This window comes from Hominenteromicrobium sp. (assembly GCF_046974225.1).
GTDB lineage: Bacteria > Bacillota > Clostridia > Oscillospirales > Acutalibacteraceae > Hominenteromicrobium > Hominenteromicrobium mulieris.
Map to the genome: position 1 here is coordinate 115,343 of NZ_JBKWAE010000001.1, position 40,479 is coordinate 155,821.

General features: G+C 46.0%; 42 protein-coding genes and 7 tRNA genes (1 of these 49 running past the window's edge). 12 read left to right on the forward strand and 37 right to left on the reverse strand.

The window, feature by feature from the left end; genetic code table 11:
• The 7 genes from ACLTX1_RS00540 to ACLTX1_RS00570 form a co-directional block, all read left to right on the forward strand.
• Positions 1 to 434, forward strand: the 3' portion of a protein-coding gene (locus ACLTX1_RS00540; RefSeq protein WP_412330329.1) for a methyltransferase domain-containing protein. The gene continues 349 nt to the left of window position 1, outside the view; 434 of the gene's 783 nt are visible here — the last part of the coding sequence; its start codon lies beyond the left edge, outside the window; the stop codon is at positions 432 to 434.
• A gap of 24 nt (positions 435 to 458) precedes the next feature.
• The gene (gene hslO / locus ACLTX1_RS00545; RefSeq protein WP_395591602.1) at positions 459 to 1,364 is read left to right on the forward strand and encodes an Hsp33 family molecular chaperone HslO; all 906 of its coding nucleotides are present in this window, start codon (positions 459 to 461) and stop codon (positions 1,362 to 1,364) included.
• A 136-nt stretch (positions 1,365 to 1,500) separates the two neighbouring features.
• Positions 1,501 to 1,577: transfer RNA gene (locus ACLTX1_RS00550), tRNA-Val, on the forward strand.
• Positions 1,578 to 1,582: 5 nt separating this feature from the next.
• Positions 1,583 to 1,659 (forward strand) — tRNA-Asp (locus tag ACLTX1_RS00555).
• Between the two features lie 5 nt (positions 1,660 to 1,664).
• Positions 1,665 to 1,740 (forward strand) — tRNA-Phe (locus ACLTX1_RS00560).
• A 3-nt stretch (positions 1,741 to 1,743) separates the two neighbouring features.
• Positions 1,744 to 1,819: transfer RNA gene (locus tag ACLTX1_RS00565), tRNA-Gly, on the forward strand.
• Positions 1,820 to 1,859: 40 nt separating this feature from the next.
• Positions 1,860 to 1,934 (forward strand) — tRNA-Cys (locus ACLTX1_RS00570).
• A 591-nt stretch (positions 1,935 to 2,525) separates the two neighbouring features.
• On the opposite strand, the gene ACLTX1_RS00575 is transcribed toward ACLTX1_RS00570, so the two are convergent.
• Entirely contained in the window at positions 2,526 to 3,509 is a 984-nt protein-coding gene (locus ACLTX1_RS00575) for a tyrosine-type recombinase/integrase (protein WP_412330330.1), read from the reverse strand.
• 256 nt (positions 3,510 to 3,765) lie between these two features.
• On the opposite strand from ACLTX1_RS00575, the gene ACLTX1_RS00580 reads away from it, so the two are divergent.
• Positions 3,766 to 4,257, forward strand: coding sequence for a type III toxin-antitoxin system ToxN/AbiQ family toxin (locus ACLTX1_RS00580; protein ID WP_412330331.1), 492 nt, complete (start codon positions 3,766 to 3,768; stop codon positions 4,255 to 4,257).
• A 150-nt stretch (positions 4,258 to 4,407) separates the two neighbouring features.
• Here ACLTX1_RS00580 and ACLTX1_RS00585 read toward each other — a convergent pair whose 3' ends face one another.
• The 14 genes from ACLTX1_RS00585 to ACLTX1_RS00650 form a co-directional block, all read right to left on the reverse strand.
• Entirely contained in the window at positions 4,408 to 5,253 is an 846-nt protein-coding gene (locus ACLTX1_RS00585) for a hypothetical protein (RefSeq protein WP_395591806.1), read from the reverse strand.
• Positions 5,254 to 5,386: 133 nt separating this feature from the next.
• Complete coding sequence (locus tag ACLTX1_RS00590) at positions 5,387 to 5,623, reverse strand: type II toxin-antitoxin system RelB/DinJ family antitoxin (protein ID WP_308449930.1); 237 nt, start codon at positions 5,621 to 5,623, stop codon at positions 5,387 to 5,389.
• A 120-nt stretch (positions 5,624 to 5,743) separates the two neighbouring features.
• Entirely contained in the window at positions 5,744 to 6,340 is a 597-nt protein-coding gene (locus ACLTX1_RS00595) for a hypothetical protein (protein ID WP_308449929.1), read from the reverse strand.
• A gap of 1 nt (position 6,341) precedes the next feature.
• Complete coding sequence (locus ACLTX1_RS00600) at positions 6,342 to 6,917, reverse strand: hypothetical protein (protein ID WP_177714050.1); 576 nt, start codon at positions 6,915 to 6,917, stop codon at positions 6,342 to 6,344.
• Positions 6,918 to 7,001: 84 nt separating this feature from the next.
• Positions 7,002 to 8,807 carry a type IV secretory system conjugative DNA transfer family protein gene (locus tag ACLTX1_RS00605; protein WP_412330332.1) on the reverse strand — a complete coding sequence of 602 codons (1,806 nt, stop codon included), beginning with the start codon at positions 8,805 to 8,807 and terminating at the stop codon, positions 7,002 to 7,004.
• Positions 8,804 to 9,748, reverse strand: a complete 945-nt coding sequence (locus ACLTX1_RS00610; protein ID WP_412330333.1) for a DUF3991 domain-containing protein — start codon at positions 9,746 to 9,748, stop codon at positions 8,804 to 8,806. Before ACLTX1_RS00610 ends, ACLTX1_RS00605 begins: the two co-directional genes overlap by 4 nt.
• Complete coding sequence (locus tag ACLTX1_RS00615) at positions 9,732 to 10,310, reverse strand: hypothetical protein (protein WP_177714053.1); 579 nt, start codon at positions 10,308 to 10,310, stop codon at positions 9,732 to 9,734. Before ACLTX1_RS00615 ends, ACLTX1_RS00610 begins: the two co-directional genes overlap by 17 nt.
• A gap of 18 nt (positions 10,311 to 10,328) precedes the next feature.
• A complete protein-coding gene (gene mobP3 / locus ACLTX1_RS00620; RefSeq protein ID WP_412330334.1) occupies positions 10,329 to 13,331 on the reverse strand; it encodes a MobP3 family relaxase in 3,003 nt (1,000 codons plus the stop codon).
• Positions 13,332 to 13,428: 97 nt separating this feature from the next.
• Positions 13,429 to 15,321, reverse strand: coding sequence for a VirB4 family type IV secretion system protein (locus ACLTX1_RS00625; RefSeq protein WP_395507084.1), 1,893 nt, complete (start codon positions 15,319 to 15,321; stop codon positions 13,429 to 13,431).
• Positions 15,308 to 15,928, reverse strand: a complete 621-nt coding sequence (locus tag ACLTX1_RS00630; RefSeq protein WP_308449923.1) for a hypothetical protein — start codon at positions 15,926 to 15,928, stop codon at positions 15,308 to 15,310. Before ACLTX1_RS00630 ends, ACLTX1_RS00625 begins: the two co-directional genes overlap by 14 nt.
• A 13-nt stretch (positions 15,929 to 15,941) precedes the next feature.
• Positions 15,942 to 16,226 carry a hypothetical protein gene (locus ACLTX1_RS00635; protein WP_308449922.1) on the reverse strand — a complete coding sequence of 95 codons (285 nt, stop codon included), beginning with the start codon at positions 16,224 to 16,226 and terminating at the stop codon, positions 15,942 to 15,944.
• A gap of 12 nt (positions 16,227 to 16,238) precedes the next feature.
• Positions 16,239 to 17,195, reverse strand: a complete 957-nt coding sequence (locus tag ACLTX1_RS00640; protein WP_412330335.1) for a conjugal transfer protein TrbL family protein — start codon at positions 17,193 to 17,195, stop codon at positions 16,239 to 16,241.
• Positions 17,196 to 17,201: 6 nt separating this feature from the next.
• Entirely contained in the window at positions 17,202 to 17,516 is a 315-nt protein-coding gene (locus tag ACLTX1_RS00645) for a DUF3852 family protein (protein ID WP_177714061.1), read from the reverse strand.
• 16 nt (positions 17,517 to 17,532) lie between these two features.
• Complete coding sequence (locus ACLTX1_RS00650) at positions 17,533 to 18,255, reverse strand: Ig-like domain-containing protein (protein WP_308449920.1); 723 nt, start codon at positions 18,253 to 18,255, stop codon at positions 17,533 to 17,535.
• Between the two features lie 219 nt (positions 18,256 to 18,474).
• Here ACLTX1_RS00650 and ACLTX1_RS00655 point away from each other — a divergent pair, with 219 nt between their 5' ends.
• Positions 18,475 to 19,083 (forward strand): hypothetical protein, encoded by a 609-nt coding sequence (locus ACLTX1_RS00655; protein ID WP_177714064.1) that lies wholly within the window; start codon positions 18,475 to 18,477, stop codon positions 19,081 to 19,083.
• Here ACLTX1_RS00655 and ACLTX1_RS00660 read toward each other — a convergent pair.
• The 3 genes from ACLTX1_RS00660 to ACLTX1_RS00670 all read right to left on the reverse strand — a co-directional run bounded on the left by ACLTX1_RS00660 (position 19,065) and on the right by ACLTX1_RS00670 (position 25,885).
• A complete protein-coding gene (locus ACLTX1_RS00660; protein ID WP_308449919.1) occupies positions 19,065 to 19,493 on the reverse strand; it encodes a hypothetical protein in 429 nt (142 codons plus the stop codon). The genes ACLTX1_RS00655 and ACLTX1_RS00660 overlap by 19 nt on opposite strands.
• A 556-nt stretch (positions 19,494 to 20,049) precedes the next feature.
• Positions 20,050 to 25,182 carry a VaFE repeat-containing surface-anchored protein gene (locus tag ACLTX1_RS00665; RefSeq protein ID WP_412330336.1) on the reverse strand — a complete coding sequence of 1,711 codons (5,133 nt, stop codon included), beginning with the start codon at positions 25,180 to 25,182 and terminating at the stop codon, positions 20,050 to 20,052.
• 529 nt (positions 25,183 to 25,711) lie between these two features.
• A complete protein-coding gene (locus ACLTX1_RS00670; protein WP_308449917.1) occupies positions 25,712 to 25,885 on the reverse strand; it encodes a hypothetical protein in 174 nt (57 codons plus the stop codon).
• A 112-nt stretch (positions 25,886 to 25,997) separates the two neighbouring features.
• On the opposite strand from ACLTX1_RS00670, the gene ACLTX1_RS00675 reads away from it, so the two are divergent.
• Positions 25,998 to 26,555 (forward strand): hypothetical protein, encoded by a 558-nt coding sequence (locus ACLTX1_RS00675; RefSeq protein WP_412330337.1) that lies wholly within the window; start codon positions 25,998 to 26,000, stop codon positions 26,553 to 26,555.
• 55 nt (positions 26,556 to 26,610) lie between these two features.
• Here the strand turns inward: ACLTX1_RS00675 and ACLTX1_RS00680 are convergent, their stop codons facing one another.
• The 19 genes from ACLTX1_RS00680 to ACLTX1_RS00770 form a co-directional block, all read right to left on the reverse strand.
• The gene (locus tag ACLTX1_RS00680; RefSeq protein ID WP_308449915.1) at positions 26,611 to 27,819 is read right to left on the reverse strand and encodes a HipA domain-containing protein; all 1,209 of its coding nucleotides are present in this window, start codon (positions 27,817 to 27,819) and stop codon (positions 26,611 to 26,613) included.
• A 30-nt stretch (positions 27,820 to 27,849) separates the two neighbouring features.
• Positions 27,850 to 28,485 (reverse strand): hypothetical protein, encoded by a 636-nt coding sequence (locus tag ACLTX1_RS00685; protein WP_308449914.1) that lies wholly within the window; start codon positions 28,483 to 28,485, stop codon positions 27,850 to 27,852.
• Positions 28,486 to 28,537: 52 nt separating this feature from the next.
• Positions 28,538 to 28,948 carry a hypothetical protein gene (locus ACLTX1_RS00690; RefSeq protein WP_308449913.1) on the reverse strand — a complete coding sequence of 137 codons (411 nt, stop codon included), beginning with the start codon at positions 28,946 to 28,948 and terminating at the stop codon, positions 28,538 to 28,540.
• A gap of 294 nt (positions 28,949 to 29,242) precedes the next feature.
• A complete protein-coding gene (locus ACLTX1_RS00695) occupies positions 29,243 to 29,539 on the reverse strand; it encodes a hypothetical protein (RefSeq protein ID WP_308449912.1) in 297 nt (98 codons plus the stop codon).
• A 93-nt stretch (positions 29,540 to 29,632) separates the two neighbouring features.
• Positions 29,633 to 31,126: a peptidoglycan DD-metalloendopeptidase family protein gene (locus tag ACLTX1_RS00700; protein ID WP_308449911.1), complete on the reverse strand. Its 1,494-nt coding sequence runs from the start codon at positions 31,124 to 31,126 to the stop codon at positions 29,633 to 29,635.
• Positions 31,127 to 31,159: 33 nt separating this feature from the next.
• A complete protein-coding gene (locus ACLTX1_RS00705) occupies positions 31,160 to 32,896 on the reverse strand; it encodes an LPD25 domain-containing protein (protein WP_308449910.1) in 1,737 nt (578 codons plus the stop codon).
• On the reverse strand, positions 32,889 to 33,155 hold the full coding sequence (locus ACLTX1_RS00710) for a hypothetical protein (protein WP_308449909.1): 267 nt from the start codon (positions 33,153 to 33,155) through the stop codon (positions 32,889 to 32,891). The genes ACLTX1_RS00705 and ACLTX1_RS00710 overlap by 8 nt, the downstream gene beginning before the upstream one ends.
• A 93-nt stretch (positions 33,156 to 33,248) precedes the next feature.
• The gene (locus ACLTX1_RS00715; protein WP_308449908.1) at positions 33,249 to 33,722 is read right to left on the reverse strand and encodes an NADAR family protein; all 474 of its coding nucleotides are present in this window, start codon (positions 33,720 to 33,722) and stop codon (positions 33,249 to 33,251) included.
• Positions 33,719 to 34,141: a hypothetical protein gene (locus ACLTX1_RS00720; protein WP_343284992.1), complete on the reverse strand. Its 423-nt coding sequence runs from the start codon at positions 34,139 to 34,141 to the stop codon at positions 33,719 to 33,721. The genes ACLTX1_RS00715 and ACLTX1_RS00720 overlap by 4 nt, the downstream gene beginning before the upstream one ends.
• Before the next feature lie 7 nt (positions 34,142 to 34,148).
• The gene (locus ACLTX1_RS00725) at positions 34,149 to 34,796 is read right to left on the reverse strand and encodes a DUF3990 domain-containing protein (RefSeq protein WP_177715799.1); all 648 of its coding nucleotides are present in this window, start codon (positions 34,794 to 34,796) and stop codon (positions 34,149 to 34,151) included.
• 80 nt (positions 34,797 to 34,876) lie between these two features.
• A complete protein-coding gene (locus ACLTX1_RS00730) occupies positions 34,877 to 35,194 on the reverse strand; it encodes a type II toxin-antitoxin system RelE/ParE family toxin (RefSeq protein ID WP_308449907.1) in 318 nt (105 codons plus the stop codon).
• On the reverse strand, positions 35,178 to 35,465 hold the full coding sequence (locus tag ACLTX1_RS00735) for a type II toxin-antitoxin system Phd/YefM family antitoxin (RefSeq protein ID WP_308449906.1): 288 nt from the start codon (positions 35,463 to 35,465) through the stop codon (positions 35,178 to 35,180). The genes ACLTX1_RS00730 and ACLTX1_RS00735 overlap by 17 nt, the downstream gene beginning before the upstream one ends.
• A gap of 142 nt (positions 35,466 to 35,607) precedes the next feature.
• Entirely contained in the window at positions 35,608 to 36,318 is a 711-nt protein-coding gene (locus ACLTX1_RS00740) for an exonuclease domain-containing protein (RefSeq protein ID WP_395591827.1), read from the reverse strand.
• A complete protein-coding gene (locus tag ACLTX1_RS00745; protein WP_177715795.1) occupies positions 36,308 to 37,366 on the reverse strand; it encodes a replication initiator protein A in 1,059 nt (352 codons plus the stop codon). The genes ACLTX1_RS00740 and ACLTX1_RS00745 overlap by 11 nt, the downstream gene beginning before the upstream one ends.
• Before the next feature lie 86 nt (positions 37,367 to 37,452).
• Positions 37,453 to 37,740, reverse strand: coding sequence for a septation protein SpoVG family protein (locus tag ACLTX1_RS00750; RefSeq protein ID WP_316519274.1), 288 nt, complete (start codon positions 37,738 to 37,740; stop codon positions 37,453 to 37,455).
• Positions 37,737 to 38,777, reverse strand: coding sequence for a ParB/RepB/Spo0J family partition protein (locus ACLTX1_RS00755; RefSeq protein ID WP_412330338.1), 1,041 nt, complete (start codon positions 38,775 to 38,777; stop codon positions 37,737 to 37,739). The genes ACLTX1_RS00750 and ACLTX1_RS00755 overlap by 4 nt, the downstream gene beginning before the upstream one ends.
• A complete protein-coding gene (locus ACLTX1_RS00760) occupies positions 38,774 to 39,544 on the reverse strand; it encodes a ParA family protein (protein ID WP_412330339.1) in 771 nt (256 codons plus the stop codon). Before ACLTX1_RS00760 ends, ACLTX1_RS00755 begins: the two co-directional genes overlap by 4 nt.
• A gap of 117 nt (positions 39,545 to 39,661) precedes the next feature.
• Positions 39,662 to 39,859 (reverse strand): type II toxin-antitoxin system YafQ family toxin, encoded by a 198-nt coding sequence (locus ACLTX1_RS00765; RefSeq protein WP_308449902.1) that lies wholly within the window; start codon positions 39,857 to 39,859, stop codon positions 39,662 to 39,664.
• Complete coding sequence (locus ACLTX1_RS00770; RefSeq protein WP_395507062.1) at positions 39,860 to 40,132, reverse strand: type II toxin-antitoxin system RelB/DinJ family antitoxin; 273 nt, start codon at positions 40,130 to 40,132, stop codon at positions 39,860 to 39,862.
• 189 nt (positions 40,133 to 40,321) lie between these two features.
• Here ACLTX1_RS00770 and ACLTX1_RS00775 point away from each other — a divergent pair.
• Together ACLTX1_RS00775 and ACLTX1_RS00780 are read left to right on the forward strand one after the other, a co-directional pair.
• A tRNA-Asp gene (locus ACLTX1_RS00775) sits at positions 40,322 to 40,398 on the forward strand.
• A gap of 5 nt (positions 40,399 to 40,403) precedes the next feature.
• Positions 40,404 to 40,479: transfer RNA gene (locus tag ACLTX1_RS00780), tRNA-Phe, on the forward strand.

Below are 40,479 nucleotides of genomic sequence, written 5' to 3' on the forward strand. Positions count from 1 at the left end.
GCGAAGCGCAGGTGCAGGCGGCATTTGACCGCGTGGCGTTTTTCATGGATAACGACAGCTGGTTTATTTTCGACGTAAACACGCTCTATAAGCACGAAAAGGTGCTGGGCAACAACACCTATATTTACGACCTTGCGGATATTTACTGCGCATGGCAGAACCGTTATAATCCGCAGGATCACAGTGTGGCGATCTCTCTCGATTTCTTTGAGAAAGAGGGCAAGGTCTATACGCGCAGCAGCGAGCATTTCTTTGAGCACGCATACAGCGTGGAGAAGCTGACGGAAATGCTGAAAAAGTCCGGCTTTGATAGGGTGGAGGTCTTCGGTGACCTCTCTTTCGACGCGCCGAAGCCGGATGAGCAGCGCATTATTTTCGCCGCACACATCACAAACTCACAAAACGGCGTTTTTAAGGACGATATTGCTCCGTAAAACGCTCCGAAAGGAAGAATTTCATTGGATAGGATTATTCGCTGCATCACATCGGACGGTGCCCTTATGGCCTCCGCAATCGATTCAAGCGATACGGTATATACCGCACAGAGGCTGCACGGCCTCAGCGCCACGGCTTCCGCTGCGCTTGGCAGACTGCTTACCGCGGCGTCCGTCATGGGCGCTATGCAAAAGCAAGAGCATGCCACGCTCACGTTGCGCATAAACGGCGGCGGTCCCATCGGCACCGTCACGGCAATTTCCGACAGCCACGGCAATGTGCGCGGCTGTGTGGACGATCCGAACGTAGATGTGCCCCTGAAGCCGAACGGCAAGCTGGATGTCAGCGCCGCAGTCGGTACAGACGGCCGCCTTGGTGTCATCCGCAGCTACGGTACGGGCGAGCCGTATATGGGCCAAGTGGAGCTCGTCAGCGGCGAGATCGCCGAGGACATCACGAATTATTACGCCGTGAGTGAGCAGATCCCCACGGTGTGCGCACTCGGCGTGCTTGTAGACCCGAACACGAACGGCGTGCTGCTTGCAGGCGGGTTGCTTATTCAGGTGCTGCCCGGCGCACTGCCGCAGGACATTGAAAAGCTGGAAGCGAATATCGCAACGCTGGAGCCTGTCACCACCATGCTTGCAAAGGGCATGACCGTGGAGCAGATGGTCGACACGGCGCTCACGGGCTTTGAAGTCGAAAAGCTGGAGGAAATCCCCGTGCACTACGCCTGCACATGCAGCCGTGAGAAGTATTATAATGCCCTTGCGACCTTGGAGCCGGATGAAATCGATACGCTGCCGGCTGTGGACGGCAAGGTGGAAGCGGTGTGTCCGTACTGTTGCCGCAAGTATTACTTCACAAAAGAGGAGCTGCACGAGCTTGCCGAAAGCGTGCGCGAAAAGCGTAAAAATGTCTCGAAATAACTTTTTTGAAAAAGTTTCGGAAAAGGTATTGACTTTTTAATAATCATGTGGTAATATATACAACGTCGCTGGAAGACATAAGACTTCAAAAGAACCGCAAGTTCTGTTGAAAGATTTCTGAAAAGCGATGCTGTTTGGGGGTATAGCTCAGCTGGTTAGAGCACCTGCCTTACAAGCAGGGGGTCATAGGTTCGAGTCCTATTGTCCCCACCAAATGTGGCCCGGTAGTTCAGCTGGTTAGAACGCTAGCCTGTCACGCTAGAGGTCGACGGTTCGAGCCCGTTCCGGGTCGCCACATTTGCCTCTGTAGCTCAGTCGGTAGAGCAGGGGACTGAAAATCCCCGTGTCATTGGTTCGATTCCGATCGGAGGCACCATATGCGGACGTAGCTCATCTGGTAGAGCGCCACCTTGCCAAGGTGGAGGTAGCGAGTTCGAGCCTCGTCGTCCGCTCCAAAAGAAAAAGACGCTGAAGTTAAGGCGTCTTTTTCAAAATGGTGACATAGCCAAGTGGTAAGGCGTGGGTCTGCAAAACCCTGATTCCCCGGTTCAAATCCGGGTGTCACCTCCAGAGTAAGGAGATTTTCTCCTAATGTATGAGCTCAGTTCGTTTGGACTGAGCTCATCGATTAAGAGAAAATTGCATGAAAACAACTTTCTCGTGTTTACATTTGTGCTATGTCACACTTGATCTGCAAAGCAGATTGTGCAGAGATCCTTTCCTTTGACCCGTAAAGTAATAGATTGTGTTTTACACCGTTATAGCGTCGGGACAAGTGTGCTGGATAAAAGCTGCGCAGAATGCACGGTCAGTTTCCGTATCTTGACAGCCGCAGTTGGCCGTCCTCTGAGTGTGAGTATGAAATTTTCAAGGTGCGGGCAAAATAAAAGAGAGCCTTCCGCAGATGTAACAGCAAAAGGCTCTTGAACACAGACTTATAATGTGTTATAATACATACGTATTAGACACAATATGAGTATAAGCTTCACGAGTTCCTTTAGATGTTGGCGCATCTGAACGGAATAAATCAAAAATTTTTCCTGAAAAATTTTTGATTTAGTGGGGCTTTATTCATTTTGCAATATATATTTTACTACTATGAGCCGTAAATTTCAAGCTTTTTTTAAAATTTGGGAAAAATTTCTCGAATTTTTTTATTTTTCAGGATTTTTTGATTTGAGAAAGACGCATAATTTCGGTTTCAAGGTGCTCCATATCCGGCGAAACGTACTTTTGCAGCGTGAAAACAACGTTTTTGTGCCCCAGAAGCATAGAGACGCTTTTCGGGTCGGCGCCTTTTTCTATCAGCCGTGTAGCAAAGGTGTGCCGCAGCATGTGAGGGGTCACATGGCAAATACCGGCGGCCTTTGAAACGCGCGTACAGATATAGCGCAAATGATATGTGCTGAACGGTTTATTCTCGTTATCAGCCACGCTGAATATATAGTCATGCGGCTTGTTATACTCGGTATTGCACCGGATCATGTAGAGTATAGCGGCGGCTTCGGGCAAAACAGGGAGAAGACGGACACCGGACTCGATTTTGCTTTCGGGAATTTTGAGCGTGCGGTTTTGCGGATCGTATTGCCGCCATTGCATCAGGCGTAGCTCATCCCGGCGCAGACCGGTCAATAAATACATGCGCAGAATGTATTCATCTATCGGTTTTTTCAGTATGTGAAAACATCCTTCAAATGCGGCCTGTTCTCGTTGTGTAAGCGCTTTAACTTCTTTTTCTCGCGCGGCGGGAAGTACTGCGTCTTTAACGGGATTATCGTCACAGTTATGTCCCTTTATTGCGGATTTGTATGCTTGATTCAGCATAACGCGGATATGGCGCAGCGTTGACTTTGCATACTTCTGCCGCATGGAGTCCAACCAGCCTTCAACCTGTAAAGCATTGAGCTCAACGAGAAGAATACCGGCGGCCTCCGGGTGATGGGTCAGCAGCCGCCGTCTGGCGTCCCGGTAAATGCTTATAGTGTTGGGCTTTCGCTTTGTGGGCGCGATTTCTTCGAGCCAAATATCAAGCCATTCGCCGAGTGTGTAATCCCTTTTGTTTGTTTCGTACATGTTGCTACTTCCTTTATTAAAATTCCCCACATAGGGTGCTTGAATTCTAACAAAGGCGAAGATGAAAAGCAAAAAAACCGGAAGTACTTCCGGTTTTTTAACAGCAAATCTGTTGACAAAGAAAGTTGTTTTGCATATAATAATAGTGGAGATATTGCATCTCCGCTTAGAGGGTGTATCTCAGCCCATAAGTGAGACATTTAATACGTGAGCTTCTCTTGGCTCTATATCAAGACATTTACAAGTGAGTGTTTCGCTACTCGGAATGCGAACGTAACCTAGCAGGGCGGGCTTTGTGTCCGCCCTATTTCTTTATCTTGGAGGGGAAATGGATAATATCAGATTTTACGAAATCAATGCAAAATATGTTGACTATCTTGCTCCGTATGCACCGCATTTATTTCATAATAGTAAAAAGGGACAAGCCAATCAGAGAAAGTATATCGGAATCGTTTTTCAGATAAACGACATGGAGTATTTTGCACCTTTGTCTTCTTTTAAACCAAAACACGAGAAAATGAAAGAGGGATTGGATTTTATCAAAATTCTCAGATATGCAGTGATAAATTTGAATAACATGTTCCCTGTACCGTACAGTGAACGTGTATATGTGAATTTTGAAACGATCAAAGATCCCAATTACAAATCATTACTTCTTGCTGAATATCGCTACATAAAGTCCGTGCAGAAAAAGATTCAGAAGAATGCTGCTGCGTTATATAAACACAAGCAGATCAATGGCGATTCAACCTCGTTAGCTCGGAGATGTAATGATTATGCGTTGCTAGAAGATAAATGTAGAAGCTATAAAAGAAAATAGAAATCGAAAAAGCGGAAGTACTTCCGCTTTTTGCTTGACAAACGGAGAGAAATAACCTATACTGGAAGCAGAAAAGGGGCACTTGTAGTGTCACCTTGCCTGAGAAAATGAGCTGATTCCTTCACCCGGTCACAGCTCATTTTCTTTTTTCTATCCGGAAAACTCCACCATGGGACTTCGTGCACGATCCATTACTTTTCGGCGCAAAAGCCCCATTAGAGAATTACTCTTAGCTAATGGTAAACTTTTATTTTTTCTTTCCTTACTAATAAAACAACGGGGTATAGGAAAGAGCAGGTGCATAGATGATAAGGGTGCTGCAAAAAGGGAATACGCATAACGGCGCTTCAGGGCAGCTGTACGCTGTCTCTTGCGTTCGAGCACGAGTTTGTGCATCTGATAGAAAAAGAGCATGGTGCGGCTCTGCTGGCGCTTTAAGCGTGCTACGCGCTCATGCAGGGAGAGGGCACGGAAACGATTGATGCCCTGACGGTCATAGTCCGGTACAGCATCAATCAAGTTGCGTTCCTTGAGCTGCCGGATTGCGCGGCTGATTGTGAGGGCCGAGCAGTGGAATTTCTTGGCGAGCACACGACGGCTCAGAGACCAGGACTCCTTACCGCAGCGGTTTAAGAGCTCGACGTAGACCAAAAAGGCGGTATCACGGAGCTCGGAAATCAAGTAACGCGGGAAGCGCAGCTTGAATCCCTCCATGCGCGGCTGAATATGAGAGGTAATCTGCTGCCCGCCGCGAGTACGGTGCTTGACAGAAACGAGCTCTTTTTCGATAAGGGTGCGCAGAGCGCGGGTATATGTGGTGAGGTTGATGTCAAGCTTTGCGCAGGTCGTTTTGCGCTTCAGATCGAAAACACCGGTACGGTAATCGACATGAAGCTGCATGAATGCAAACAGGCGGGCTTCGGTGGTTGTGAGATCAGAATCGACAACAAGTGTCGTAATGTACGTGCCGAAGCCGGTTTTCTTTTGCTTTGCCATACTGGCGTCTCCTTTCTGAGTTTTGATTTTGATAAAAGAAAAACCGGAAGTACTTCCGGTTTTTGAGCTAAATCTGCGGCAAATTAAGGCTTACGAGGAAAGCTTGCCTCATCCGATGCGTAGGGCTTTTGTTTTAAGTACTTTCTTTCGTTGGTTCAGCGTCAATTTCTTCTAGACTTGTATCATCTGTGACTGTGGGGCTTACTGAAGATAGCTGTAAGCTTAGAGGAAGACCGTTTTCACGAACAATCTGGCTGTAAAACATTCGAATGGCGCTTGTTGGAGAAATGCCGAGCTGTGTGAGAATGCTTTCGGCTTTTTCTTTCACTTCAGTATCGATACGAACATAAAGTGCAGAGGTGTTTGCCATTTAAATCACACTCCTTATTAAAGTATTATATTATTCTATTTGAGGAAAAAGCAAGCTTTATAGGGCAAATGATATATTTAAAGATAAAAAACCGGAAGTACTTCCGGTTTTTCAGCATTGCTATAGCTTATTCAATTCATCGTGCAGTTGTTTTATTTGTTCAGAGGGATTTTTGTACGCTTTGAGTGTCAGAAGATAGAGTTCTTTAAGTATTTTATTGTAATTCCTTTTCGCATTTCGACACTCAAGCTCTTGTTCAATCCGTGTATGACTTATCTCTTTGCTATAATTATAAAGCTCATCTTTTACTTTACCTGATGTTTGAATGTCTTCAAGAAGAATGCTGTTTCGTAAATTAAAAATTCCTTCTTTGGCTTTGGAAGCTTTATCGCGTTCGTTTTTTACACGGTTAGTAATTCTGTCTATGTCGCTTATTTTATCATTAGCGTTCCATTTTTTAATTATCAATCTTGCAAAAATATAGATAGTCAATAAAGCGAAGCAAAGCCACATAATAGTAGGAGTGTGTGGCCGAAGAGCAATGCTTACTTTTTTTAATATGTCCTGTCCAATATCGGTTTTCACAACATAAGTAGCTCCATTTACCACACCTAATAACAGCATAGTAAGGCACAAAGAAAAAATCGATAGTATTTTCAATACACGGATATACTTGGGAGGCTCTTTGCTTTGTTGAGATTTTTCTTTTTTTGTCATATTATATGCTTAATCCTCCAAAATGATGCCCTTGTATTTCTTTGAGTTCTTGTTTTTGAGCCACTTCTAAATCATGTTGCTCTATATCTCTCATAGCCTTTTCGAGCTCTTGCCGATGATGAGCGATTTGTTCATTTTCCATTTTAATGTGATTAATGGCTGATGTAATTTCTTCTATCAGTTTGGATTCTTGTTCTGGTTCTAATGAAGTAGTAGCATATTTTAATAAAGTCTGAATTCGCTCGGACAATAAACCGTTGATAATCATTAGGTCATGTGTGTTTTTAAGAACAGCGTTTGCCTCATTGTATAGTGATTGTGAACATCTGGACAAGGACTGTATAGTTTTTTGATGTTCAAGTTCAATTTCGCGAATTGTACTTTTACAATCTTCTACAAGCGTTTGGTTTTGAGAAGAGAACTCTTTGATTTCTTCTTCGAGTTCCTCTAATTTCCGATTGTATTCTTCTTTTTTTTCAAAAGATTGAATCAATTCGTTAAGCACAGCTATTATCCCTCCGATAAAAATTATAGGTGTCAGAACTCCAATTAAGAATTGAATAATTATCTCAAACATTTGTACCACTCCATTATTACATGAATATCAATATATTTCAACTTTTTTGAAAAAAGATTTAAAAACCGGAAGTACTTCCGGTTTTTAATAGTCTGCGGTGCTGCCCACGGACTCTGACGAATTAGCAGACTCTCGCTTTTCCTGTACGGTCTGTCGCCATTTTCCTTCTTTTATAGTTCGTATAACATCATCCAACTTGGCGTAGACGGTGGGAACATACTCTCGTGTTTCTGAGATATAAGGAGCTTCTAGGCGAATGCCCCATTTATCGTAGCGCGGCATATTGGCGATAAACGGGTGACTGCCTCGCCGGTTGACGACCCATTTGCCAAAGGGCAGGAGCTGCAATTCGTCCGGTGTCATCAATGGCCGTGCAATCATGTTGACGCTGCGGCTGCTGTTTGATCCACTACCAAAAAGGCTGCGGCCTTCCCGGTTGTTGGTTGAAACGGAACCGGCAGCGACCGTCTGATTTCCAAGCAGTTTGCTGAAGGTAACGGCGGTATCGGACATGGGAGAAAAGCCACCGAAAATAACGGTCTGGCAGCAGTCTCGAATAATAGTTTCGCCGTCTGCACCGTAGGTCTGTCTGAGCTGTGCCGGTGACTGGATGCAGGGCACGATAATAATGTTACGGGATCGCGAAGCGCCGAACATGCCGAGAATGTTGCCCATATAAGGAAAAATGCCGAATTCATCGGCGAAGATATAAAGGCGGCGTGTAAGCTTATTTTCTTTTGTGCGTTCATCTGCATAGACGATGGCTTCATTGATGATCTGGCTAAGAAAAAGGGAGACCAATACGTGTTTTGTGGCATCTTCTTCCGGGAATGTGATGAATACGGCAACTTTTTTCTGGTAGATGTCTGCGACTGTGATTTTGGAATTCTTGCAGAGAATGTTTTCTGACTCTGAGTCGATGAAGGCAAGCAGGCGGGACATGGAGGTTGTGATAACAGATAAATACTGCATACCCTCGCTGCCCGGTACGGAGCCTGCAAACCAACGGATTTTATCATCTTCAGGTAGAAGACTGAGAATTTCATTCAGCTTTGTTTGCTTGACTTTCCTTTGGCTATCGGTCTCATCATTTGCGGATTTAACGGTTTGGACGAATTCGAGAAGTATTTTAAATACGGAAACGATATGACGTTCTTCCGGCTTGCAGTATTGCGCAACAAGCAGGATTATGGAGGTGATCAAGCCTTCAGAGGAATCGTAGAAATACGAGTTCTGACCGCCGCCGTCAAAGCCCTTTGTGTGGACAATAGAGTTTGCAAGAGCTTTTGCGTAGCGCTCGGCGCGGCTGTGGTAGTCTACACGTTTAGGGTCATCGCGCCACATATCTATGTAGAGATTGATGAGCTGCATGTAATTGTAGCTGTCGCTTTTCATCGGTGTGCGGAAGTTGATATTCAAACAGGTATAGCCGTATTGTTCGCAGAGCTTACCGTATAAACGGAGCAGGTCACCTTTGCTATCCGTTGAGATAAAGGAAGTACCGCAAGCGAGCGCGTATTCGATATTCGGAATCATAAAGGTGGTGGTTTTGCCGCCGCCGGTTCCGGCAACCATGAGAGTGTGGCTGTCTGAAGGATCGATGGTTGCGAGAATTTGTTTTTTGTTCTGTTTCAAATTAACGACGATGCCTGCGGTAGTCGGGCGGCTTTCTTTGTTGTATCTCCACGCTTCCGGCTCGTAAGGAACTTGGATAGTCGAACTCTGTATCTCCTCTTGTGTTGCCCAACGGGCAGTGCCATATTGGCCGTCGCCGACGGTTTTACGCTTAATAGAGTCCAAATTGTAGCGCTTTTGTGACTCGGATAAAAAGATCAAAGCGACCAAAGCAATACCGACGATGGATAAAAATATAATTTGCTGTGGGGTCATAGAAACTCTCCTTTCTGAATTTTGTCTCTCAAGACATCGTTCCAGTCCTTCTTGCACGGGCACAGAATAGAGGTTATGTATTTGCCGGAAAACTGCCGCATGAAGCGTTTGGCGGCTTCTTGCCCTCGATTTTCGGGCTTATTTATATCGTTATCAAAGCAGAAAGCGATACGTTGAATAGATTTGTGCTCCTTGAGAAATCGACGTAAAGGATTTTCTGAAAGCCCGCCAAGCGATAAGTAGCTTGCTCTGTGCCACGGTTCATGCCGATGCAGTGTTAGAAAGCTCATCAAGTCGATAGGTGCTTCAAATACATACAGCACCGTGGCGTTATCATTGGCGTATGAAAAGCCGCAGTTGAATTCGCCGCCGGTCACAAAGCTACGGTAACGCTGCGCGGAATTCGTGCCGCGCTTATGAGCTGATTTTACGCGGCCGAAGCAATCATAGCATACAAATACGATGTTGCCTTGTTTATCTTGATAAATTAAATGCTCATCAATGAAAGTATTGACAATCTCGTGTGCGATGCTGCGTGTATGCGTGAGATACGCATACAGACGACGGTTATCCGGTGCAGCTGGCGGCAGGCAGAAAGCAACGGGGATCATGTCTGTGGGTTTTGATTCTCGTTTGGTGGGAGGAGGGGCAGCGAGATCAAAAGTGATCTGTCGGTTGCCGATGAGCTCAAGCACAGCGTGCGGGAAGCTTTTGTGAAAGAAGTTTTGCACAAAAGCTACGGCAGCGCCGTGCTTGCCGGTGCTGTTTTGATACCATTTATAGCCGTGGATCACGCAGCTATCATGCTTTTCCCAGATGTAATGATTTCCTTCTTTTTGCACCTTTTCACCGCGTTCGCGCAGATATTCTACAATGTCTGTGTGCTGTGCAAGCGCGATCTGATCTTGTGTCAGAGGAATATATTCACTGTGGCTGCGCATCTGAATTCCTCTTTTTACTTTCTACGACGGTAATTTCTATGCCCTTACGACGGAATTTTTGGAGAAAGGACTTTGTTTGCTGTTTTGTCAAGGATAAATCTGTGCGCATTTGTCTGGATGAAATAGAGTAGTTATGGTCGACAATATACTGATATACGGCTTCTTCAGTATTTTTGTTCAGCGGCAATTTTATGATGTCGCTCGCTTGGATAATGGAAATCTGCATACCGTTTTTACGGAATTTATGAATCATATTGTTGAGCTGTTCTCTGGATACATTAAGATCCCGACAAGCCTTTGCGATAGAAATTTCACAGTTATGTTCTTCTATGTACTGTCGTGCTTCTCGGTAAATCTGCCTCTCGACCGATTTTCGGATGACACGGACATTCATGCCTTTTTTTCGCAGTAGGCCGATTAAGCTATAAACCTGACTCGGTGTTACGGCAAGCTCGTCACAAGCTTGTTTGACAGTGATTTTGTAATTGTTTTCGAGAACATAATTGTATATAGCTCGTGAACTATTAGATTTAAAGTTGATTTTGTTGCTTTTTTTCTTCATAGGGATCCCTTAAAGATATTACTGGAAAATTTGTTCGTAGTCTTCTTTTTGACCGAGCGCTCGTTTAAGCCTACGCTGCATACGTCTCTGCTTTCGGTCGGTAGTGGCAGTGGCAGACTGTTGATCTCGCAGCGTTTGGCGGCACAAAGCGTTGCCTATCGTATTGAGTAGGCGAGCAGCAAAGCTGAGGTTCTGTTGCTGCTGTTGCTTTTCGGCGTATTCTGCTGCACGCTGCTCTTGACGGATACGCTGCATCTCCATGACTTCTAAGCGTTGCTGTGCATAAATGCTGCCGCGTTCAGCCGCGACCGTATACCAGTGCACGGCGGTTTCATGGTCTGCATCGCATCCGAGTCCGTAGCGATACATAGTTGCGAGGCGCACGGCTTGTTGTGCTGTTGCCGATGTAGGACGATGTTCTTCAGCATATAGCATACCGACGCGTGCTGCCGCATAGTGTGCGTAAATCTCCGTTGCATCTCCGTCGATACGCTGCATGAGTTGACCGAGCTTGTATTCGGTTTCCGGTGTTTTCAGTGCGGCCTTGTAGTGGTCTATTGCAAGTGAAAGATCTTCGGGCACGCCAAGACCGTATTCATACATGCGTGCAAGGCGCAAGTGAATATGGTTTTCGGGATGATCGTCTTTTAGCCAGATTTCAGCGGCAGTTTTGTAGAGCTTTTGCATATCGGTTAAAGGCAGCTGCTCGTTATTCTGCATCTGCGCTATGGCGTAAGAGGATTCGGCAGTTAAATAATCATTTGCGTTTAAGCACTTACGGTAAAGTATTTCGGCGGTTTCGACATTCGGCGTAAAGCCTTGCCCGTGTTCAATCATTTTTGCGAGTGCAAATTGGCAATAGGGGTTTTCAGTATTGGCCATATACCAACCGGCGGCACGTTCATAATCCGGTTTGTCGGCAGGGGAGAGCTTACCGTGGAAATACAAATTGCCGAGATAATAGGCGGCGTGCTTATACCCACTTCTATAAGCAAACTCAAAATAAGCTGCTGCTTTATGCGGATCAGTCGCGACTTGCAGTGCAGGAAGATCTTCCGACTCTATGCCGTCTATGTTTGCGATTTCAATGCCGGTTGTGTAAATGCGACCGAGGAAATAAGCGGCTCTGCTAATGGCGCGCTGCTGCTTCTTTTCTTCAGCTTCCAGTGGCCCAAAATCGGCAATGGCATCTGCATAGGTGTTGCCAGCCGAGATTGCTTGAAGCTGCATGGCGTTGACGCTATCTAACAGGGTATCTTCAAACCCGAGTTTGGCTTTTAGCAAATAATAGTTACCGAGTTCAACGTCTTGATCTTCGCCCTTTTTTAAATAATATTGCGCTAACTGATAGGCGGCTTCGGTGTGACCGAGCTGCTCCGCAAGGTTGTACCACAGGATAGCGTCTTGCGGACATTTTTCATCGTAACGCAGGTACTGGGCATACCGGTATTTTTCTTCGGCTGTTCCGTCATACGGCGGCGAAGAACTTTGAACTTTCATGTTATCCCTCCAACTGCGTATGTCATTGGTTTTCCATGTCGCTTTGAACGGTTCATTCATTTGTGCATTTTCAGGCTCATCCAACGCATCAGAATAAGAAAAACCGGAAGTACTTCCGGTTTTTGCAGATGAATTTTCAGTTTTGGGAGTCAATGGGGGTGAAGGTTCGAACTGCAAGGCATACTGTACGACGAGATTTTTCAAAGGATACAAGTTGCTGCGCGTGGTCGCGGCAGATAAGGGCTTAGGCTCGTCCGGAGTCTTATAATAAGCTTCGAGCTGCTGTTGATACTTGTTGTACTCTGTAAGCAGCTCTTTAATTTCCGGAACTTCACTGATCTCATCGAGCAGTTTATCTACCATAGCTTTAGTGTCTTTTGGCAGATATTTATACACATGCCGACCGGATGCACTTTCAATGGACTTGCGTAACGCTGCAAGCTTTTCCGGCAAGAGTAGATCGGTAACGGCAGCATTGCTGTTATGCTCGAGCTGTGTGAACAAGGTCTCCAATCGGTCTTCAAGCTGTTGACGTGCTTCTTCACGTGGGGCAAAAATCTGATGGCGTTCTTCAGCGAAAATCTCCGAAACAAATTCAGATTTCAGCTGCTCGATGGCATCTTCGGAAAGGTATATGCGGGATTTTTGTTCAGTGCTGTACGCAATAAAGTGTGCGTGCGGGTGATGCTTTGTGTTGTGCACGGCAGCAACCCAGTGCAGCTTAGAGGTCGGCACACGCAGCGCTTGGGCGATTTTGTCCGCCTTAATGGCGAACAACTGAGACCAGGCATCCTGTCGGTCATACCCGAGGCGGTCTGCATCTTCGCGCCGTAAAGAGAAGACCATGCTGTAAATATTGCCGGTATGTGCGGCAATAGCCTCCTTTTCGGCAGCGAGGTCAGCTGCACCGTTTACGGTAAAGAGTCCGTGCACTTTGCCTTCGTTATGGACGACGCCCGGACGCTCTGCAATGTAGTTGAGCATGATTTCAAGCGTTTCGGGGTCGGCAGCATTAGCGAGACCGACTTCGAGTGCATGAGAGAGTACTTCGCTTGCGTTTTCACGCGTAGGGGAAGCCTTGTAGTCGTTGTATTCCGGTGTTTGACGGATGGCCGGTACTTTGTTTACAAACTCCTGTATGCGTTCTCGCTGAGCACGTGTGGCCGGGGCCGAGGGCTTAACGTCACCTTCTGCTGTCATGCCGTAGACATATTGTGCGGCACGTGAGATCAGAGCGCTGGCGTTTGCGGCGCTGCGGTCTTCGTCGTAGGCTTTGAATTCGCGCGAAAGCTCAAGGTCAGGGGATACCTCAAGAAATTGATTTATAGCTTCGCGCTGTGCTTCTGTGGCACTCACTTCCTTATAATGCTCATCGTAGTTATAAATGACGGATTCACGCGTCGCAATGTAGTTCACCAGTCCGGCTGCGGCTTCGGCGACAAAGGCGTACTTTGTGGCTTTTTCACCGGTCTGGGCGATATGAAAGTATCTTGCGTTTAGAATAAGACGTGCTCCGTCCATAGGCATTCATCTCCTTGTATAGAAATAAAAAGAGCAGTCAGATGACTGCTCGATTTTACCGAGATTTCAATATAAAAAGCGGAAGTACTTCCGCTTTTTAGCGTCCACCGGCGTTACCGAACAGTGCAGATTTGTGCTCTGGGGCGCGGACGGAGAGATGATAGCGCTCCGCACCGCATTTATAGAGGCAATGTCCTCGGTTCGGTGTCTGGATGATCTCATATTCCCACGGCTGCACGTTTATTGTGCGCTGAAACTCCGAAATATCGCAGTTTGCACCGGGGTGAAACAGAAAGCTGTGGGTCGGAATAGACATGAGCGGTTTTGTGTATGTGATAACGCTCGGGTTCAGAAGATCTTCCACGTTTTGCGAACCGATGCAAACGCCGGATTCCTTCTTTCTGCCACGCTTCATGAAGCTGTTGATGTAGGTGATTGCCAGACGGTTTTTCACGAACTCGTGAAGCTCATCGACAAAGAGGTCGCAGCTGCCTTCGGTCAGGAATTTGTGGCTCATATAGGAGAAGATATTCAAGAACATAGCGTTCTTCAGATTGTCGTTTGTGGTGAGTGCATCTTTGACGCAGAAATCGATAAAGTTTGAATTCGGTATGTTGGTGTGCCCGTTAAAGTATCGAGACATAGCGCCGATGCAAATACCGCGCAGGCCGAGACCGACGGATTTGAGCATTTCGAGGCTGTACATAACGGGATGACCGGCTTTAGCGGCAAGTGCGGCTTCTTCATCATAGCTTTCGAGCTTTTCTTCGATGACGCGGTAGAGGTCGCTCAAAATCGGGTAATCCTCAGAGGTCAGCTTTGTGAAGTCCGTGCGGGGTGTGATGCCGCGACGTTTATAGGTTTCCTCTAACATGATCTCGATGATGTCGAGCTGCGCACTGGAAAAGTCCTGATAAACGGAAAAGAAGTCCCGCAGATAGGCGATGTGCTGTGAAAGGCGATTTTGCTTTTTAAAGGCTTCCGGAGAGTCATCAAATTCATTGATTTCCTGCGTCGGGTCAATCCATGTTTTCGGCTCGAGCACGTTGATGTAGTATTTGCTGTCCATCATATCCAGATACGTACCGCCGAGGTTTTTAACCAACTCTCCATATTCGTTGTCCGGGTCGAGGATATATACCTTTTTGCCCGCCATGATGACGTTTGTGATGATGAGCTTCATCAAGTAGGATTTGCCCTCGCCGGAGTTGCCGAGGATTAGGATATGCCCGTTGGTTTTGTCTTCGGCGCGTCGGTCAAAATCTACAATGATGTTGCTGCCGTTCTGGTCACGGCCGATGTAAAATCCGTTTTTGTCATTCTTGCCGGAATAGGAGAAAGGAAACAGGTTTGCAACGCTGCTTGCTGGGAAAACACGCTCAAATTCTGTGCCGAAAGCGTTTTTGCCGTTGGGCTTAACGCTTTCAAAGCCTTGAAGCTGCCGTAGGTATAGCTTATCCACTAAAATTTTATGGTGCGTTAGAATGCTTTGCGTTTCGATCTGCTTCGATTGTAAACGCTCGAGGCTGTCTGCAATCAGTTCAATGAAAACGGCGCAGTACACAAAAGTTTCTTTCGTACGCTGTGTTTCGCGGATCATGCGGGAAAGCGTGGTAAGCTGCTCATCGGCTTCAATCTGTTCATGCAGCTTGTAGGATGAGCGTTTTTGCATATTTGTGCGGTTTTGGGCACGGTGAAAGATTTCATCGCGCTCTACGGTCGGCATATGACGTGTGTAGATATGCAGCGTTATACCGTCAGATTCACCGAGCTCGCGCAGCAAAGCAATTTCCGGTGAATCTTTTTCAACGGTTTCTGCGTATGAACGGATCGCCCAAACGCAGCGATACGTATTGCCGAGAATGTAATACCCCGGCGAACGTCTGAAGGAGACTACAGAGGGCGCGATTAAATCTTTGTAGGATTTGACTTTGCCTGCTTCAATTTCCTCCGGTGTAGGCATTTCAGCCTTTTTCTTAAACAGTGGCATTGTTGACCTCCATATATTGCATTCCGTCAAAATCGGGAACATGCTCCGTGTAAATGTCTCCAACGTAGTAAATAGCAAGCAGACGCTTGAAGCTGTCTTTTGTTGCGATGCGAGCGTGAAACTGGTGTTCGCGGATGAGATTAAGGGTTTGCATAATGCTGCGCCGAGCGTCATCCAGACGATCTGCACGGTGACGCAGGATCATTGCAAACTCGCGGCTTGTGCTCATCGCGATGTTGATTTCATCCAGATAAGCGATTTCTTGCAAGCAGAGCTGCTTTACCATGGGGGATTCGGTGGTTTCTGCGAGATGTCGGTAGTAACGCTTGTTATCCTCGTAATTTTGCGCCGAGGACATGCACAGCATTTGCAGCTCGGCAACATCTGAAAGAATATTTTGAAGGTTGCGGATTTTTGCAAGTACCTCACTGCGACCAAGAACAGAGATGTTGTCCGGCCGCAGCATAATGTAGGTGTACAGCATACCGTCTTCACCTTCAATGGCTACCGCACCGTTATCTCCGATTTGGAGGGGTACAAATTGCTTCAGATTCAGCAGTTGTTGCGTTGCCGATTCCTTTTTGTCGTTTTTCTTGTTTGATTTCATTTTTTGCTCCAATTTAATATTTAGGCTCGCCCCAGAAGTACTCGAGCTGGTCTAAAAACAGATAGTTGATATATCTCTGTATGACTTTAAGCAGTGATTGATTGTCGGTTGTAAAAGTCAACACCATATACAGCAGGGTTATCAACAGCGGAACCCAGACAAAAGAGAAGAAAAAGATAAGGGTAGAGAGCACAAGCCCCACTGCGATGATAACAAGGTTTATACCCGTCCAACCGAAAAACAATGCCTTTTCACTGAGATTTTCCGGGTAGAAAAAATAGTTTTGATCGTCGTTCATGATGTTTTCTCCTTATACGAATTGCTTGACCAACGACACCACGGAGGAGACGTTGTGTGCAGCGTTGCCGAGTGAGACCCTTGCGGAAGTATCGAGACCGAACATTTGCGCAATGCGCGGTACTTCGGCAGCTACAAGCAGCAGGCCGAGCGAAAAATACAGGCTTGAGGAGGCTGCATCCTGCATCATGATAATGGCGAGCAGATAGAGCAGGTTTTGCACAAAAGCAGTAAAGCACAAAGCTGCAACCTGGTTGCACCAACTTCCGAAGCCGTCGGTATATCCGCGTGCAAGCGCAAGCATGTGCATTGATCCTACACAAATTTGCACGAGAAGGATACCGCCGCGTTTGAGGTTGGAAAAGAAAATCTTGAAGATTGCCCACACCAGAATGATAAGCTGAATAAGCGCCCACCAGTCGGCATTTGAGGAAAGTGCGGCATCGGCGGGATCGGTGGCTTGGAAGCCGTCTGTAAGCTTTTTGAGGAATTCCCAAATTCCGTTTGCGATTTTAACCGGTGGCAGTGTGCCATAAACAGATTTAAACATACTTTGCACAGCGCCTTTGACCAAATCGGTTATGCTGACGGTTGCGCCGTCCATTGATCCGACGACCACGCTGCGCACCGTGCCGTAAATATCCATGCTTGTTTGAAACAGCAATATAGGAATACTCGAAAAGGTGAGCAGGGCGACTAAAAGTCGCAGCATGTTCATGCCGGTTCCGGTAAAGCTGCCGCCTCCACCGGTCTGATAGGAAACGGCAAAGTCCATTATAGCAATGGCTGCGCCGGTCAATCCCAGCCCCCAAGCAAACAGGGTAAAGAAATTCACAATAGCTTGTATGAATTCGTTGCTGAAGAAGTTGATGGATAGTCCGTTTACATCATCGAGCATAGTGAGGGCAACAGAGGTGAGCTGATAGTACACATAGTGATAAATTTCCTCGAGCGATGAGCTTGCAAACATAGGTCATCACCACCCAATGACGCTCCACATCCACGAGGGCGCGGAAACAACAACCACAAGGCAAATAAATAGAACGAGCAGTACGTTCCATTGAATTTCTCCGCCGTTATGACGATAGTCTCTCCACACGAAAACGCCTTTCACGACGAACGCGATGATGAGCACGCCGGAGATAATATACATGATAATATTTCCAATAGCTTTCATTTCCGGCTTAACATTGTTGTTAAAAGCACTTTCGAGTGCACCGGAGATCGTGGCGACGGTGGATGCCGGTAAATGTGAAATAGCGAGAAAATAGAGCTGATTTAAGATGTTCATAAAGTTACCTCTTTTCTTAATTTACGTTGACGGTGCAGCTTGCGGATTGACCGGTGCTGCGGCTGTACACGGTGACGGTGGCCGAGCCTGTGCTTACGGCCGTGATGGTGACGCCGGAAGTATCGGAACCTGAGAGAGAGACAACAGCGGAGTTGCTGCACACCCACTGCGCACCCATGCTGTAAAAATCACTAGGTGCTGCGGCAATGTTGATGCGCCAGCTGTCTCCGGGCAAAATATCGATGCTGTATGTATCAAGCGAGATGTTTTGCACCTCCGGGACGGGAGTGGGTTCCGGCGTTGCCTCAATGACCTGCGGCCGAGGCGTAGGCGTGACCTTTGGCGTTGGTTTTGGCGTTGTTTTGGGTTCTTCAGCAGTGTTTTGATTGCCTGCTTGCGAACCCGATGGCCGACTTTCAGTCGAAAAACCGGAAGTACTTCCGGTTTTTGACGATTCTGCCGGTGCAGAAGTAGGTGTCGACGTCGGTGTTGGAGCCGAAGTAGGTGTTGGCGATGGGGTAGGGGATGGTGTTGGCGTCGGCACTTCCTCACGCAAGACGATTGTAACGGGATCAGCTGACGGTTCATTGGAAGAAGCTTCTTGTCCTTCATTTTTAAATAGAGCTGATACCGGCGAACGCCCGGTGCGATTGACATCGACGACCTGCCATACAATACCACCGGCGACCAACACGATAAGCAGTGTGCCGATCACGGCGAGTTTTTTTCTTTTTTGCATTTGCTCATCCTTTCTTTTGAATTTACAGGTTGCCCCGCCGGGGTTGCGACCGGTCTTCCTGCATTAAAAAAACCTGCTATCCGGGAGATTGAAGTGAGATAGTAGGCTTTTTCGCTCTGCATGGGCTTCTTAAATATATATTGATTTATAAACTCGAGTACGCTACAATATCTATGATAATTCTTCAAAATACTATGATTGTAGGGGTCGAGGTAAAACATGAAAAATCAAATTAAAAACGACTTAAACAACATTAAAAATTCAGGACAAATCGTTATAAATACCGCTATTTCAAATGACAATGGTTCTCGACAATATCGCGCAAGCGATGTAATTGAAAAAGGGAAGTCTACTAACTTTATGAAACGTGAGGAAATTTTTGCTGTTTTGGGAGCAGTAGCTTCTGGTGTCACTATTGTGGATTTTCTTTTTAACCGATTAGGTGAAAACGCAGTTTTAAAACTTGGGAAAATACTATATGAGGCTTTTATTGAGCACAATACAGCTCCCTACTACTTCTTAATCGCAGAACTGATAGCTATAATTTGTTTTGGAGCTGTAAGTTTTTCAGCTTTTCGGAACGTAATTACGTTACATAAAGCACGGCATCTAGGCGCATGTATTTACAATAGAGATCGAAAAAAATCCTATAAAATAAAGGCATTACCATGCCCACATTGCAAAACAACTTTTCGAACTCCACTAAAAATCAAAGACGGCAAAAACTTTGGCATGGAATTTACTTGCCCTCATTGTTCGTTTAGAGCTACTATACCTGTTGCGGATATACTCAATCGCATTGATGAAAATTATGAACCAAAAAAGTGATAAAGAATTCCCGTCGCGACTACCATTCCTATTATAAGGAAACTCACATAAAACCCGACATCCTTTTTCGCTGTTACGGCTTTATCAAGTAGGAAAATTAAAAATACAATTACCGAAACCATTGTCAGTATTGCACCGAGTTTAACATCAAAGTAAAACATAGAAAGCAGAGCATATAGCATAATGCTTGGGTAAATATCCATACAGGATAGCTCAAAAGCTACCATCCAAAGAGGTGTATCGCTATCATGCCCTATCACCTGTGATACAATTTTATACTCTCGAAATAAATAGCAAATAAATCGACCAATTATAAAAGTCAGATGAAAAAATGGCAGTAAAACCAGTAGCCATGCAACTACGTTCCCGCAGTGTGACGATATAAATTCAAAGAACTCTTTTGATACCATGGGGTTTCTTCCTTTAAAACTAAATTAGCAGGCCCCGCCGGGGTTGCGACCGGTCTTCCTGCATTAAAAAAACCTGCTATCCGGGAGACTGAAGTGAGATAGTAGGTTTTTTCGCTCTGCATGGGTAAAATTGAATTGAAGACAAATTAAATCTGGTATAGGGCACTTGGGGTGATTGTGTATTCTATGTGCATCGTTGTTTGAATTTATTTTAGTAATTCCCGAATCATTAAAATGAAAGTTATGAGTGTTCCGAGCGCGCAGATTATAGCTCCTAATAAGTAGATGAAAATACTGTTGCTGGTTGAAGTGTGAGTGAAGATTTTATAGATGTTGAATATGAGGCAAGATAGATTTATAATAAATAGGCCAATATGGAACAGCTTTGCGTATATAAATAGTTTGTGCATAATAGAGTTCCTTTCTGATAAGAATTGCGAATAAAAAGGAACAGCAAAATAAAGAAAATACAAAAAAGTAAATACTAGATTTGCATTGCACATAGAGCGCTCGGGATAATCCGGGCGCTCTTGCTTTTTGCAATGCTATTCAAAATTTATTTGCTCTTTTTGCGGCGAACCAGAAGTACGGTAGTCAAACCTAAAGCAGAACCGGCAAAAGCAATGTAGGGAAGAACACTGCGGCTGCTGCCGGTCTTCGGGCGGTTAGGAACAGGGCTATTGGGGAAGTCCTTGCCCGGGATCGTTTCAAACGTCACGGTCTGGCCGTCTTCTGTGATAGAGAACGGATAGTAGATCGTATCGCGCACGAAGTTTGCCGGAGCCTGTGCTTCGTAAATCAGGTATTTTCCGTAAACAAGGTCGGAGAGGGAATAGAAGCCGGTTTCTATTTCATCCATACGGCCGATGAGCGTATCTACACCCTCTGTGTAGCGGCCATCACCGTCTGCATCGCGGTAGATTTCAAACACTGCATCGGAAAGCTTGTGCTGCGGGTTGGTAGCATCCACCTTTGTGGTGGTGACAGTGCCTTTGATCGGCTTGTTCGGGAAATCTTTGCCGGGAACAGTCTCAAAGTTTACGATTTGCCCGTCTTCTTTAATCTCAAACGGATAGTAGATGTTGTCCTGTACGAAGCCCTCAGGAGCCTTGTCCTCGTGTAGAAAGAATTTTCCGTAAGGGAGGGAATCCAGCGTATAAACGCCGGTGTCGCCTTCCTGAAGCGTGCCAACGAGCTTATCGGTCTTAGCGTTGAAGATGCCGTCACCGTCTGCATCAGAGTAAACGCCGAACGTCGCACCGGAGATTTTATCTGTCGGGTCGTCTGCGTTTACCTTGGTGGTCATAATGGAGCCATGCAGCGGGTTGACCGTTACAGTTTGTCCCTCATCGTTGATCTCTGCATGGGTTGCAAGCTGGATGCCCTTATGATAAAGATCCTCGAAGACAACAATGTCTGTCTTGTCTTGTACAAAGACTGCATTGAACTTAAACAACACGTCAACTGTACCTGTAGGTTCTTCTGGGACGAAAGTGGTTGAGGCTCTAACCTCTTCCCCGTTGATATCCAGGAACGCTTTTCCGGTTTCCTTATCCATTAGGACACCGGATACGGTGTACTCCTTGCCGGGTTTGAGATCGGAATAAGCTACGCTGTCTATGATGGTGATTTCTTCATTCGCGATAATTTCTTTTTCACCATCCTCAAATGTTGCCGTCGTACCGATCTTCGGTACGCGGATTTCGACGGTCTGATCTTCCGCATCGATGTCCTTATGCACAGCCAGCAGCGTGTCGGCACGATACAGCTCATCAAAGACAACCAATTTTGTATCTTTATCTAACTGGCGGCTGTCAAAAGTGAATGTCAACTCCACTGTGCCGTCAGCATCCGCCGGTGTGAAGGTCGCTTCGGCGGTCACTTCATTCCCATCGAAATCAAGGAACGGCTTGCCGGTTGCCTTGTCCATGAGGATACCAGTCATCCGATACTCTACACCGACTGTCAGATCGCTGTAGGAGATCGTGTCCGTGATCTGCACATCATCTGCGGTAAGGGTGGTCTTGCTGCCATCTTCCGTGACAGCCACGGTGCTGATCTGCGGATTCTTCAGCTCGACCGTCTGCCCTTCATCGTTGATCTCCGCATGAGTTGCTAGTTCGATACCCTCATAGTAAAGAGTCTCAAAGGCCACGACTTCCTTGCCATGCAAGCTGGTTGCGTTGAATACAAACTCAACCGTCACTGTGCCGGTCGGCTGCGTCGGCGTAAAGGTGGTTTCGGCCTTGATCTCTTTGCCATCGGCATCCAGAAACGCTTTGCCGGTCGCCTTGTCCATGAGTACACCGGATACGGTGTATTCCTTTTCAGGCTTGAGATTGGTATACGATACTTCATCAAAAATCGTTACCTCACCGAGCGGATCGACGCGGTGGCCATCCTCAGAGGTCGCTGTCGTTCCAATCTCCGGCACGCGGATTTTAACGGTCTGTCCTTCGTCATCAATCTGTGCATGAGTTGCCAGCTCGATGTCTTCACGATAGAGCGTTTCGAAAACGACCACCTCTGTGTCTTGCTTGAGGTGCAAGCTGCTGAACATAAACGTCACATCTACTGTGCCGTCTGCATCCGTCGGTGTGAAGGTCGCTTCGGCGGTCACTTCATTCCCATCAAAATCAAGGAACGGCTTGGCAGTTGCCTTATTCATGAGAACGCCGGATAGCTTGTATTCCTTGCCGACTTGCAGGCCGGTATAGCGCACGGTATCCACCAGCACAATGTCCTGCGCACTCTGCGTATCTTTCGTGCCATCCTCAAACTTTGCCATCGTGCCGATCTCCAGCGGGACGTTGTGGAAGTTGACTTCGGCAATGTCGCCTTCTTCCAGTGTGACGATCTGCGGATCGGGGAGAGCATAGCCAAAGGTTTCCTTTGTATCGAGTTCTTCCACGCGGTACTGATACTTGGTTTTGCCTTCGTTATCTTCGAAGATCGGGAGGGCTTCGGTCAGAATCAGGCCGCTGGCATCCGTCGTGTATACCTTGCTGTAGTGGTCTGCAAGGCGCGTTACGCGGAACTGAATGCCCTCAACCTTACCATCGTCGGAAGTCTTGATGATCTTCAGCTGGCCGTTCTTGAGTTCATTTAGAAGCTCGTAACTGTAAGTCTGGTTGTTTGCTGAAATCATGACCTCAAAATCATCGACAAATTCGCGGCCAGCACCACCCTTGGTCTGGTGGACGATGTACGTGCCATACGGCATGTTTTTTGTTACGGCATAGCCGCTGGCCGATGTTATGATCGTATCGCGTTCAGAAGCTTTAGCCTTGTCATAGCTGCCTGCGGATTTCAAGTAGACCTGAAATTCTGCGGCAGCCTCATCTTTCGGCGTACCTTCTAGGGTTTCGTACTGCTTGTGTATCTGGATCTTGCCTTTGATGGCTTGCTCTTTAACGCCGATTGGAATCTGGTTATGCTCCAGCGTATACTTGTCCGGTTCAGCGCCGACCGGGTATTTCGTAGTATCCAAGAGGTATCCGCTGGACGGCGAAATCTCCTGAATATACCAGTTATCCCCGCATACGTACTCTTTCGTCGTGAACTGTCCGCTGGCGTTTGTGGTGTACTGGTCAATGAGATCGCTGCCATGATACACGCCGTACACTGCACCGGCAAGGGAGGCATCGCCCTGTGCGGCTCCGGTTTCCGCGTCCACCTTTGTGATGGTTGCTTTCCACTTTTTGAGCACGTTCGTGAAGCTTACCGTTGCTGTTTCGTTGGCTTTAACCGTGACCGTCTGAGACTTTGGCTGCACGTACTGATCGGGCACATCAAGCTCGGTCACCGTGTAGCTGCCGGCCTTCAGGTTTGGAACAATGATTGTGCCGGCTGTACCAGTCTGCACAGTTGTGTCCACGCCGTTACCCGTCACGCGAAACCGTACACCGGAAACCTTGCCATCTTCTGAGGTCTTGACGATCTTCATAGAGCCGTCAAGCTCGACTTTTACATTCAGGGTCATAATAGCTGGGTCACCACCATTGAAACCGCAGGTTGTGACGTCTTGACTGACAGGATGCTGGTAATAATAACCGGGGCCTTGATCGTCATAGGCACGATCAATATTGTAGCCAAATCTTACTACACCAGAGGCGTTTGGTGTACCTTTTGCTGTTAAAGTAACTTTATTACCAGTTTTAGTAACAGAAATTCCTGTAGTATTTAAAATTGGAGCATCTTTATAGTTTGCAAGAGCACCGGTAGTATCTGTAAGAGTCTTGGACTCACCGACTTTAAGAGTCACGGTTTGACCCGAGATACTTGGCGTTGTGTAGAACTGGTCTACTTTCGCAAGGACAGCCTTTTTGAAGGCATTGTAGGTAGATTGAGAAGCAATGTTCTCCATACCACCTATCGTGCTCTGGAACGACACGCTCGAAGCACCCACAAAGTCGCCTCCGAAGCTGTTGATTGTCTCCCAAATCAGCAGCTGGCAGTAAAATTCAGCCAAGTATTCAGCGGACACTTCGATGGTATCCCAGTTGTAGTTTACAGCGCTGCATCCTTTGATATTGGCAATGTTTTTGTACCGGCCCCAATAATCAATTAATGTGAGTCGGTTCATCTGTTCTCTGGTTAGGTTCAGAGAAGTATATCCATCGTTGTCCCCCAGGCCAATGGCGATGCCATGCTCTACACAGTAGGCGACTTTCCCGTTAATCCTTTTTCCGCCCCATCCGTTTGTTGTTCCCTCAACATCCGTCGTATACCCGATATTTATCAGGTAGGTGGAGCGAGACTCGGATACTGTGACATTTGAGGCATAGAACACGGGAACATTCATTCCGGCTTCTGCCTCAATTTCCGCAAGAGGTTTGTCAATGGCTTCACGGCCATCTAACGTACGCAGTTGCCCATCTTCTGCGATGTAGCCACCATACTTTTCAAGCAGTTCCTCGAATTTTTTCTGCGGATCCTCCGGGTTCCCTCCGGTTATGAACGGACGAGGATCAACCGTCTGTCCGCTCTGCCGCACTTCAAAGTGCAGGTGTGCGCCGTCTGCGTTACCGGTATTGCCGACATATCCAATTGTTTCCCCGGCACTAACGGAGTCACCAGAAGATACAAGAACCTTGGAGAGATGCGCATATAGAGTTGTTCTCTCGTCGGCGTGGGTAATCTGCACCATGTTCCCGTAGGACTGATCGCCTGTGGTTGTACTACCATCCCACGTCTGTATGTGGCTTACGGTGCCATCCGCAGCTGCGATTACTGCAACACCTTGTTCTGCACTGATGTCTATTCCGGTGTGTTTTGTTGCGTCATATCCTTGCGACACCGTGCCGTATCCGGGGACCGGCCACAGAAAATCACCGTTTCGGTCGGTTTCTGCCACCTGATATCCAGGAACTTGTTCCGGCTTCGGAGACGGTGTTGCTTCCGGTTCCGGAGTCGGCGTTGCTTCCGGTTCCGGAGTCGGCGTTGCTTCCGGTTCCGGAGTCGGCGTTACCTCCGGTTCCGGAGTCGGCGTTGCTTCCGGTTCCGGAGTCGGCGTTACCTCCGGTTCCGGAGTCGGCGTTACTTCCAGTTCTGGTGTAGATGTTACCGTTAGAGTAGATGAGCTACTATCACTTAGCGTAACTTCGTCTGCAAGAGCTGTGATCGGAAGAGTTGTGAGGATCATCATTACCGATAGAATCCATGCGATCGGCTTCCTCAATCTTTTCATTCTCTCTCAAATCCTTTCCTAGAAATATTTATGTAAAAGGTAGCATAACGTTTGTATGCGACCTGAATTCCACCAAAAAAAAAGAGAATTGATATAATCAATTCTCTAATTCCAGTTCTATTTTTTGCGTAGAGTTGGTCTCTGTTGACAATGTTGTGAAACCTGCTATAATATAAGTGTAAGGCTTACCGGTGACGGTTAGCCCTCAGAATAACAGCAGAAACAAGCCGCTCGTTTTCTCAGGACGGGGCGGCTTATTTCTTTTTGTTCAGCTCATGTATCAGACTAATCAAGGCAACGATCAGTCCCGAAGCGCCGATAATTACCAGACAAATCTGGCAAAAGTCGTTCACTGTTAAATACATCTGCATCGCCCCCTTTCCAGTATAGGATTGAGGGCAAAAGAAATATTTCACCCTCCTTTTATACGCCGAAGCGCACTTTCGAGGGCAACCGCCTACCGTTTAAAGTAAGCCTTACTGGCTTATTATACGAAAGCCCACAGATTTTGTCAATCTGTGGGCTTTTTTTAGTACCAATAAATCGTATATTTCACTGTTCCATCAGAATAAACAATTTCTTCCCATCCATAACCGTTAACATAGCTACCATCAGGGAGAGTCTTTTCTCCCCATACAGATTCAGCATAATCTCTGGCATCAGAAACGCTGTCAAATAATCCATCAATTATACTTCCGGTCACAATGTAAGGCTCTTCGGGAGTCGGCTCTGGCGTCGGCACTGGAGTCGGTTCAGGTGTAGGCTTTGCTGTAGGAGCTGCCGTAGGCTTGGCCGTCGGAGCGGTTGTGGGTTTCGTGGCAGGTTTAGTCGTTGCAGTCGGCTTAGAGGTAGGCTTTGCTGTCGGTGCAGCGGTCGGCTTTACGGTAGGCTTCGGCGTTGCAGTGGCCGAGGGTTTGGCCGTCGCGCTGCTGCCGGAAGACGGTTTGCTCACAGCATTGTTGCCGGAGCTGGGCTTCGTTGTGGCAGACGGTTTTGCGGTTGCACTCGGCTTCGATACTGTGCTGCCGGAAGAACTCGAGGACGACGGCTTGCTCGTTGTGCTGTTCTCCGTTTTAGACGAGGCAGACGAGCTGCTTCCCTTTGAGCTCTCGGTTTTGCTGCTTTCTGTTTTTGCACCCGGTGTCGCCGTGGGTTTTGCACTCGCGGTGCTCGAGCTTGCAGCCGGTTTGCTGCTCGCATCGTTCTTTTCCGATACCGTACTGCTTACCGCACTGGATGTGGAGCTTTCCGTTACGGCGCTTTCGGTATTGCTGCCCGCACACGCCGCAAGCGATACCGTAAGCGCCGCCGCCATCAATATTGCTGTGATCTTTTTCTTCATAGTCGTTCACTCCTCATATAGAATACTATAATAGCTTTTTAATTTGATTTCAATGAGAAAAGGAAAAACCGGAAGTACTTCTGGTTTTACAGCTTGATTTCAAATTCTTCTTCAATTTTTGGACTGTGGTGCTGTTCATGGTTCATGGTTAGCGCCAAACCTTCAAGACGTTCGATACGTTGGTCTAATGCGCTCGAAAGACAAACACAGCGTTCGGAGTCGAGGTAGGGAGACTCTGCGAAGATTTCGCACACACGGTTTCCAAAGTGCTGTAACGCTTCAAAGTTAACCCAATCGAAAGACGATACGAGTTTAAGTTGTTCCTCATGCGTTTCTTTGAACGGCTTTGAAGGCAAATCAGAGGCCAGCGGACGGATGAGTTTGGTCGGTGTATTACACCAAAGAGATGTACCGGAGTCGTAGATCGGCGCAGAACCGATCCACTCTAAGGAGTTGGCGTTTCTAATCGCACCGAAGTTATTATAGTGACGGTCAGTATTGGCGAGTAAATAATCGATGACAATCATTTGATCTACGGCTTGCTGTGCATTAGAGATGCCAAAGGCGGCACAGCAGTTAAGGTAATGCTGATATGTCGTGAGGTGATTTGCTTTCTTTTGAGACTTCATGATGTAGTCAGCAGAGATAAGTTCTGTGTCCGCATCGATAAAGTCTTCGCAAACGCTGTAAGGATAATCGCCCTGCATAATGATCCGATAGGGAACATGAGGGATGTTGAGCTTTTCCATCAGCTCAGAAGCAATAACTTCATTGTATGGTTCCTGTTGGGTCACGCCACTGCCGCCTTTAATGAGGCAGCGCTTGCCGTCGATGATTGTCCACTTTTTGCGTAGCCAACCATCGGAGGTGTTGTCCGGGGACATCAAATCGATTTTCGCACTGGAGCTGTGACCGCCAAAAAGAATGTCACCGATGTCACGGGAAAAATCATTTGTGAAAAAATTGATCTCAGCCCATTCCAACGAGGAACCTTTCTCCTTGATCCAATACTGATCCGAAAGGCTAAGTCCGTAGCTTTTATCGATAAGCTCTTGCGTGCTGCCGATACGCAGAATAGCGAGCGCTTGTTGGATGCCTTGACGGCTTGCCGGAATGGAACGCCCATACCACCATTTGTTGAGTGCCTTGCGGTCGAGAATGTCGTTCTTGTACGCAATGCCGATTGGAATGTGCGCAGCATTATGCACGTCATCCACACGAGTAATCGCGCCGGACGCATCGTCCAGTTCAATATCGACTACGGGTATTTCTTTGTGCATCAATGTGTAGTGCATGGCGACACCTCCTTATTCCTAAAGCGTTGCTTATAGATACATTCCAAAATCTTGTTCATTTTCGTGTTTGTGATATTGGCTTTGTTCATGCTGCTGATTTAGCTGTGCATTTAAATTTTGAATTTGCTCTTTGAGTTCCATATTTTCTTTCTCTAAATGCACAATTCTTTCTTGTTGCTTTACCATGATGTCGGAAAAAGCGCGTAAACTCTCAATATGTTTATCGATTTCTTTTTCTGCGTTGGTCAATATATGCTCGCGATTTTCTTTAGCGGCTTTTTCCATACGTAGATGCTGTAAGGTCTCGCCCGTAAGCACTTTTAATTCTCGATGGTCTTTTGAAACTAAATTAAGCAAAACTTCGTTATTTGGATTAAGAGCACCCATTACAGCGTTATGATTTGTAGTTTCGTAGCCTAATCGATCATTTAAGAGCTTTTCAATTTTTTCATATGTTTTTTCAGGAATTTTGTGTAAGAATGCAAAATACGAAATCGAGGTAAAAACAAGAGAAGAAATAGCACCAGTTATTAAGCTAATTAGAATCTCTTGAAAAATATCGTTCAAAAGAAAACCTCCCAGTGAAAAGAAAAAGATAGAATATAGAATGGTTATTGCCCACAAAGTGGCCGTAATACCTTCCAACACTCGAGTCAATTTTTCCATGTTCTAATTTTTCACCTCCATTATACAGTGTTCGTGAAATCATTTCAAGGCTTTATTCCTCACTGCCCTGCATTGTATCGAACAGAGAAATGCGGCCGGTGGAACGTTTTACGGCTGCAACAGCTTTGCTGCGCATTTTATCGTACTCATCTTTCGATAGTTCGTATTCGAATGCGACGATACGTGTTAGCATGTTTGTTTCAACAGCTTGTTTAAAGAGCTGCGAAGATATGCGGTCTGTTGCCCTCTGCACAATCGCCTCGACTTGTCTGCCGTAGATGCCGCAAAGGTAGTCTGTGTTCATTTGATTGCTCAAATAGGCGAAATAAAATTTCAAAGCTGCTTCAATTGCTTCGCTTCGTCCGTTTTGTGGATTGAGGTGCAAAAGATCAACAATAGCATCTAACATACGGACTTCATCATCTGCAAGGTACGTTGAGACCCTCTTTTTGTCAGTAGCCATTTTAAATTTATAGCATCTCCTTTTGCTTCAAATTTCAGTAGTACCACTAGTAGTACCACCGGAATTTGGCTTGAAATCTGAATATTTCGTTTGTTTTATGAAATAGTAGGCGGTAAGGTGGTACTACCGTTCAAAAAGTAGTACCACTTTTTAAAACCCGAAAACCCGCACACTGTGCGGGTTTGTGATGCAGTAGAAACACGAAGTGGTACTACTGCTTTATCCTGCATTCTAAAAAGACACCGATTTGAGAGATTTTGGCGCGTTTTCGAGATGCGAAACAGTTTAAAAATATTACGACCAGAAACCACCGGGGTTTGAGATCGGATTTGACTTGGTTTCGGGCTCCGGTTCCGGCTGAAGCTGTGGGGCATTGTTGATAACCTTTTCTTCGGAAACCGGATCAGAAACGGTTGAAAGTGTTGTGCCTTCAATGTATTCCCGCACGGCTTTTGGAACGATTTTCTTGTACATTTTCTCGAAATACGCTACGAATTCTGCGTCAATATCGATGCCTTTTTGTGTTGAAAAGGTGTGCAGTGCATCGTATTTTCGCTCATCTAAATTGAGCTTTATGGTGAGTTTTTTCATTGTTTTTGACCTCTTTTTCTTCAAAAATTTTCGTCGTCGGCACGCCAAGCGTGCCGATTATTAGTAAGGAAAGAATACCCACAAAATTGTGGATCACTCAAAGAATTGCAAAGGGTCGAGCCTATTATCGTTGTATCTGATTTCGAAATGGAGATGATTTCCGGTCGAATCCCCGGTACTTCCGACGTAGCCGATGAGATCACCGGCAGATACAGATTCGCCGACTTTTGCAACACGTTTTGTTTGGTGAGCATATAGGGTAGACCACCCGTTTCCGTGGTCGATTTTTACGAAATTGCCGTAGGAATCATGCCAAGTGCTCATCACAACTGTGCCGTCGGCCGCTGCATAAATCGGGGTCATTGCCGGTGCACCAATATCGATTGCACCGTGCGAATTTTCGTACATTCCGGTGACCGGATTGTACCGGGAACCGGAGCCGGAAGTGATGTAATCTTTACCGTAAGGAGCGGGGAGAGGCCACTCAAATTCACCCTTTCCCGCTACAATTCCGGCGGAGATTTCTTTAATTCTGCCGTTCTCCAGTGTTACCTTTTTAGTGCCGTATGGGTGTGTTCCGCCGGTCAAATATGTAATGCCAGGCAACTGCATCCAGTACGTCCAACTGCCCTCACTGAGCTGCGTTTTTACTACGCCGTCGTGGTTGCTTTTGGCCTCAATTACCTCACCGTTTCCTATATAAATACCGATGTGGCCGCTCATACAAACGGCCAAACCGGGTGTATCGGGGATAGAGGAAATCTCACCGAAAATGACAGCGCTGCGGAACATTCCGTCTGCGCCGACATCGCGGAAACCATTGGATTGGTAACGGATAATGCCAGTGTCTTCATCAATCCATTCATACGCTTTTATGAGCCCGATGCAGTCAAAAGCAGGCTTTCCGCCGTAGGTTTCGTAGATGAAATTGACCTCGCTGTTGGTCAGATTTGCATCGGAATCCGTGAAAAATCTGGACTGCTGCTGCTTAAGAAATGCCATGGTTACGTCTTGGCCGTAAGCGCCATAGATGTAGCCGGAACCGGCATCCAGAGCGTTTATTGCGAAGTTGGTGAGACCGATATTTGTTTTGCCATCGCTGCTTTTTAAGTTACGGATCAGCGTAGAACGGTCGGCATAACCGGTGGGCATTTGCTCTGCAAGCCGTAGCAGTTGCGAGCGCATGTATGCGTTGATTTTGAGATCAAACGTGCGCTCGATTTTATCAAAAATTTCATCGGAATCGGTTAGCGGGGAGAGCTTATCATCTGAAACAAAGCAGTCAATCAGCTCATCGGTTTGGTTCTTTAATCGGTCGTTATCCGCAAAGATTTTGGCGTACACAGCATAGAGAAGCTTATCATTTATGCGTGCACCGGAGTCAAAAACAGCGCTGTATTCGTTCAGTTTTGCAGAGAAAAGCTGCGAGCAGTCGAAGCCTAAATCGGTAAAAGTCATTGCACCGCAGCTGCCGAGCAGTGCAGCGGAAATGATAAAAATAGAGATGCAGGCAATAATGATTTTTTGCCATGTTTTGGGGTCGGCTGCGACCAAAGCGAGCTTCGCAATTAAAACCGGGTTTGCCATTTTTCCTCCGAAAAACCGGAAGTACTTCCGGTTTTATAGCATTGTGATTTCGAATTCTTCATGCTGTTCTTGCCTGATTTCTGTACGATTTTGTGTTGCGATTTGCTCAAAATCGTGTATGATTTCTTCTTTTGTAAGCGTATTTTCAGAGCTTTGCTGAATGGATTTTTTCGAGATTTGACGCATCCATTCTGCGAATTTTGGAGAGAGTTCATTGATTTGTGCCACGGAAAAATCGTAATTACCTTGGTTCAGCATAGCACGGACAGTACGCACATTTTGCTGCAAGGCGGCGAATTGCTCACTTCTTTCGAGCGTGAGTTCATCGGTTTCACCGAGCTTTTCCGAAACGCTCTGTTCGATTTCGGAAAGCGTAACATGCAGATTTAAGTAAGGAATGAACTCGTTTAAGATGTATTCTTTTTCGTGTCTGTCCTGTAAAAGTGCATCGCTGCCGCCTGTTTCTAACAAGTAATTTTCCCACTGCGGGTTCTCGTTGCACAGCGTATTTAGCCGCTTGATATGGTCGATCAGACTGCCTTCACCGGTGCCGAAACTCTGTCGGCCTTCATAGCTGCTCGGTTCTCCGTGCAGCATATAATCAATGCGAAAAGCTGCTTTGTGGTAGCAGTTCGGGTACTTCTGCTGCGCCTTATCGATTGCTTTAAAGAGTTCGTTTGCACGCGATAATCGCATGGTCTGGCCGTCGTGCAGACGCTTGCTTTCCGTCCATATAACGGTTACGGTCGGCTCCTTTTTCATAGCCTGTTCACGCTTCAGTTCAGCAGCTTTTTGGGAAGAAATGATTTGCTGCGGTATTACGCCTGCGAGAGAAAGTTCCTGTTCCATTGCCTCAATATGCTGCTGAAATTTTTCGCGAACCGGTGCCAAAAGTGCATCGATTTTTACTTCCGGCTGTGCCTTAAGCAGCTCTTGGTAGCAGGCTGCAAGGTGGCTTTTTCGGGCGTCACTGGGCTCAATTCCGAACGTTTTTCCAAACATAATAGAGAGACCGTCGGCTTCAAATTCACGCTGCATGGTAGGCTTTTCTATGTTAGGACTATGCCCCATAAGGTGGTGTGACATTTCGTGCAACAATGTATCGAGCTTCTGTGTGTCGCCGAGTAATTGGTTAATATGGATGTGCTTGTTGCGCGGGTTATAAGCGCCGCGTGTGCCGATTCCTTCAAAATCTTCTTCGGATACCGGCACGCCGATTTCTTCAGAATAAAGGCAAAGAGTGTTGTAAATATCTTTGTGCTGCGTACTGTTGTAGCCTACGCCGCAGAGCTTGGGGTAGTCTTCTGGCGGACAATTTGTCTGCGAAATATCGAACACCGTGCAGGGTTTGAAATAGGTAAAATCACGGCTTTCGAGCATGCCGATTTCAACTTCATGGCGTTGTTCCGGCGAGGCTTTAGATAAAAGAACCCATGTTGGATTTGGCACGTTTGGCTTGAAATAGCGCGTGGTTTCCGGCCGATAAATATTAGCACCATGCTCACCTTCCTGCACATAATACCCAAGTTCTTTCCAATGTGTGTATGAGGCAATAAATACGGAATCAGGACGCTGCCGGTAGATCAGCATTGTGTTTCGTGAAGAATATTTGTAAAACTGAGTGCTGAATGCGAGGTATTCTGCGACGTCCTTGGGATCGTTTTCCCAGTGCTTTGTGAGCTCCTGAATCTGCAAATCTGCTTCTCTTTGCTTCTTTTCGTGATGTGCTTTACGTTCTTCTTCGGAGTAGAATGTTCTTTTTTTAGGCATCTTCTTGCTCCTCTCCGCGTATCAAGTGCTCAAGTAGGTCATCCGGCAATTCCTTGTAAATTGCCAACACATGATCAAATTGTTCGGGTGGCAGATCAATAATCGGCTTGCATTTGGAGCGGGGATACGGCTCACCCTGATTTACAAATTCATCCGGAATTTCGGTCGTGTAATACAAATCGCCCCACTCATCGGCACAAACGGTAATATTCGCTGTGCTAAAAACGATGGTGACATTTTCTAAAGGCTTATAGCTCATAAATAAATCATTCCTTTCATAAAAAACTGTATGAAAAAAGGTTTGCTGCCTGTGTGTACAGGTAACAAACCTTTTTGCTGCTTTGTTTTATTTTCATATCTTTTCGCGTACCATCATTAAGGAGTAGCCTAATAAGTTTTGACCTTTCCACTTAGTTATGTCCAGTCGATCTGGATCACCCATTGATAGGCCCACGCCCCAAATCTTATCTTTGACGGCACATTCTGCGAGAAGATTGTCGCCGGTAGCTTTCAGGAGATCTTTTAAGTTGAGGTTTTGAGAAAACTTTGCAAGCAGTCCCTCATATACAACGATTTGTCGGATGCCATTCCAACGGTTTTCGTTATAGTTAGAAACTTGCCTCCCGAATTTTTTTATTTGAGCAACATCATGAGTGGTTAAAATCTTTTTTGCAATAGTTTGGTCACAAAAGCACATGGCTTTTTGATACATCATAAATTGCTCCATTGAGGAAAAGGTGATATTGGATACGTTGAATTCGGATAAATACCAATTGCTCAAATATCCGTTTTCTTCGTCAGGGTTATGAAAGCAAAGGATTTTCATGGCGCTCCACCAACCTTTTTTACGGCCAAATCAAGTTCTAAATCGTGTAATCCCATGTAGGCTTTTGTTAAAAAATCCAATGGCACTTTTTTAATAATCTCCTTGCTTGAGACGTTGTAGAACCATTGATAATAGGCGTAAAATTCACCTATCCAATCAGGAATAAACCCTTTGAGTGCTTTGCCGTTTTTGAGATGATAGTGTTCTGTTTGCTGAAAGTAATCCCACAATTCGGAAGCATTCATGGTGCTAACATAGGCTTTACCTTGATCGATACTTTCTCTTGTTTTACTTGTCATATAAGTATTGATGAAATCCGATGTATCTTTCTCAGGATAATTCTGCGATACAAAATCGAACAGTTTTCCTTGGCTTTCAACAATATCATGTAAGTATACCTCTGGATAAGCTCGCATCATATCACCTCTAAAATAATGTGCTGAATACATTTGTTACTTTATTTGCATCTGACTCGATGAGATCGTGCATGTTTTCTCGGGCACGTACATCGCGTTGATTGTATTTATCGTTAAACACGCTGTACTCGACTCGGATCAAGCCTTTTTTATTCTCCGTGAGTTTGGAATAAGCAAGTTCGGATTTGATACAATATTGGATGCCGAGCCCACCTAATGATAGCAATTCTTCGAGTATGTCCGTATCTACATTGTCGCGCACAAATTCTTTGGCAATATAAAAGTATGAAGCGTTAGCTCTCCAACCCTTTATAACATCGTATGTGCTTGTATCGATTCCGAACTTCTCTATGAATTTTTTAGAAAGAACTTTATAGCGCTTTGTATCCGCTGCGTCTCTGTGCTTCATCAACTCAGCAAGCCAAGAGAGAACATCATATTTTTGAAAATCCAGTATTTTCAAATCAGAAATGTCTAATTCGTATTTATGAACCCAGCCATTCGTTTCGGTTGGTCTACAAACTGCCCATTCTTTGGCGAGTTCTATGTTTTCAGTAAGGTAAAAGCCTTTTCCATAGTCGTGCTTATCTTCACCGTAACCATATTGCGGTGTAACAAATTCATTAGGTGTACCGTGATATAGTGTTATTATACTCATCGTTTCACTTCTCCTAAGCCAATGTGCTTAACCGAGTGCAAGTCCATGAAAGTGACGATTATGCTCGGTTTATTTTCTTGTTACCGGATAAGCCAATTGTAATCCTGCCTGCAATCCACCACATAATCGGCGTAAACTATATCGTCTACTATCTGGAAGATTATCATATAGCGTTTTTCAAACGGAATAAAACGGTAGGCATTTCTGGGAATATATTCCCCTGTGAGCCACGGGCATCTCTGCGGCATCAGCTCTAAGAAATTTGCGGTCTTTTCAAACTCGATCGTGAGCTGTTCTGCCGCTTCTGGGCTGACCTGTGCCAGAAATGCGGCGTGGGAAACGAGCATCTGCGTTGCCCGTTCCGATACAATCATACGGTGTTTATTCTGCTGTTCCATGACCTGCCGCCTCCTTGATTGCACTACGCATCATCGCAGTGACTTCATCGACAGAGTAGCCTTTGCTTCCACGCATCCTGTCCTCCTCGACGGCAAGCAGCTCCTCACGGAGCTTTAACATCTTTTCCCGTCTGTTATAGGTTTCGATGTCCATAACCACCAAATCTCCCTCGCCGTTCTTGGTTAGAAAAACCGGCTCTGCGGTCTTTCTGCACATATCGGCAATTTCATTGTAGTTCTGGCGAATTGCTGCGGATGGACGAATATTCATAATGATACCTCCTTAAACTATGACGATAGTAATATTCTATCTATATTATATCCATTTCATGCAATAAAGTCAACAGCGCCTTTATAGATTTAATAAGAGGGCTTAAAGATATATTTCGAAGAATTGCGTTTAATCAGGCTTTCTACAACGAAATAGCTTGAGATATATCGAAATCCGGTATAGGCGATTCGGAAATAGCCCCAAGCTCCCAGTCGTTGAATTCTTTGAGAGCCTGCATGTTTTGCTCGTATCGTTCTCGCATATCCGGTTCTTGTAACCGTTGCCACACATAGGCGGTAGCAATGCAGTCGGCAGCTGCATTGTGCCAGTTTGAGCCTGTATAGCCGCAAAAATCAGCCATGGTTTTTAAATTCTTCCACTTATAGGTTGATGGTGCGCCATTGTTCGTGCGCAGCTCTCCGTACACGACAGCGCCATCAAGCATGGGGTCGGAAACCATGGCATCCGGTCGGAATCGAATACCGTAGCACTCGAGAAACGGAATATCGAAGTGCTTGCCGTTGTAACCGATAATTGTTTCGGCGTTTTGCAGCAGCGCCGCCATTTCGCCGATTTTGTCGATGATCCCCGGTGCATCTGCTACCATTTCCGGTGAGATACCGTTGACATTTTGTGCTTTCGGCCATTCGGTTACGCATGCCGGTTTAAACCGGGACTCAAACAAAATGTCCCCATCCGTCGTAACAATTGCGGCTTCAAGTATTTCATCTTCAGCGGGGTTTAAGCCCGTCGTCTCAAGGTCAAAGACGAGCTTGAGATTTGTCGGATTCTTGGGCACTGCCGCACAAATGTCAGCGCATTGCTTGCGATAAGCGTCGAGTTCATGTTCCATGTTCCGGGCTCCTTTCTTCGTTTAAGTAATCGAAAATATCGTATTTCTCGTAGAGTTTGATGTCAAACGAGGGCTTGTGTTCTTCCGGCGGCATAGCAAAAAACTGCGCGTAGAGATTACTCTCAGGCGCAGCTTGGGCGGCGTTGTACAGCAATGCAAGCAGATACCCTTTAGGCTTCCGCACATTGTTAGAATATTTGGTTATGCGGTAGACGGCCTGCAAATGCTCCGGCGTTAAGCTGTGCAACGCTTGGCATACTTGCGTGCTCGGAAGCACTTGCTTACCGATGCGGACAGTCGATAAGGGAGTAGTAGTGATTTCGCAGATCAAAGAGATACATGCTTTCGCGAAATCCTCCGGAACATCTGCATTCATCAAAAAATCAAAATTGCCGTCGCTCTGACTGTCTGTCTTATTATACTCAGTCTTATTATACTCAGTCTTATTAGGTGCGGTTTTACAGAAGTCAAGACTGCGGTTTTTCAGTACTCTTGACTGCGATATTTCCGCACTCTTGACTTCGGATTTTCCGCAGTCCGGAGTGCGGTTTTTCAGAAGTCCGGACTGCGGAATTTCAGTACTCCGGAGTGCGGTTTTTCCGCGCTCCGCATAATCACTGGGTTTTTCAGGACTTTCAGGCTCTTGCTCACCGTTTTCTTCGTCTTCATCTTCAAAATCGATACTCATTTCTATGAGTTCAGAATTATCGGGGTAGCGCAGGTAAAGGCGATTTGGCTGATTTAACCCTTGCCGGACTTCATCGAGCAGGTTTACGGATTTGAGCTCCTTAATAATTTTTTGCACTTTATCCTTTTTGCACCCAAGCAGTTTTTCCATTTGCTCACGCTTAAAGTAGAGGTAAGCTTCACCGTTATCGTCGATCCACTTATTTGTAATGCTCAGCTGTACGCGATCTCGCAAGTAAGTATACAGTAGGATTGCTTCGTTGCTGATTTCTGCCTCTACGCGAAGCGCCACAAGCCATTTCGGGAGTTGATAAAACTGCGTGCTGTGCGCATCAGATAGGGTGTAACGCTTAGTGTTCATTTAGAGACCTCATCCTATATGTTTTTAAGTACTTTTCTGTATTTTATGAAAATCTATCAAGAGAGTATATACAATTCTTCAAAAGTTCAAAAACCGGAAGTACTTCCGGTTTTTCTCAGTTCTTCTTTATATGCGGATAGCACAGCTTGTTCGATGCGTTTGTGTGCTATAGGATTCATTGGTTTAAAAGCAAAGATTTGGCGGCGCTTGCCTTCGCGTTCGGCCAAATGCGGATATAAGACTTGTAACCCACCGTCTGCTCGTCTGGTGATGCGCACACCGTTTAAGGTGTACGCATTATCCAGAACCAAACTGACGTAGCCAAGGTAATAGCCACTGCTCGGAATAGTAACATCGACTTTTGTAACTCTCATTTTGCATCCTGCCTTTCTGGGCAAAGCTCTCCGTCTCGGTACAGCTTGCGGATCATGGTGTCTGCCTCGTTATAGGTGTAGGCTGCAATCGTCTGCATTGCACCGTTTTGTAAAATAAGCTTTGAGGATGTGCATTCATAACTGCCATTAAAATGCTTCATAATTAGAGTGCCGCCATGATAGCCGTATTTGGGTTTTAATATATCTTTCACGGCTTCCTGCGGTGTAGGCATCATCTCAACATAATAATCTAACAGATCTTCGCAGTTCCAAATATACCCACTCATGATGACTTTGCGGAGCAGGTCTTCGCGCATTTCCGGGCTTAGAGAGCTCTTTGTGCTTTCGGCCTTGCTCGAAAAAGCGGAAGTACTTCCGCTTTTTGTAGCGTTTGCTACTGTCGGCTGCGTTGCTTTGGCGGCTCGCTCGACTGCGATATTCTGTGCTTCGCCGAATTTGAGCGTTCCGGCAGCAAGATCAACCTTTTCGGGCTCGGTAAGCTGTTCCGACATTGTGCGGTAGGTGCGGACTTGCCGGTCAGAGACATGCATCAGTTCGGCGACACCCTTTTGTATGCCACCTTTAAATTCACCGGATGCCTTTAGCTCATTCAGCAACTCTCGGTATTCTTCATAAAGTGTTAGCTTTTGCTCGGCCGTGTAATCGCGTCCGCCGTTTGCGATGTGCAGCATGAGTTGTGCACGTCCGGCCGAAACGCCTTCAAAAATTCTGCACGGGATTTTGTCCCAGTGTAGGTACTGTGTGATGGCGCGGTATCTGCGTTCACCGGAAAACAGCTTGTAACGATTGCCGGACTGGATCACGCCGAGAGGATTCAGCAAACCGACGGTTTCAATTTGGTCTGCTAAGTCGCGGATGCTGTCATTCGTGTCGTTTGCGGCGTATGTGTTTTTGTTTGCAAAGTCGATCAAGGAGACGTCGATCAGCTCATCACGTGCAATACCGGCATTTTCGTTGGCCAGTTCCTTAATGGTGCTCAAACCGGCATTGATGTTTCCAAGATTTAGCTTTTTCATTTCTCGACCCTCCCGATGATTTCGTTTACGACCGCTTGGTAATCGATATTACCGTTGCAGTGCTTTGCATATGTATTGATAGGCTCGTGCGCGTTGATGGCGCGGCTCAAGGTGATGTTCTTACGCACGGTTGCGCTGAAAAAAGGAATGACGTCCTGCGATTGCAGGGCGTCACGGTAAATGGCTTTTGTTCCGTTTTTTTCATCCATGATAATTAAGCCGCCAAGTAACCGGAGGTGCGGATTGATCGTTCTGCGAATTTCAATGAGACTTTCGGCTTTGATGCGTAAGCTGTGCAGTGCAAATTCGTCCGGGATCATCGGGATCAAGATGTAATCTGCATAGCGCTGTACGTTTTCGAGAAGCTTATAGCCCTGCGGCGGACAATCTATAATAATGTAATCGTAGTCGCTCTCAATCGGTGTAAGGAGCTTAGAGAGTAAATCGTTGTATGCTCTGCCGCGAAGTTTATATTCTGTGAGCATTTCTTCGAGTTTCATCAATTTAGTGTTCGATTTCAATACATCCACACCAAAAACGGTTTTTACTATGGCATCATTCACCGGCCAAATACCGGTGATAGCGTCATATAAGGACGGATCATCGGTATTATACAGACCGTAGTACATGGTTGCGTAGCTCTGCGGATCAACGTCCGCAAGCAACACACGGTAGCCGCGTTCGGCGAGGATGGCCGAAATGTTGACGGCACTTGTGGTTTTTCCGCAGCCGCCTTTTTCGTTTGTGATAGCAATTTTAATTGACATGTAAATGTCCTCCTGTAATAAAGTCTCCGCATTGCTATACGGGTAAAATATAAAAAACCGGAAGTACTTCCGGTTTTTGGCTAAATGGAAAAAGCAGAGCTCATGTGGAGTTCTGCTTTAATGATGAGAGATTAAATTTTCAAAATATCGGAATGGGAACCTGTATCCACATCCATGATCCCGATATTTTGAGTCGAGTTGCTTACCTTGACGTAGTGTATCGACAACTTCATCAAGGAGCGATAAGTCTAAACCACGCTTTTTCATAAGCTTATAACTCTTTTTATAAGCATTGGTAAATTTAACTGTATACACTTAATCTTCCAATGCCTTTCTCAATTCATCCATGGTCTCGTACCCTTCAATGTTGGGGTTTTGAGAAATGCGTTTAGCTTCTTCCATGGCATCCAGTGTTTTTTGATTGAATTGTGGCATTTCAACACTAAACGGAAGACCGCCACGAAGAATGCATTGATGGAGAAAAATGTTTACTGCACTTGACATATCAAGCCCCAGATGGCTAAATAAATCATTTGCTTGTTTTTTTACATCAGAATCAATACGAATTTGAGTAGGTGCAGTTGCCATATAATCACTACCTTTCAATGAAAGGTATATACTGTTTGGTATACATTGTCAAGCAAATTGTCAATATTATTTGTATCTTGCTTGCTTTTATTCAAATTTATAAAACGACAACAGCAATCCCACAAAACGAAGCACCTGCCTTACAAGCAGGGGGTCATAGGTTCGAGTCCTATTGTCCCCACCAAATGTGGCCCGGTAGTTCAGCTGGTTAGAACGCTAGCCTGTCACGCTAGAGGTCGACGGTTCGAGCCCGTTCCGGGTCGCCACATTTGCCTCTGTAGCTCAGTCGGTAGAGCAGGGGACTGAAAATCCCCGTGTCATTGGTTCGATTCCGATCGGAGGCACCA

Coding starts and splice junctions, on each gene's coding strand:
- ACLTX1_RS00700 (WP_308449911.1), bottom strand. CDS start 31,126: ATGGCAAACCCGGTTTTAATTGCGAAGCTCGCTTTGGTCGCAGCCGAC.
- ACLTX1_RS00580 (WP_412330331.1), top strand. CDS start 3,766: ATGGATAATATCAGATTTTACGAAATCAATGCAAAATATGTTGACTAT.
- ACLTX1_RS00645 (WP_177714061.1), bottom strand. CDS start 17,516: ATGAACATCTTAAATCAGCTCTATTTTCTCGCTATTTCACATTTACCG.
- ACLTX1_RS00605 (WP_412330332.1), bottom strand. CDS start 8,807: ATGACCCCACAGCAAATTATATTTTTATCCATCGTCGGTATTGCTTTG.
- ACLTX1_RS00680 (WP_308449915.1), bottom strand. CDS start 27,819: ATGCACTACACATTGATGCACAAAGAAATACCCGTAGTCGATATTGAA.
- ACLTX1_RS00635 (WP_308449922.1), bottom strand. CDS start 16,226: ATGAACGACGATCAAAACTATTTTTTCTACCCGGAAAATCTCAGTGAA.
- ACLTX1_RS00660 (WP_308449919.1), bottom strand. CDS start 19,493: ATGGTATCAAAAGAGTTCTTTGAATTTATATCGTCACACTGCGGGAAC.
- ACLTX1_RS00760 (WP_412330339.1), bottom strand. CDS start 39,544: ATGTCAATTAAAATTGCTATCACAAACGAAAAAGGCGGCTGCGGAAAA.
- ACLTX1_RS00650 (WP_308449920.1), bottom strand. CDS start 18,255: ATGCAAAAAAGAAAAAAACTCGCCGTGATCGGCACACTGCTTATCGTG.
- mobP3 (WP_412330334.1), bottom strand. CDS start 13,331: ATGGACGGAGCACGTCTTATTCTAAACGCAAGATACTTTCATATCGCC.
- ACLTX1_RS00735 (WP_308449906.1), bottom strand. CDS start 35,465: ATGAATATTCGTCCATCCGCAGCAATTCGCCAGAACTACAATGAAATT.
- ACLTX1_RS00740 (WP_395591827.1), bottom strand. CDS start 36,318: ATGGAACATGAACTCGACGCTTATCGCAAGCAATGCGCTGACATTTGT.
- ACLTX1_RS00770 (WP_395507062.1), bottom strand. CDS start 40,132: ATGGCAACTGCACCTACTCAAATTCGTATTGATTCTGATGTAAAAAAA.
- ACLTX1_RS00630 (WP_308449923.1), bottom strand. CDS start 15,928: ATGAAATCAAACAAGAAAAACGACAAAAAGGAATCGGCAACGCAACAA.
- ACLTX1_RS00595 (WP_308449929.1), bottom strand. CDS start 6,340: ATGACAAAAAAAGAAAAATCTCAACAAAGCAAAGAGCCTCCCAAGTAT.
- ACLTX1_RS00710 (WP_308449909.1), bottom strand. CDS start 33,155: ATGAGCTATAAGCCTTTAGAAAATGTCACCATCGTTTTTAGCACAGCG.
- ACLTX1_RS00655 (WP_177714064.1), top strand. CDS start 18,475: ATGAAAAATCAAATTAAAAACGACTTAAACAACATTAAAAATTCAGGA.
- ACLTX1_RS00665 (WP_412330336.1), bottom strand. CDS start 25,182: ATGAAAAGATTGAGGAAGCCGATCGCATGGATTCTATCGGTAATGATG.
- ACLTX1_RS00715 (WP_308449908.1), bottom strand. CDS start 33,722: ATGAAAATCCTTTGCTTTCATAACCCTGACGAAGAAAACGGATATTTG.
- ACLTX1_RS00705 (WP_308449910.1), bottom strand. CDS start 32,896: ATGCCTAAAAAAAGAACATTCTACTCCGAAGAAGAACGTAAAGCACAT.
- ACLTX1_RS00750 (WP_316519274.1), bottom strand. CDS start 37,740: ATGAGAGTTACAAAAGTCGATGTTACTATTCCGAGCAGTGGCTATTAC.
- ACLTX1_RS00610 (WP_412330333.1), bottom strand. CDS start 9,748: ATGCGCAGCCACAGTGAATATATTCCTCTGACACAAGATCAGATCGCG.
- ACLTX1_RS00725 (WP_177715799.1), bottom strand. CDS start 34,796: ATGAGTATAATAACACTATATCACGGTACACCTAATGAATTTGTTACA.
- ACLTX1_RS00625 (WP_395507084.1), bottom strand. CDS start 15,321: ATGCCACTGTTTAAGAAAAAGGCTGAAATGCCTACACCGGAGGAAATT.
- ACLTX1_RS00685 (WP_308449914.1), bottom strand. CDS start 28,485: ATGGAAAAATTGACTCGAGTGTTGGAAGGTATTACGGCCACTTTGTGG.
- ACLTX1_RS00755 (WP_412330338.1), bottom strand. CDS start 38,777: ATGAAAAAGCTAAATCTTGGAAACATCAATGCCGGTTTGAGCACCATT.
- ACLTX1_RS00590 (WP_308449930.1), bottom strand. CDS start 5,623: ATGGCAAACACCTCTGCACTTTATGTTCGTATCGATACTGAAGTGAAA.
- ACLTX1_RS00615 (WP_177714053.1), bottom strand. CDS start 10,310: ATGAAGAAAAAAAGCAACAAAATCAACTTTAAATCTAATAGTTCACGA.
- ACLTX1_RS00695 (WP_308449912.1), bottom strand. CDS start 29,539: ATGAAAAAACTCACCATAAAGCTCAATTTAGATGAGCGAAAATACGAT.
- ACLTX1_RS00690 (WP_308449913.1), bottom strand. CDS start 28,948: ATGGCTACTGACAAAAAGAGGGTCTCAACGTACCTTGCAGATGATGAA.
- ACLTX1_RS00745 (WP_177715795.1), bottom strand. CDS start 37,366: ATGAACACTAAGCGTTACACCCTATCTGATGCGCACAGCACGCAGTTT.
- ACLTX1_RS00720 (WP_343284992.1), bottom strand. CDS start 34,141: ATGATGCGAGCTTATCCAGAGGTATACTTACATGATATTGTTGAAAGC.
- ACLTX1_RS00585 (WP_395591806.1), bottom strand. CDS start 5,253: ATGGCAAAGCAAAAGAAAACCGGCTTCGGCACGTACATTACGACACTT.
- ACLTX1_RS00640 (WP_412330335.1), bottom strand. CDS start 17,195: ATGTTTGCAAGCTCATCGCTCGAGGAAATTTATCACTATGTGTACTAT.
- ACLTX1_RS00730 (WP_308449907.1), bottom strand. CDS start 35,194: ATGGAACAGCAGAATAAACACCGTATGATTGTATCGGAACGGGCAACG.
- ACLTX1_RS00600 (WP_177714050.1), bottom strand. CDS start 6,917: ATGTTTGAGATAATTATTCAATTCTTAATTGGAGTTCTGACACCTATA.